A 57,671-nucleotide genomic window follows, 5' to 3' on the forward strand; every position below is an offset into this window, starting at 1 on the left:
GTTTTTTCCGAATTATAATCCGCTGCAGTAGCATAGTTAAAGGCAACGGCACCACTTATTGCAGAACTTCCCGCGTCGATGGAGATTACATCATTCAGGGTAATGTTGACGGTTGTGGTGGCGGTAGTATTCTGAGCCTGTACATTGTTGGTTCCTGATATAATGGCTCCGATAGTTAAGGCTGCGATGGCGATTTGTTTTGTCATGATCGTATTATTTATTTTTTATTCCTGTTATTGTTTAATTGTTCTCTTTGAACACTACAAATCTACGGCGGCGATAAAAGTTTCTTTGTAGTGGAAAATGGAAGTTCATGTAGTAAAATAACTACAGGATATTCATTTGGTTTAAATAGAAAAGCCTTCAACGCTTTACATGTTGAGGGCCTATTTATTGTATAAAAGTTGTTTTATTATTGATTTTCTGTAATTAAAGTAAGCATGGATTAGCGCAAAACTTGCAGAAAAACCTCTTGACAAAGAAATTTTGAAACTCAAACAACAATCAGGAAAGGACATTCTTGTTGGAAGCCGGAGTTTGATTATTCAACTTTTAAACAGTAATCTAATGACGAATTTCAAATTTATATTCATCCTGTCACCGAAGGGAAAGGGCTGTTCCTGCTTGACCAAATCAACGACAGAATTGTTTTGAAACTCCTTCAAAATTGCTAAAACCGGAGGTAACAGTATTTTATTATGAGGCGATAAGAGTGTAAAACAACGAACCGTTAATAATATGTTTATAAAATTGCGGCGGGACGCCAGGCATTCGACTTAAAGCTTTTGTGGTTAATTGAAGTAGCGGAGTAAAGAATCTGGGGGTACTTTAAAAGCCCCCCACTTTGTCGGATAACACTTATTGTCTTCAGAAGGCAGCGATGCGGGATGATGAATTCAGGGAACTGAAAAAGATCCCTCTTTCTTCGGGATGATAGGTCAGTTTTATCGTATTTTAAAAGATCCCTCGGGATTACAAACCGGGAAATAACAGAATGTTTAATGATTATACAACCTTAGTATCTCTACCAATTCGGGTACAGATCGTATTTTCAGCTTCTCAAACAGCCTGTTTTTGTAAGTGCTGATCGTTGATGAATGGAGATTCAGCTGATTAGAAATTTCTTTGAGGGGAAGACCTTCTGCAAGCTTATTGGCAATCTGCAATTCGCGGTCTGATAGCGCTTCAAAGGAAGAATTTTTTGCTGCGCCGGTTAATGACTCTAAAAACATCGCTTCTTTTACATTATCACTCACATATCGGCCCTTAGTGAGCATCGCCGTTAAAGCAGCCTCAATTACTTCAGTAGAGCTTTGCTTGCTCAGATAGCCACCGGCACCCATCTTTAGGTAACGCATCCCATACAACTCTTCATCCTGTGAAGAAAATATGAGAATTTTTAATTCAGGCTGGTGAATTTTTATGTAATCGATCGCTTCCTGAACAGTACCATTAGGCATATTGACGTCCATAATGGCCAGATCCAATTCTTCTTTCAGAATTACTTTGTACAGCGATTTATAATCCTCTACTTCCGTAATTATGGCATCGGGCATGAGTCGTTTGATCGTTTGTATCAAACCCATCCGGACAATACCATGATCATCTGCTACAACAATACGAACATTTAATTTTAAATCCTTCATTCATTAAATTTAGGTAGAAAAAGGGAAACAGTTGTTCCGTTATTTTCAGACGAAATGATGTCGATTTTTCCACACATCAAGGATATAAAATTTTTTACAATTTTCAAACTTAATCCGACACCTTTTTCGCCCGCAGTTCCTTGGAATACGGGATTATCGTAAGTGTAGATATCAGATAAATACTTTTCATCCATTCCCGTTCCTAAATCAATCACAGAAAGTATGACCTGATCACCTTCTATAACTGTCTGTAAATAAATATCTTGCCCCGGTAAAGAGTATTTTACCGCATTGTTAAAAATTTTGTCTAAAACATATTCGAGCAACACTCGATCGGTTATAATAAATGCATTATGATCTCCTTTAAAATAAAATTTAATGTTTTTTTCTTTTAGTTTAGCAGCGTATTTTTCTTCTAAATGGTGAAAAAGATCCATTACCATGATTTTCACAGGTTTAATCTTAAATTCCCCGTATTGTGTTTTTAACCAGGCGGTGCTGTCCTGAACGGTTTGCAGATTCTTCCGGGCATCGCTTTTTACATGCGGCAACAACTTAAAAAAATCTTCCTCACTTACGGTCTTTTGTTCCACCGCTTCTATAAGCCATAAAAAATTTCCAAATATTTCTTTTGAGTCATGAGACAATATCGAGATCAGTCCGTTCTTGAAATTGATTTCGTTTTCCAGTTTTTCGATTTTTATCTGCAGTTCCTTGATAGGGTCATTCATAATGTAAGTATAAATGTAAAAAAATTTCTATCTCAATATTTTTTTAAAGCTGATTTTATGATTTACTTTCTATCCATTTCTTTGCCAAACCATTTCTGGATCATATCCGATAAGGTTTGTTTTAATAAAGGTTTGTTTAAAAAGTCTGACATTCCGGCTTGCAGGCATTTTTCTTTCTCGCCAGGAAGGCTGCCTGCCGTTAGCGCAATGATAGGAATTTCGATATTTTTTTCCATCGCTCTTATTTTTTGGGTTGCTTCAATGCCATTGAGCTGGGGCATCTGGATGTCCATTAAAATAAGATCAGGGCTTTCTTTCTGGTATTGTTCAACCGCTTCGGTCCCGTCTTTTGCCTCGATGATTAAAGCCTGCGGAAGAATCTCCACTAAATAAGTTTTAGTAAGAAGCATATTAATAGCATTATCTTCAGCAATCAAAATTTTTATTTCGTTTGTACAGACTTCACTTACGACATTTTTTATTGGCTCCCGTTTTTTCTTTTCAGAATTCTTTAAGGTGGATAAAACCTGGTACATCTGTTTCATACGAATCGGTTTTACGAGCCTGTTTTTTATTTCCAATTCGTCACATGCATCCTGCAAATTAGTGTCATCGGACGAGCTGTACAAAACAACATACGGCGCTACATGGGTGACGTCGGGAACAATATTTTTCATTTTTCTAATGGTTTCAATGCCATCCATAATAGGCATATGATAATCCATAATGATCACATCGAATTCAGACTTGTCCATGATCAAAAGCAAAGCCTTCAACCCGCTATCGCATTCCATTACTTCGATATTTTTTCGTTCCAGCATCCTTTTCAGGATTTTCCGGTTGTTTTCATTATCGTCCACAATCAAAACTCTCTTAATATCGGTTAAGCTTAAATCATATTCCTCTTCCTCCGTATCAAACTGAATATCAAAGAAAAAATCGCTGCCCTTTCCCTGATCGCTTTCGACTTGTAAAACACTGCCGGCAAGTGCCAAGATTTGGTTCGAAATAGTAAGTCCCAGGCCTGTACCTCCATATCTTTTAGTAATACTGCCATCTTCCTGTGAAAACGCGTTAAAAATTTCCGCCTGTTTTTCGCTGTTAATTCCAATCCCTGTATCTCGAACTCCAAATCGGATGCGTTTTTTTCCTTCTCCTAAATCATCTAAAACTTTAACATATAAAACAATCTCGCCTTCCTCAGTAAATTTTAAAGCATTGCTCAAAAGATTGACGAAAACCTGTTTTAAGCGCATCTCATCAGTCCATAGATATCGAGGTATGGTGTCGTCAATATCGATGAGCATTTCTAACTGCTTTTTAGTATTACTGTATGCAACAATATTGAAGGCTTCTGAAACCAGTTCTTCGATCTCTACTTTGTCGAGGTTCAGCTTCAGTTTCTGCTTTTCTAATTTTGAGAAATCCAAAATATCGTTGATGATGCTATACAAGGAAACTCCGGATTGATTGATAATTTCCAGATACTGTCTTTGCGTTTCGTCCAGACTGGTTTCTAAAAGGAGCTCTGTAAAGCCGATTATACCATTTAACGGGGTTCTGATCTCATGGCTCATATTGGCGACAAACTCCGATTTTAGGGCATAAGCTTTTTCTGCTAACTCTTTTGCTCCCAAGATCTCATTCTCCATTTTTTTTCTTTCGGTGATGTCCACTGCATTAGCCATTACCTGTAAATTGCCATCTACATTCTCGTCTATCGCACTCATAAAGTGCCAAATGGCTTTTTCGCCATTTTTCTTGCGGATGGTCATTTCACCTGATGCATGATTTGAAGTTTTAATCTGCCTCAGGTATATTTTTACATTATCATGCTTTTCCGGGATGATGAGATCGAAAAGGTTAATGCTCAGTAATTCTTCTCTGGAAAAACCTGAGGCCTTTAAACCCGCTTCATTTACATCCAGAAAATTACCTTCGGTATCATGAATACTTATTATTCCCTGGCTTTTTTCAAAAAGACCGCGATATTTCTGTTCACTTCTTCTAAGTGATTCTTTTTTGGTGGTAAATTCTGTAACATCTCTCCCGATGGTGTATGCCAATCCAGATTCAGGTTCAGGAACACAGATCCATTCTATCCATTTAACCTCTCCGGATTTTATGATGTATCGGTTGGTGAAATTAAATAAAGTTTCACCCAGTGCTAATGCTTCTACTGCCTGTAAAGTACTTTGCCTGTCTTCCGGATGAACAAATTCCATAAAACTTTTACTCATAAACTGTTCATCGCTCCACCCCAACATTTTCGAAAAGGCGGGATTTAGTTTTACGAATTTACCTTCCAAAGACAAAACGCCTAACAAATCGTTGGATGTTTCAAAAAGCGCATCATAATTGCTTAAAAGCTGTTCTTTTTCTTTACCCAAATACCATTTTGACGCTTGGTCCAGGATCTTATTGACAAACTCTTCCTCCGGCTTATCTAAATTTTTCTCTTCCCTGCCAAATAAATTTAAATGAGCGATAAGACTGTCCTCAAGACCCGGGATGGGATAACTTCTATGGAATTTAAATTCCGGGTTCTTCAACTCATAAACCGAAGTCCGATTATCCAAAAGAAAGTGAGGGTTCTGAGGATAAATCTGATTGGGGGACGCATCACTGGAAGCGAGAACATACACCTTCCCTTCCGAGGAAATACTCATAGTACTAAGCTCCATGCTGGTCATCTTAGCCGCCGCGAACACTAAGAAATCAAAAACACCGGCATATTTTTTTTCGAATGCATTTAATTTATCAATATCGTGCTGATCCGGCGATTGATAATTCCTATTAAAGTGGTTCATAAGGAAGGTTTTTTTGGGAAGTATTGTTAAATTGCCGTAAAGCTATAATAGACATTGATAGAGTAAGTGGTATTTTCCTTCCCTACCAGACTTTGGGCCCCCGCAGGTGGTATACTATATCTTATATTCAATTCCCGGTCCAAAACCGGTGTTCCGTTAAAGAGTATTTTTTGGGGTGTTTTGGATAGAGGAGCATTTACAGAGCTTCCATCCACGCCAATTTGTAATATATTGGAATTGATATTCGTCTGGACACCGCCTTTTTTGAAATAATTTTCGTCCGATTTTACATACAGTTCAAAGCTCTCATTATTGGACAATATAATTTGGCTTGGAACTATTTGTGACTGGCCATTGGTGTAATGGGCAGCGGTATTAAAATTGAAGTTTACATTCCGTCCGGAACTGGGGATGGTGATCTCCGACCGAGGGAGCACCTTTAACTGAACCGCTGTATTTTGCAAACTGTTCATTGCATTATCTGTACTTATGGCATTGAAATTCAATTCAAACGTATAAGTTCCGGCTTCAAAAAAATAGTTTTTAAAATCTTCCGCAGAAACATAAAGCTCTGGAATGAAGTTGTTTCTGTTTCCCGCTACCACACTAAAATTAGCAGGGGAAAAATTCTGGAAATTGGCGGATAAGGCTTTGGTTGTGAGTGCAGATCCATCACTGCCCAGTTTAATGCTTGCTATATTTCTGGTTCCCGGAACCCCTTTAGAAGAAGTGAACTGAATATTTGTGGAAGCAGCTTTCGCCCATAAATTAAAATCGACCGTATGCCCGATTTCCGCATTTTCCAAATTGAATACCCGCGTGCCTGTAATCCGGTAGTCATTCAAAGAAGATATTTCTATGTATTTTGTTAAAGATGTGGTGAGCCATCTCATAGATTGAGGAATGACTAAAATTGTTTTAAAATTACGTGGGGTGAAATCGTTATAATTCTGACTGATATCCATGGAGTAATTCCCGGCCCGGTAGGCATTCGCAGCAAATTGGGCAGCTGGTATTTTAAACGTAAAATTGATATTTCCCCGGTTAAATCCTCCTCCAATAATGGACACGGGCGGTTCAAACCATCTTATAGGGCTTGTACTGAACGACTGAAAACCTGGTAAAAACCCTGAAAGTCCGGTAGACGGCAGCTGTCCGCCCATACTTTCTAACTGCCACAGAAGAACGGAACTGGGTAAAGTAAATGATGAAGAAGACTGGGTAAAATTTGGTCCGGACACAGAGGTAAATGTAGGAGCTATTGGGCCTAATCCAAAAAAGCCATAATCCCAGTTTGTTCTGTTGGTGTTCATTACCCTTGTAGGTACTGAGGTAAATTCAACCCTGTTAAAAATATTATTTTCAGGAATCGACAGATACACATCCTGAGCTTTCGTGACTGCAGACCCGCAGAACACGGTAAAAATTCCTATTAAAAAAGCCCTCATCTTTTTCATACTTCTAAATTTAAAACTTTTTCACCTTAATGGTGGTATCTTTCTTCTTATATTCAAACACCACAGTTTTTGAATAACCTTCTTTTGTCACCTGAATCGTTTGGGTGGGTTGTGTATAACTGTATTTGTCATTTTCAATATAGAGGTCATATTTTCCATCTTTCAGGAAAAACTCAAACTCATTTTTTTGGTTAACCACGGCGGTATAAATCTTACCATCTCCACTTTTTGCATACACCACGATCCCGGTTACATCCGTTTCCAAAACATCGTAGGCTTGTTTGATCTCTGTTAATTTCCCGCTTACCCTGATGTTTTTTACCAAGCTTACTTTGCGGTTGATATTGTTATTTACCATGATTACAGGATCCATCATCAACCGGGCGCCTGCACTTTCGTTCACCTTCAGGGTGTAAATACCTTCAGGCACATTCTGAAAAACTACTTTCCCGTTCTTATCTGTCAATGCAACAAAATTTTCCAGTTTCACTATTTCATTTGCAAGTACCGATTCACCGTTATCCAGGAGTCCATTGAAATTTTTATCTTCAAATAACTGGAACGTCACTTTATGATTTCCAAGGGCCGTAGCTGCAGTAAAATATTTTTTAATCCCGACTCTGAACTGGTAATAACTGCCGCTGCTTGCATAAGCAGCTGTAGATTTATAACCGGAAAAATTAAAATAACCTGTGGTAGACCAGGAAGGCGAAATTTTATATTCCAGATTACCGCTCACATTGCTGTTTAAATTTTCATAAAGTTCCGAATAGGAAGTTCCGGCTGAAAAAGATCCGGTCAGCTTATTATTCATCATCTGGAAATTATACGAGGCGTATACATTGTAGTTGGCGAAATTACGGTCTGCATCGTAATAAGAATTTAAATCAAACACATTAGTTGCATTCCATTGGGCTGTTCCGTTGAGGGAAAAGGATTTATACCTGTAAGACAAGGTTGTCTTCAGACTGTGGAACCAATCGGCCCTGTGGTTCTCTTTTGAATAAGAATATTCCGCCGTCCAGTTCAATCCGTGAGCACCCAATGTAGCGCTGATGTTGGTCTCCAGCCGGTAAGAAAAAAGTTCCTGCGAGGTATAAAAATTGGCTGTTTTTTGCCTTTCAACCTTTGGAGCCAGCAGAAAATTCCACTTTTTTAAAGAAAACTGGTAACCTGATCCCAAAGCTTCTGTACTGTTGAAATAATAACGCAGATTAGCGGTATTCCCAGGTTGGATGGGTGCAGTCTGGAAACTCAGGAACTCGGGGTCTACCTGCGAATTCTGATATTGTATAAAAGCGCGCCGAGAATCAGAAAATTGGCGGCTGATCCGCTGATTTGAAAGAAAAGATCCCCGTTTGATCCCTGCATAACTTTTGGTGGCAAAGGAATTAAGAGATTGTATATCCCATTTCCCTATTTTTCCCTCGTAATTGGCTCCCATTAAAGCTCCTGCGTTTTCATCATTGTTCAAAAGGCCTTTTTCGTGGCTGAGGCCCACCTCCGTGCGGATGATATGTTTATCATTAAGTAAAAATGATGTTACCGCATTCGCCACCTGCGTATCTACGTTAAAGCGCGGATCATGGTCGAATATATAGGACACTTTCCCATTGAAAGATTTAGCATTCCCAAAACCATATTTTGCACCCACCATCTTAGATCCTTGTGTTTGTTGGAAATAGGTACCGTACAGGTTATAATTATTTTCCAGCGCAAGAATTTCAATCTGGTTATTGTTACCGAATTTGGCAGAAACTTTCCCGCCTCTTCCGAAAACCGGGTAATCGTAATCGTTGCTATTAACATTTCCTACCCGTAATACCGTATTTTTTCTCTCCAGTTCCAGCCAGGTATCATACACGTTGTAACGGCCGTCTTCAAGATAGTAATCTGCACCCATATTGAAGCGTGATTTTAAATTTTCAGTCACCCGAAACGCTGTGTTTCCCCTCAATTGAAGATAATTGAAACCTGAACTGTTTTCATTATAGCTCATTTCCGCAAAATTACTTCCGCTCACCGATTCGTTTCCCCGGGCAATTTGTCTGTTGTGCGATAAAATAACCAAGTAGAGCGTGTTGCTTCCCACGATTTTATTATCAAGCAGATCTGTTGCGATTGCATTAATATTAAATTCCGGATAAAGCGTATTCTGTTTTCTGACCGCAATTTTGATCTCAACCGTTTGTTTTTCTAAACCTTCCAGAGATACGGTTTGTTGTTTTGGCATCATTTCCAAACCATCAGGAATGGATTGCAAATCAATCTTAACGGTTCGTTTATTATAACCCTGGTTTTCTACAATCAGCAGAATTGAAGATTCGGGCGCAGCAGGATTAATGAAATTTTCGTATGTAGCTGTATAAATTGCGATGTTTTTGTTCTCGTCTTTGTCAACAAAGAAAGAAGCGCTTTCAGTTCTGGTGACCGTTGGGGTGGTGTACGAAACCTGGAATATGATCTCATTGGATCTCAGTTTCATAAAATCCACATTGGCGATCAATTTCACAGGAAGATTTTTAGACTGACCCGCACCTATGACAAAGCCATTTTTAGGATAGAAAAGCAATCCCGGATATTTTTCTTCAGGTATGATATTCTGAATGGTAATCTCTTCAGAACTTTTATTCTCAATGACTAGGAAATCAGTAAAAGTAGAACCCTTCTCAACAGCTACACTGTCATTTTCAAAACGGATTCGGATGTCCTTCTTTTCCTGCGCAAAGGCCAACGAGAAGTGCAGAAGAACAAATACAAAAAATAAGATTGTTCTTCTTAGGATTGATATCGATATTCCATTTTGTGGTTTCAAGACTTAATTTTAAAATTTAAAGTTTTTTTCGCCTACGCGTAAATCATTGGATCCTGCCATTTTGATAATAGCCACGCCAAGGAAGTTCCCTGAAATGTTCCCTGGTAAAGAAAATTGAACGACCTGATTGGTATTGGGAAGCATGGAGATGGAAATTGCGGGTAATTTTATTTCTTTACCACTGTCTGTGTCGGTTAGTTCAAACTCAACGGTGGCATCATTAATGGTGTTTCCATCGTTATGGATGCTCACTGCAACTTTTCTGCTTGCTGCATTCTCATTACTCACCTCTGAAATACTGGTAATATCCAAACTTTTTACCTGGTTTCCAGATGGAGTATAAAAGATGTGAAGGCCCACCTCAAATAAGGTGATAATACCAATCCCATTCTGAGCACGTGCCTGATCCGCCTGCTGAGGAAGTTGGGTGAAAAACAACATGCTGTTCGTAACGTCAGATTTTGATGCGTTTGCCGGAATCTGCATGGTGACTACAATCTCCTTTGTACTTTTCGCAGGAACTGTTACAGCGTTTTCTAAAGTGGACATCCAAGAAGCATTGGAGGTTTTTGAACTGCCTGCATTAAGATAAACTTTATTTCCGTCTTCTTCTCTAACCCAATCTTTATAGTTGAGATTAAAAACATAATCCTTATCCGAGCTGTTTTGAAGCGTGACGGTCTGTGTCACTTTTTCTCCTGGATTACCGGTAAAAAACAAGCGTGTAGGCGACATAGAAATACTTTGTGCCAGAATTGAAGAAGACCCTGTAAGGATAAAGAAAATGAAAAGGTAAATAAACTTGTGCATGGTGTAAATTGTTTAAAAATAAAAGATTCCCAAAACTACTGAAAACGTAACAAAAGGAACCTTTATAAACTAAAAAAATTTATTATAAAGCCGTCGCGGTATAAGTTACCGTTTGCGTATACGTTCCGGCCGGTTTACCTAAAATATCGGAAGATGATGATTTCGCTGCCGGGATGGTGTAGTCCAGATTCAGTGTTAAGGCGCTTCCAAGCGGAGCATTTGCCACTAAAGTCTGATCCGCTGCCGATAAAGCAACAGCGTTTTTTGTTCCCCCCATGGTTCCGGCAGCTGCTGAAGTTTTGATGGTCAAAACATTGACAGGGATTTCGTTGGTTCCGTTCATGAAGCTCGCACCGCCTGCTTTTACCTTCACATTAAAATTCTTTGTTGAAGTAACTTTCAAAGCGTTGGCCTGGGCCACTGTTTTTTCCGAATTATAATCCGCTGCAGTAGCATAGTTAAAGGCAACGGCACCACTGATTGCAGAACTTCCCGCGTCGATGGAGATGACATCATTCAAAGTAATGTTGACGGTTGTGGTTGCCGTAGTATTCTGAGCCTGAACATTGTTGGTTACTGATATGATGGCTCCGATAGTTAAGGCTGCGATGGCGATTTGTTTTGTCATGACCGTATTATTTATTTTTATTCCTGTTATTGTTAATTGTTCTCTTTGAACACTACAAATCTACGGCGGCGGTAAAAGTTTCTCTGTAGTGGAAAATGGAAGTTCATGTAGTAAAATAACTACAGGATATTATTTGTTTTAAACAGAGAAGCCCTCAGCACTTAGAAAGTGTTGAGGGCGTATATAAAATTGTGTGTTTTTATTATAAAGCAGTAGCAGTATAAGTTACCGTTTGTGTATACGTTCCGGCCGGTTTACCTAAAATATCGGAAGATGATGATTTCGCTGCCGGGATGGTGTAGTCCAGATTCAGTGTCAAGGCGCTTCCAAGCGGAGCATTGGCTACTAAAATCTGATCCGCTGCTGATAAAACAACAGCGCTTTTTGTTCCGCCCATGGTGCCGGCAGCTGCTGAAGTTTTGATGGTCAGAACATTGACAGGGATTTCGTTGGTTCCGTTCATGAAGCTCGCACCGCCTGCTTTTACCTTCACATTAAAATTCTTTGTTGAAGTAACTTTCAAAGCGTTGGCCTGGGCAACCGTTTTTTCCGAATTATAATCCGCTGCAGTAGCATAGTTAAAGGCAACGGCACCACTTATTGCAGAACTTCCCGCGTCGATGGAGATTACATCATTCAGGGTAATGTTGACGGTTGTGGTTGCCGTAGTATTCTGAGCCTGAATATTGTTAGTTCCTAAGATGATGGCTCCGATAGTTAAAGCTGCGATGGCGATTTGTTTTGTCATGACCGTATTATTTATTTTTTATTTCTGTTATTATTTAATTGTTCTCTTTTGAACACTACAAATCTACGGCGGCGATAAAAGTTTCTTTGTAGTGGAAAATGGAAGTTCATGTAGTAAAATAACTACAGGATAATTCATTTGGTTTAAATAGAAAGCCCTCAACACTTTCTAAGTATTGAGGGCGTATATAAAATTGCTGTTTATTTTTATTATAAAGCTGTCGCGGTATAAGTTATTTTTTGCGTGTAAGTTCCCTTAGGCTTTCCCAAAAGTACCTTTGATGCTTTTTCTGCCGAAATAGAATAGGCAATATTTAAAGATTGCTTTGCTCCTGAACCTGCATTACTTACCAGGGGCTGATCGTTTGTAGATAAGGTGACCTCATTCAGGGTTCCTGTTAAACTTCCGCCCGCTATTGCTTTTACCTGTAACACATCTACAGGAATTACATTGGCTCCACTTATAAAGTTTGCACCCTCAGATTTTACTTTTACATCGAAATTTTTGGAGGAAATGATGACTAAACTATTCGGCACCGTCACATTTTTTGAAGAATTATAATCTGCTGTATTCACATAATTAAAATCTACAGTGCCTTCTGAAGCAACACTTCCTACATCCATTGAAATAACATCTGCTAAAATAATGTTGACGGACGTACTAGCCTGCTCAGAGTTTTGTGCAAAAACTTGGTTGCTTTCTAAAGCGGTTGCTCCCAGAGACAACGCAGCGATAACGATTCGTTTTTTCATGATAGGATAAATTTAAAGGTAATGAAAGCTTTTATTCAAAATTAATTATACTTACAAATATCATTAAAATCAAATCTAATAACATTATCTGACATAACCAAAAGCTTTTTCTTATTTTTTAACTAATTTCTAATATGACAGTTACAGGCTTTTTCCTCCCAATCGAAGGAATTCTTGCCATGATTTTTCACTATCAAATGAGAAATAAATATAGATTTTTCACTATGGTTCCATATAAGTTAAATCTTAATTCCGGCAATCTCTAAAATATCTTTATGGGATTGGGCACATGAGCGTAACCAAAACTTTTACTGATATATATATGTAAAGCCAATAGCAATTCCTGCTTCATACCTTTCATACGAATCTGCACAAACTGTACCAAAAAAATTCGCCGATGGCTCGTTGCCATTGAAACTTCTGCTATTCCTTCTTTTGAGTAAAACTTCTAAGCACCCCCCTTTGGAAATTTTGTCTAAATATATTCTCCCTTTCCTGCTAATTTCCGGTATCAAAATAGATTTTTCATTTACCTGTTCGTTCGCCTAAAATATATGATTTCTTTAATTTTATGTCTTATTTGATATTCAAAATAAGAAATCATTTTATTGCAGAAAGTATTAAATTGAAATAACTTAAAATATGATATTTGCTTCGATATTTAAATAGTAAAAAATTGGAGATTCAAGCAAGTAAAACGATGCATTAACGCCAGTTTGAATGTCAATAGTGGATGACCATAAAATTGTTTTACTCAATAATAAATTAAGTATTAGTTATAATCTATTAAATAAAGTATCAAAAACAGCTGGTTTTATCGGCCATTTATATATAACATATTTGTTATTATTTTCTGCAAATTAAAACTATAGCAGCAATTTTTTTTAATATTAAATGTTATATTTTTGTTGTAGCATATTAATCAGACATCCATAAAAAAATTGCTTAAGAGAAATATTTCAAATTATGAAGCTGCCCACAGAATTAGGAGATACGTATATCAATACAGTCCTTCTCAATCTTTCCTTAAAAGATCTTTCCCATGACATGAGCAGTGGAAGCTTATTGAAGGGTTTGAGAACTATGCAATTTCCAATTACGGACGGATAAAAAGCCTGGAACGCATGGTTCCGGTTCCTAACGGTGGAGAACAGAAGATATCAGACAGGATTATAAAGCCGCAAACTTTCAGATATTTCAACAAGCACCTAAAAGCTCATTTTTATAATATGAGATGTAATCTCTCCCTCGAGGGAAAAGTACATGGAAGATCAACAGCACGTTTGGTGTATTATCATTTTTTTGAAAAATTTGATATGGATGACCTTTCATTCCGTATATCATTCAAAGATGAAAATCGCTTTCATGTACATTTCAGTAATCTTGAGAAGATAACAGCTATCGAGCTTCGTAATAAAGTGCTCAATACAGGCAGAGGGAAAAAAGGAAATTACCAGCAGGCAGTGAGCCAATATACAGTGGATGGCGGTTTTGTTGCCAGTTATGACAATATTTATGCTGCAAGTGAAACTCTGGGAATCCACCATACTAATATACTGGCTATTATCAACAAAAAAAGAAGTACTGCGGGAACATTTCTATGGTTTGCGAAAGGTTATACACCCACCAAAGAAGATTTTATACCGGATGTAAAAAGTAAATCAGAAAAGATATTTAATACAAGTCTGTGGAAAAAGATCGGGGAACCGGCTGTTGATCAAAATAATCCTCCTGCCTGCCTGAATTTATCGCTGGAGAATCTTCCCGGTGAAAGATGGAAACCAGTTCCCGATCTTAAAGGGTATTTTGCCATATCCAATAAAGGAAGAATAAAGCGGCTGAATACCTGGACTGAGAATAAAAACAAACCTTTTTGGAGGGAGTATATCATTTCTCTTTTTTTGGAATCCTATTCTGATACCAACTATTATCTGTATGCTAACTTAAGTCATAAAGGCAGACGGATTAAGATAAGACTGAACAAATATCTTTATTACTGCTTCATAAAGATATTTGATTTCAATGATCGTTCAATTGTGATAGTCAACAAAAATAGGCCCTTATGGAATATTGATATTTCAAACCTGGAACTGTGTTCTTCAGCTTATCACTTAAATAAAAAAAGGAGTCACACTAAAACTATTTAGATCCAAATTTATTATTACTGTAAAGGTTAAAAAAGAATGCTCTCATTTTTCTATCTAAGCTCATTTTAACACTCTGTAAAATGAAATTGCAATTTTGTTAGGACGTTATGACTTCAAAGTTGCAAGTAAATTTTTAAATTCTCAATGTAGTTGTTAAAAATATTAGTATCGCTATAACCACCATATTTCCAGATCTAAATAACTTATTCTATCAAATATTATTCAAACTGAATTTCTATAATCTAAAGTCGATAAAATTTGCAAATCATCAACAATTCGGTTCGGGAGTTGTTCATCCTGAACTGCAAAACCATTATTAATATGAGTATTATATGTAGTTGTAGTTACAATCCAAAATGGCAAATTAAATGGTGCGAAAGTATTTAATTCAGTTCCAATTGTATTCTCCCCGTTTAATTCAGGGTTCATGGGATTTTAAAATTTCAGCAGCCTGCCCAAGGTCGAATCCAACCTTTTCAGCGACGCCGAATTACCATATCATGGCTTATAATTTAAAGTTAATTTTATATTTTTTGTATTGTTTGGGTGAGTTTCCACTTGATCATATTCCCTAATTGCAAAGTGGCAGTGCAGCCATATTGCTAAAACCTTACAGATCAAATTGATGATCAATACTTTTGCTGTACACCAGCTCCGGATATCACCTCTTACCTGCACCGTTTCGCTGATCGTGTAAGAGACTGCCAGGTTTACCCTGGATTTCGAACCGTTCGCCGAACCGAAATACTTCGCCTAGATGGCTTTAAGTACATGGAGAAAACCGGTCACCCGTCTGGACTTCACCTGCTGCTACAACGGCTTCCCGGCAGCCTTGCGGCAGCGCTTGGTTGTGCTGCTGAAATGCTCTGCCCGCACCAGTTTTCACTCACTGCTATTCCTGCTTTTCATGAGAATCCTCCCGGGGTTGCTTTTGTGATTCTTGTCATGGGGTTGCTTTTTTAGATTAACGGTACGAAGGTATAACAGGATTTTCAATTTTCAATGGCATGAACAGGTTTTGGCAGCTTGTGTCCGGTTTTGGCAGGTTTTGGCAGCCTATGACCGATACTAACATGCATTTCTTCGGGCCCGCTTCGGGTCTTCTTCGACGTTTCTTCGGAAAAACCCCCTGTTTTCCGAAGCCGACCCGAAGAAGACCCGAAGAAATGTCGAAGAAAACCCGGAAAACCATGCGTTTCCGCCAGGTTATCACTGTCAGGAATTATCAATTTTCATTATTAATAAATTGCTAATTTTTAGTGCATCCATTTGAGTTTTTCGCAAATGAATAATTCCCTGTTTTTAGATAAAAACCGGCAGGAATTTTCACTGTATAAATGTTGTTATTTATACGGGAAACCGGTTTAAGATACCGCTGCTAAGCTATGATCAGTCCCTATGAATTAAAGCTGTTTTACATATCAGCAGATTAAAATGTACATACAGTGATTCTTTTGCATCAAGGCAAAAGAACCAAAAAGACAAGGACTTAAAACTTCTTAACGCGAAAAATTGATCCACCACTATACACAAGAAACTTTCAGGTTTGACAGGTTTAAATACCTGTAAAAGCCGTGTAACCATTATAGCTTATGGGAAATTATTCTGTGAAATATATTAACAGATGCTGACAGAGAAACCTCTTTCTATTACAACACAATCAAAAGCTCCATTGAATAATAAGATTGATAGCTCCCATAACCTTATGCTATTTTACTTTTTAATCTTCAGCGAATTTTTTAAAAATATTTTTATAGGTCCCCATACCTGGAAAGTCATGATAATTTCTTCTTTATTTTGATTAAGTAGAAATTATCAATACGGCTGATAGATTATGAATTTATTGAAATAAATTGAATAAAAAGATATAAATTTGCAAAAAATTTCTACTTCCCTTATGCGTAAAACGTTACAACTCCTCCTTGTCTTAAATTTTTTCATTTTTTTAAGTGCCCAAAGCAAATCGGTGCTTAGCATCAATTCTAATTCACTAAGCATTCTGGCAGCGGATTACCGTAAAATATATGCATCGACAAAAGAAATTATTTCTAAACTGTCAGCGGATGATAAGATGTCCCGGAATACGGATCATTTCAATTTTGCGGCGGCCAATATTTCACTAAACAGCACTGATTTTAATTTTACCCGTCAGAATTCTGAAAAAAACTCATTCAATATCAACTGGGTTTCTGAAGCCAATTATAATTTCAGCCCGGGTTTTGGCGATGAAGACAATATTTTCTACCGTGCCAGGATATCTTCAGGTTTAGATTGGCTGGCTTTAGGGGAAGGAAGTTCGAAGAATCAAAGAATTCAGAATTCATTGAATGAAAAAGCGAGAAGGATCAACAGGTTGGAAAAAACACAATATAAAAAGGAAATAGACTACAGAGAAAACCAGGATGGGATCAAAATGATTTTTGATCAAAAAAGAATAGAAATTTTATCTGATTATGAGCATATATTGAAACTCCTTAATGAGTTTAATGTGAAACAAAATAAAAGCGGCATTTCCAATGATGCCGACTTAGCGCTCAGCAAATACCGTCTGGAAAAAATTTCGATTGAAAAAAAATCATTGGAAAACCTGGTTAAGAACGCTGCTAACAATTCTTTTAATAAAGAAATCCTAAATGCAGCTATCCCGGATCTGACACCCGTTGAAAATATAGACCTCAGCATCTTGGTAAAGGACAGGCAGCTGGCCTTAAAAATGGAAAAAGAAATTCTGGACATTAAAAACAAAAGGGATCGGCAGCCCGATTTACGGGTCAAATTACGATACAATTATTATTCAGCCTTATCGAAGGACCGGAATTTTGCCAGCTTAGGCGCCTCCCTTAACTTACCGCTTAGCAGAAATAAGACCAATCTTGATAATGAAAACGACCTGAAGTTCAAGGAAAACATGCTGAATGACCTGCAAATGGTCTACCGGGATAAACTCAATGCCCTTTACAGAGAGTATTATGAGCTGAAATCTGAAATTGATATCCTGCAGAGTGAAAGCACGTATCTGGAGTCTGACCTTACCCTGAAATCCACCAATGAAAACAGCAACACCTTTAGCCCTGCGGGATACCTCAACACCGCTGAAAAATTCTTGAATAATCAATTACAGAAGTATGATAAAAAATCTCAGTTGTATGAAAAATACCTTGAATACCGAATGGCAGCAGGCATAGATTATACCACCGGACCGCTACAGTCCGGAACCAATGATGATAATGCAGGAAATGAAACCTATATCTGGAGCGCCTTTTTCAATAATTATTCGAATGCCTATATCATCAACCTGATGAACCACTGGCATATCAACCGGGTTTTTCTGTCTCCCGGAAAGGTACCCGATCTGGTAAAAGTTGAGGATTTCAAAACACAGGCTGCGGCCAATAACATTCAGGTCTACCGGCTGATCGGGGAAAATTCCTATGCAAAAACGGATGATGGATTTACAGATCTTCAGCAGGCTTTAATTGAAGCCAAAAATATGGGTTTTGCCGGGGTACATCTTGATATTGAGCCTCATACGTTTGATGACTATAAAGAAAATGTTGATATATACGCCCAGAGGTTAATTAATTTATTTACCAGCTCAAAGCTATGGTGTGACCAAAACGCCATGGATATGGGGGTAAGTGTCCCTATGCAACTGCCTGTAGAGGTAGCCACCGCATTAAATGACAATAATGTGATGAGCTATATCATGGCCTATGATGTTTTAACGCTTGAGAAAAAGATGAATAAAACGGCCGCCATAAGAAGTATCCTGGAAGCCAATTACGTATGGGTATTCAGGATTAATGATTTCCAGAATTTCAGTGATTTACTGGATGCTGAAACCACCATTCAGAGCAACGGGATTTCGAAAATAGGATATTATGACCTGTCACAAATGAATAACTTTAAGCCTTAATGGAAATCAATTTTAATAACGACAATGTAACGAGTGAGGTTTATGAAAAACCTGTTAAAAAAAGAAAATGGGACCGATGGATATACTTTGCCATATTATTATTGATTTTAGGGTCTTTGCTGAGATGGATCATCTCCTCATGGGTTTTTGACTATGCAGACGGCTTCCTGAAGCAGCAGCAGTTTGACGTTAAATTTACCAATGACATCAGAATTCTTAATTATAACATCAGCGAAGGGTCAGCGGTAAAAAAAGGAGACACTTTGTTCAGCTATGAATTTTTTTCCGATGCGAATATCCGTAAAAACTCCAAGCAGGATTCCATTAAAAACCTTATTGATAATACCGGGTTTGAAAACAATTTAGTCTCGATTAATGCGGAGATTTCAAAGAAGAATCTTCTTTCAGATGATCTCCGCGGCAGAATAGGGTTTTGGAAGAGCGAAAAAAAGAGAAAGGAAAAACTCGTATATATCAATCAGATCACGCCCAATGAACTTGCCAACGTAGAGCGGTCTATTGACGATCTGCAATATGAGCTCAGCTCTTTACAGGCGGATATCAAAGCATTGAATAATGAAAAAACGAAGCTGCTGTCAATTAACAGTGTGAAGAATTCCCTGTTAACGGCAAACAATAATGTCCTGAAAGTTCAAAATTTCTACATTTCACCCACCAACGGAACTGCAGACCGTTTCCGGGTAACCAATGGCCAGGTTGCGTATAAATCGGACATCATTACGTCGATTATCCACGAGGGACAGTTCGTAAGGGCCTATATCGATATTAATGACCTGGATGAATTTAACGAAGGCGATAAAGTGGAAATAAAACTGCCTTACGGTTTCAACAAAACCCTCAAGGGCAAAGTAAAAAAAATCTATTCGATTTCAGAATTAAAGGATGCTTCACTGCTTAACAAAAACATAAACGACAATAAATACGGGGTTGTTGTTGATATCGTGCCGCTGGACGGCAATTCCTGGAAAGCGGTGAAAATAAGCAATATCCCGGTAAAGGTGAGAAAATTAAAATTTACATAAGGAGTAATGATGTCAGAAAAAATTTTAAATCTGGACAACGGAATCACTGCTTTAATGCTGGAAGAGCATATCGATCATAATGAAATACCGGATGCCGACAGTGCAGACATCTGGATTGTCAATAATGAAAAAGCATGGAATGTAAGGAAATTCCTGATAAGCGTGATCCGGCATCCGGATTCCAGGGTTTTTCTTAAACCCATTTTTTTACAGAAAAACTTTAAAAAAACCTACAAAGAATATAAAAGCTATAACCTCAAACATCTTTGTGACGGTTATGTTGAGGATTTAAATTTTAAAAACAAGGCAGGATCCATCCAGTTCATTTTAAACTTCATTAAAAAGAGCAACCTCGGTCCCGCTCTCTTTCCGGAAAATAACCTGTTGAAAAGGATACTCGCGTATTATTATTCAAGAGATAAAAATATTGAGTTTTACGAAAGCTCCGATTCACTCAGCGGATACTCCTACCCGCGTGCTGAAGCGTATTATGACAGCACCGCAGACGCCTATACTAATACTAGGCAGATCTTGAACAGTGCCTATAAAGACGGTTTTCTGGACAGGCATTACGTAGATACTTCCCATATCTGCAAAAAATGCAGCTCGGGGTTCCTGAATTACCGGGAGGAATGCCCGAAATGCAAAGGGCATAACCTGCAGGCCAGGGTTTTAATCCATCATTTCAGGTGTGCCTTCGTTGCTACGGAAAACATTTTCCAGCAGGGGGAAAAATTAATCTGCCCCAAATGCACTACGGAACTGAAAAATATAGGCGTGGATTATGATAAGCCCGGGAAAATATTTTACTGTAAGAACCATACCTGTCAAAATGAATTCCAGAAACCTTTGATCGGGGTTCACTGTATCAACTGTAAAACAGAACAGACCCCGTCAGAATTAAACCTGGAGAAGATCTATAATTATGAGCTTACGCATAAAGCCATCACCGAAATATTAAATTAGAACGTAAAGATGGATAATCTTTGGGAAATGATTTTTTCTAATTTGCAGTATTCGGACTGGAATAAAATTCTGAACTGGGGATGGTATGTCTTTTTAATAGATATCCCGCGGTTCCTGATTCTTGAGATTATTGTCCTTTTCGTAAGCATCCGGAACCGGTATACCAATAAAGACGAATGGAAAGCAGGCAGGGAAAAGCTGATGAAGGAATTTCCGCTGGTTACCGTTTTGGTGCCCGGACACAATGAAGGGAGGCATCTTCATAAAATGATCGTCTCCATGCAGAAACAGACCTATAAAAACATCGAAATAATCGTTGTTGACGACGGTTCTACCGATAACACCAGAATTATCGGGCAGTCTTTTGAAAAAACCGGCTCCATCGCAAAATTTCTAAGATCTGAAATCCGTGGCGGAAAGGCCTCAGCTGCAAACCTGGGACTGAAATATTCAAGAGGCAAATACATCGTTCACATCGATGCCGATTCCTCATTGGAAAACAACGCTATTGAAAAATCGTTACTGCCGTTTTATGTGTATGACAATGTCGGGGGAGTCGGCGGGAACTTAATGGTAAGGAATGATGAAGATTCCCTGGCATCGACGATGCAATATCTAGAATACCAGCAATCCATCAGCATTTCCAGGATTGTCCTTTCAAAACTCGGCATCTATAAGATCATTTCCGGAGCTTTCGGGGTTTTCCCGAAAAAAATACTTGACCGCGTAGGCGGCTGGGACGTAGGCCCGGGTCTGGATGGCGACCTGACGGTAAAGATCAGGAAAATAGGCTACAACATTATTTTTGAAGAAAGCGCGGTCTGCAATACCCACGTCCCTGCAGAATGGAACAAGCTGGCCAAGCAGAGGCTGCGCTGGTCACGCTCCCTCGTCCGTTTCAGGCTCAGGAAACATAAAGACATCTGGGTCCCCAACAAAAATTTCCGGCTCTCGAATTTCTTCTCATTCTTTGAAAATGTGTTCTTCGGGCTCGTTCTGGATGTCACCTGGCTCGTTTATATGCTAAGAATAATAATTGAGAATCCTGAGTTCCTTCTTTTTTGGTTGCCATTCAAATATTTACTATATTTGCTGCTTTATTTTATGCAGTTTCTGGTATGCCTGATCATTGTAAATAATAAAAGGAAATTTTTGTCTAAAATTATATATATTCCACTTTACCCATTATATATGGGATACTTTATGCGACTTGTAAGAACCATTGCCTATTTTGACGAATTCTTCTTTTACGATTCTTATAAAGATCCTTGGAATCCTCAAAAAACATCCAAAAAAGCCAGAGAATTCGGTGCCTGAATGATGCCGTCCTCTATCCCTGCCCTATTCTATTAAAATACACAAACAATAAGATACTCATTAATGATTAAAAAACTAAGCGCAGCAATAGGTGTTTTACTGCTTATTGCTTCAACCGGGTGTTCTTCAGAAGACAATCTGATGTCTGAGAACAATGAAAGTTCCAATTCCATTACCAATGGAGATATTACGCTTCGATACGGAAGCGGAGATCTCAGCAAAAGTATTGAATTAAAGAACACTAAAGTTAACTTTGTGACCTTCGATCAGAATGGCCACAAATCATCTGCCACCCAGAAAACCGTTTCCTATACACCCAATTTATCAGGTGCTATAGCTGCTGTCGGAAGTAACTGGTATAATATCAATAACGGCGAAACCTATTACATTCCGGAAGGGACTACTTTCACAGGCGGGTTTAATTTTAATTCTGCCGGAAAAATTATTGTTCTGGGTAACCTGGGAGGTTCAAACTGGATCAATGTTCCCAATGGAGGCAGAGTTGAGGTTGGTACCAACGGTAAGATCCTGAATTCAGCCAATTTCCATCTTAACTCAGGTGGAATACTGGATAACTACGGATATGTAGATTATACGACTTCATCGGTTGACGGGACCATCAACAACTATAACAACCTGACGTTCACGAATAATGTCAGCTTAAACGGAAGCTCTACAGTCAATAACTTCTGCAGAATGGTGTTTAGCCAGCAGAACAACTATTTGAATTCCAACCTGACCAATGAAGGATATTTAACGTTCTCGAAAGGATTCCACATTAACGGTTCGGGAGTACTGAACCTTAAGCCGCAGTCATTCACTGATGTGACAGGAGGATCCGTTTCTATAGACGGCAAGATCTCCAATACAGGAAGCAGCTTTGCAAGAATGGACTTCGTTAACATGTCTTTCGGAAATATGAATGCTTCACCGGCTGTAGTGGGGCTTATTGACCTGAACTTTACCAATACCTCTTATTCTGTATTACAGAACAACAATAAAATCAACAATCAGGTTACCTTAAACGCAAACACGTATATCCCTGAAGAAGGGTGCAGGCCTCAGAAAGGAATTACTCCGTGTACAGACAGCCAGCTTCAGTTTACGCTGGTCGCCAATGTGGTAAGCCCGGCGATCAATAACAATACACTGAGCGCAACCGGTGTTGTGGTAAATAACGGGTATGCTTATTTATCTTACCATACCAATGATGCAGCACACGGAAGCACGACTCAAGGAGCTGTAAGAATTCTAAACGTTTCTGATTACAGTGCTCCGGCATTGTTAAGTGAAGCATTATTCAATAATGTAGAATTCAATAATATCGACGTTGCCGATAACAGAATATTTGCGACAGGCGGAGATAAAAACGGGGCAAGGCTCATTACGGCGCCACTTTCCAACAACGTATTCAATACACAGGATTTATCATTATTCTCAAGTTATAAGCTTCCAAGCGCTACGGCAAAAAATTCTTATTTCTATAATAATTATCTGTATACGGTAACAGGAGCAACAGGAGGAGGTTTCTTCAAGCTTAATCCTGCTGCGGGATATGCGGTGTCTGACCAGTTTTATGCATCAGGTGAAAAAGCCAAATATATTGCACATAACAACAGTTATCAGGTATTCCTGGCTACTGATGCTAGCGGGACATCCCTGAGAATAGCCAATGTAGATGGTTCCAACCCGAAAACATATACTTATAACACGCTGGTACAATCTGTGACTGACGGAAAAAATGTAATTACTTTAGATGATGAATATGTATACCTGGCACTAAGTGATAAAGGGGTAGCCAAGATTAAGCTAAGCAACGGTCAGCTGATGAATACTTTTGTTCCTAGAAATTTTAAAGTTAACAGCCAGAACGTATTCAGCCAGACAGGCCTTACCAATGCGGTTGCGGTAAATAACTGTTACCTGTATCTGGCTAACGGTACAGACGGTGTTATTGTTCTGAACAAGACGACCTTCAATGTAGTAGGATACTATAAACTGAACGGTTCGGCAAATTATATATATATCAATAATAACCTAGCCTTTGTTGCAACAGGACAATCAGGATTGAATATCCTGAAGATCAATTAATCAATGCTCAATTGATTGGATATGGACAACTGATCATAAATATATTTTAAAGCCTTACAATAAATCCGGAAATTAAAATTTCCGGATTTATTTTTTATGTATACCTGTCTCCGGTTAACTGTATTTTTAAATAACGGGTAACAGCCATTACTTATTCAAGCTCAGAATTTATAAACACCTAGCTGTTTTTTAATAACTGACCATTTTTCTTAGTTGTTTCCGGCAGGATGACAGTCCCTGATTTCCTGTTTTGTTTATTTAAATTTAATTATCTTTAAGGGTTAACAAGCATGAACATCTGAATATGAAAAAAGTACTGGTTATTATTCTTGTAGCATTTGTTATGATACAGTTTTTCCCGATTGACACCACCAATCCTGCGCCTACGCCCGGAATGGACTTTTTAAAAATTAAAAATACACCCGCTCAGACCGCAGGGATTATCAACACCTCATGCTATGACTGCCATTCCAATGAAACCCGGTATCCCTGGTATTCTCATGTTGCACCTGCTTCTTGGTTTTTAAAAAACCATATCGACGAAGGAAGAAAAAACCTGAATTTTTCCACCTTTGCCATGTATGAACCGAAAATACAGGCACATAAATTGCAGGAATGCATAGAAATGGTTGAGAAGAAGGAAATGCCGATGGAATCTTATTTTATAGGTCATCAGGATGCTAAAGTGACCGATGAACAGAGAAAAGTTTTAATCAGGTATTTCCAGCGGGAGAAAAAAGAAACGGAGCGGAAACTAGCCCTTTAAACCCTCATAATTATGGACCTGAACTGGCAAAATAAACATATTGTATTTTTCGACGGAGACTGCGGCGTGTGTAACTTCTGGGTGCAGTGGATCCTTGAGCGGGATAAACAGGATCAGTTCCTGTTTGCTTCCCTTCAGTCGGATTTCGGCCAGAAATTCCTGTCTGAAAGAAATCTGGATACGAAAGTTTTCAATACCCTGTACCTTTGGAAACCCAACGAATATTATCTGGAAAAATCAAGAGCCGTTTTAAAGATTGCCAATGTACTGGGCGGGATTTATAAGCTGTCTGGAATTGCGAAGATCATTCCCAAATCGTTAAGCGACACGGTATATGACACGGTTTCAAAAAACAGGATGAAACTGGCCAACCAAAAATGCTACCTGTCGACCCCTCAGGAAAGAAAAAAATTTATTGAGGTCTGATTTTTTTAATAAAAACTGAATATACATTTCATACTATGTCGGTACTCAATAAAATTCAAATAATCAGATTTAAACATCATTTTAAATTTTACCCGAATCTCTAAAACCACAATAATATAAGAACATAAAGACTGTTCATAATAAAACAGTCTTTTTTATGGTTACAGATCATCACGCACGTTTACAGATTTTAATACTAATGATGTGATGCAATCTTTGAAAAAATATTATTGATTAAGCGACCAGACAGAATAGCTGTTCGGGGCACACTGGATTTTTACCCATTGGTCATTCTGAGTTGTCGGATACCAGGCTGAACTGCCGGTAAAATCTTTGATCTGCTGGCTTGTCCAGTTGGTTTGGATCCACCTTTCCTGCCAGCTTGAAGAGTTGTTGATGTACACGATCAATCCCGGATTTCCGTTATACCCGTTTCTTCGGGCAATATATTCATCATTATCCGTATACAGGATCGAAGTGGTTCCCGTCGCTTTATGATTATGGATCCAGATCAGGTTGTTCAGCCGTTCCTTGTTCAGCCATTCTTCATAATCACGGTAAAAAATGGTGGGATATCCTTCATGGGTAAGAATGTAGGCATAGGCCAGCATTTTTTTACCAATGACATCCGTATCATGGTTGGTGACAAATGTTACGGCTTTGTAAGGATTTCTCTTCCACATCATATCATCATTCAGAATATTCAGGTTACCGTTGTCAAAAGCTTCATCCATTTTATAATACGCTGCAAAATCAAAGACGGAACTGTTGGCATTATTAGCCCAGGATTCCAAAGTATTCACATTAGAATCCCATAACTCCCCTACAGAAAAGCCGCCTATATTTGAGTTCCAGCTGTTAACTACCCAGGCACCAAAACCTTTGACATAATCAAACCGCCAGCCGTCAAACTTCATGATATTTTTGTAATATTTCCCGACGGAATCATCTCTTCCCCACAGCCAGTCCTGAACATACGGATTGGCATGGCACAGATCCGGGAAGCCTCCGAATGCACCTTCATCATTGGTTCCGTAAGCATTTTTATAAAAGTCATTATAGTTTCTGGGGAATTTTCCCGAGGCCACCCCTGAAAAATTAGTCCAGGTATTGGAACCTATATAAGGATTGTATTCCGACTGTCCGCCACTGTTGTGGTTAATGACCACATCTGCATACACCTGCATATTTTCCGCATGGGCTTTGGTGATTAATGCCTCCAGCTCTGTCCTTGAGCCGAAACGGGTTTCAATGCTTCCGTTCTGATTATAGTTCCCGAAATCATAATAGTCGGTCGGGTCATATCCCATGGAATACGCACCGTTCTGCGCTTTGGAAGCGGGAGGCAGCCATACGGCACCAATGCCGGCATTGGACCAGTCGGTAATTTTTCCCTTTACAATATTCCACCAGTTCCCTCCATCCGGAACATCCCAGTAAAAACCCTGCATCAGGACGCCTCCTCCAGGCCCTGCAGTAAATTTTGAGTAGGCAGATGTTCCTGTACTGAAAGGCTTGCCATTGTGACGGGTAACGTCTACAATTTTGTCATGAACTTCGGGCCGGCTCATGGTTTCAGCCCCTGTTTCGTCATCACTCCGGCATGAACTCATAAATCCTACAGCCAGAAATGAAAGAAGGTAATATGCTTTATTCATATCTAAAGTTTTAATTGTTAAATCATTACCTAAATTAGCAATTTATTATATAAATTCTTACTCCCGTGAAATATTTTTTCATTTTTAAGAAATGCCTTACAAAATCATTGCTTATGGGATTCATTAAAAAATCATAAACTTTAAAGATTTTCGGTACAATTTTTCCATTATTGCATATATTTGCAGACTATGGAATACAATACCCAAAAAACCCAGCTTCACTTGCCTGAATACGGCAGAATTATACAACAGTTGGTTGAACGTTGCAAGGAGCTCTCTTCCAAAGAAGAAAGAAATGAAATGGCGATGGCAATAATTGATTTTATGGGTCAGAGAAACCCGCAGCTGCGCGACGAAGACAATTACAAACATAAACTTTGGGACCATCTTTTTATTCTGGCTGAATATGATCTGGATGTTGATTCTCCTTATCCGTTCCCTACTATGGAACAACTTGCCGAGAAACCGAAAAGAATGGAATACCCCAAGCTTCAGGGTGATTTTAAATTCTACGGGAAAAGTATACTTCAATTGATCGAAAAAGCAATCGAGCTGGAGGAAGGTGATGAAAAAGAAGCTCTGATTGAAGTGATTGCCAATAATATGAAGAAATCTTACAACGTATACAATAAAGAACATGTTACTGATGACGTCATCTTCCGCCACCTGAAGGAACTTTCTGAAAACAGGCTGGATCTTACAGGAATTGACAGCCTGGAGAAAAGCAAGATCTATTATACAAGCAACAGCAACCGGAGCAACAACAGCAATAATAACAACCGGAGCAACAGCAACAGGAACAATCAGGCCAACAACAAAAGAAGACATAATAATAACAACACCAACAGCAATTATAAAAACAGAAAGTAGACATGAGTGGAACATTTCAGATCAGAGGAGGAAAAAGACTGCAAGGTGAGATCACTCCACAAGGAGCAAAAAATGAAGCTCTTCAAATTCTTTGTGCTGTTTTATTAACTGATGAAGAAGTCAGAATCAAAAATATCCCAGATATCCATGATGTCAACAGGCTGATCGAGATCCTGGGCGACTTCGGGGTAAAAGTGACTAAAAACAGTCATGGTGATTATACGTTTAAAGCGGATACGGTTAATTTCGATTACATTAAATCCGACGAGTTCAAAAAAGACGGTGCAAAACTGAGAGGTTCGATTATGCTGATGGGGCCTATGCTGGCGAGATACGGTGAAGCGTATATGCCGACGCCCGGAGGGGACAAAATAGGAAGAAGAAGATTAGACACTCACTTTCAGGGCCTGGTAGAACTCGGGGCAGAATTTAATTATGATGAGGAACAATATTTTTATTCATTAAAAGCCACGGAACTCAGAGGAAAATTCATCCTGCTGGAAGAAGCTTCCGTAACGGGAACGGCCAATATTGTTATGGCAGCCGCGTTGGCAAAAGGAAAAACCAGAATCTATAATGCAGCCTGTGAACCTTATCTGCAGCAGCTCTGCAAGATGCTGAACAGAATGGGAGCCCAGATTTCAGGCATAGGTTCCAATCTGTTGACTATTGAAGGTGTAGAATACCTTCACGGGACAGAACACACGATGCTCCCTGATATGGTAGAGATCGGATCCTGGATCGGTCTTGCCGCAATGACCAAATCCGAAATCACCATTAAAAACGTCAACTGGCATCAGCTGGGTGTCATTCCGAATACTTTCAGGAAATTAGGCATTGAGCTTGAGCAGAGCGATGATGATATTTATATTCCGGCTCAGGAAAATTATAAAATCCAGAAATTTATCGACGGGTCTATCCTGACGATTTCCGATGCTCCGTGGCCCGGATTTACTCCTGACCTTCTATCCATTATTTTAGTCGTGGCTACGCAGGCAAAAGGAAGTATCCTGGTCCACCAGAAAATGTTTGAATCCAGATTATTCTTCGTGGATAAACTGATTGATATGGGCGCTCAGATTATTCTTTGCGATCCGCACCGGGCAACCGTTATCGGGCTTAACCAGGAAGCTCCGTTAAGAGGAACCACAATGGTTTCGCCGGACATCCGAGCAGGGAATGCCCTTCTTATTGCCGCCCTTTCTGCAGAAGGGAAATCGATTATCCATAATATCGAACAGATTGACAGAGGATATGAAAATATTGACGGCAGACTGAAAGCCATTGGCGCTGACATCGAACGAATCTGATCTTACACATAGCAAAAACCACCCAAAGGTGGTTTTTATTTTTTATGATCTATTATAAAATAAAAAGGCTGTAAGAATGGTTCTACAGCCTTTGTTTTATCATCAAAACGCTATGAATTCCGGTTACAGATACTTCCTGCAGACATATTCCACGCTTGTGCTCAAAAGCTTGTTTTGACGGAGATAATATTCCAACTGTTCGAAATCATCTGAATTGACATTGATATACAGCTGAACAGACCCGAAACTTCTTCCGCTGATGTATTCAACATTTACAGACAACACTTTATGGCAAATCCCCAGCTGATCATAAATGGCATTCATAAGATGTTCAAACTTCACTTTTCCGTTCAGTTCAATTTCAAGGATCCATTCTTTTCTGGGCAGGTTTATGCTGTTCTGTAAAACCTGAAGGTTGGGATAAGGTGTTGCCATAAAATTATTTTTAATTAAATACTGCTGCGGTTCACTGATCTGTTATATTAAATCTTCGACAAAAATATGAAAAATAATTAGTCTACAAAATTAGTAGGATAATAATTTACATTAAGTATACTATTTTTTATCCTACATTAAATCCATTTCGTCCCTGCTGAGTTTTATAATAAAAAAGCGGATTAAAAAATCCGCCCTTACTCATTAGTATAATTCAATTCCTTGATCCTTTCCAGTTTACCGGAAGCCGCCATACCATTGGGATTGCAGCCCGGTTCCCCCTCCGGAACTTTTAAATTTTTCTTCTGATAAAACTCCTGCCAGAAAGCATTGGTTGTTCCGGTTTTCGGATCGACGAAGGTCATTGGTTCAAGTCTGAAAATCTGGTTTTTTCTGAAAGCCCTTTCAATAAAATCTGAACAGTAATAGGCACTTTCATCTAAAATATAATTAAAATTATAAGGTTTCCCCAACATGGATTCCGCTTTCTGAATGGCATCAGGAATAGTATTCTGATAAGGTGATTTCAGACGGTAAACGATTACTTTCTGTCCTTCATCTGCCTGATCTTTTATAAATTCTTTTACCTTTTGTTTTTGAGACCCTCCTTTGGGTGCAGCATGGAGGACAAAAACCCCGTCCCTGTTCTTTTCTACAATCCCGATATGATCGAAAGAAGCATGTTCCTGTTTTTGGGTAACGTTGTTAATGGCTCCGGAAAGCCCGGTTTCTTTTGCCGTCACGAAAAGAAGATCGCCGTTATTCAATCCTGAGAATTCTGCGTTTTTACAGCTCAGCATGAAGCTTACCATAAAAATAACTGAAAGAACATTCATCATATTACTTTTTAAAATTGCTTTCATAAATTTCAATCCATTCTTCAACATTCATTTTTCCGCTTAGTTCCCCCAACAACTCAAAAGGGATATCATCCATCTTTTTGAAACGGATACAGGATTTCCCCATATCTAATTTCCGTTTGGAATATTTTGGAAATTCTCCGGTGAACCAGTTCAGCAATTCGGGCTTTGCATATAGCCCCATATGATATAAGGCAATAAAATTCTTCTGGGAAGCCAATGACATAAACGGCAGCGGTGAGCCCGGCGTACAGTGATAACCGGCCGGATACCTTTCCAGAGGAACGTCCCACCCTATCATTCCATAACTTATATTCTGTGAAAAACCGTCCGGTAAATGACCATTGACAGTGTTAAATATTTTCCTGAAAACCTCCTGTCTTTCCTCCGGAACCTTTGATATGTAATCTTCTATGGAAACAGCCTCGATCTGCATAGGTGAAATTTTTAATAACTCTTCAAATTAACAAAATTTAATCGACAATTATTTTAATAATCTCGGTACCCTTTATTCATCCTTTACTGAAAACGAATAAATACTACGGTTCGAAAATGAAAATTACGGCTGTACGGGTTTCTTTATATGCTTTATTTTAATATTGGGAAATTAAATCCTATTTTTGTCATACAAATTTTTTGAACAATGCCGAATATTTCAAACAGAGCACTCCATATGCCGCCATCGCCGGTAAGAAAACTGGTTCCTTTTGCCATTAACGCCAAACAGAGAGGGATAAAAGTATATCACCTGAATATCGGACAGCCTGATATCGAAACTCCGGAAACGGCTCTTAATGCTTTAAAGAATATTGATCTGAAAGTATTGGAATATGCCCTTTCCGAAGGTAACCTGGAATACAGACAGGCCCTTACGGAATATTACCATTTATTAGATTTCACAGATCTTACCCCGGATAACTTCATCGTTACCAACGGAGGCTCAGAAGCATTGAATTTTGCAATTTCCACCTTATGTGACGACGGTGACGAAGTCATCATTCCTGAACCGTATTACGCCAACTATAACGGGTTTACCAGTACTTTTAATGTAAATGTGGTGGCAGTGCCGTCTACGATTGATACCGGCTTCGCGCTTCCGCCGATTGAAGAATTTGAGAAAAAAATCACCCCGAGAACAAGAGCCATCCTGATCTGTAACCCAGGAAACCCTACCGGGTACCTTTATACCAGAGAAGAACTTCAGAAATTAGCGGAAATTGCTTTAAAGTATGACATCGTCATTATTTCTGATGAAGTGTACCGGGAATATGTATATGACGGGAAACAGCAGATTTCCATGTTTGCATTTCCTGAACTGGCAGAAAACTGCATCATTATTGATTCAGAATCCAAGCGGTATTCCATGTGCGGCGTACGAATAGGATGCCTGATTACCCGTTCTAAAAAAATTCGTGATGCGGCTATGCTTTTTGCACAGGCCAGGCTGAGCCCGGTGCTTTTGGGACAGATTGCGGCTACTGCGGCCCACCAGAATGACGGTGCCTACATCAGGGCAGTAAGAGAAGAATACACCCATAGAAGAAACGTTCTAGTAGATGCGCTGAATGCCATTCCTGGAGTTATCTGTCCGAAGCCGAAAGGAGCCTTTTACTGTGTTGCGGAACTTCCGGTTGACGATACCGAAAAATTCGCCCAGTGGCTGCTGGAAAGCTATTCAGACCAGAATGAAACTATTATGGTAGCTCCGGCAGGAGGATTTTACAGCAATCCTGAATTGGGTAAAAAACAGGTGCGGATTGCCTATGTTCTAAAAGAAGAAGATTTGAAAAGAAGTGCGGCGATTTTAAAAGACGCTCTTGAAAAATACAAACTGGAATTTACCCACTAATTAAAGATATCTGTATCAGCAATAAAATTTCGGATTGAAAAGTATTCTTTCCCATCTTTTATTGCTGATATTTTTTATTGTGATGTTAAGAAGGAGAAAATAATTCTCTTATACATCTCAATGTTCATTTCCATATACGATCCGGACAATGCCGGAGAGGCCGGAAACTCAGATCCAAAAACATAATTCCACAGGAATACAAATAAAATGATGCACGAAAATTTTTCACTCAAACTATACAATACATTTGGCATAGAGGCAAAAGCACGATATTTTACTGAAGTCCATTCCGTTGAAGAACTGCTGGAAGCTTTGAACAATCCGGTAACCCAAACTCTTCCCCTTCTCTTTTTAGGCGGCGGAAGCAATATCCTGCTGACCGGGGATTTTGAAGGACTTGCCATCCGGTTAAACTTAAAGGGCATCCATGAAGACCTCATCAGTGAAAACGAAGTATTAGTTACCGTAAAAGCAGGAGAAAACTGGCATGAATTCGTATTGTTCTGCCTGGAAAAAAATTACGGCGGCATGGAAAACCTCTCACTGATCCCGGGAAATGTGGGAACTTCCCCGATGCAGAATATCGGGGCATACGGAGTGGAAATCAAAGATACCTTCGTAAGCTGTACGGTTCTGAATTTAGAAAACCTTCAGCTGGAAACCTTCAATCGCGAACAATGCCGGTTCGGCTACAGGGATTCTGTTTTTAAGCAGGAAGGAAAAGGAAAATATGTGATTACAGAGGTTTCTTTTACCCTGACCAGGAAAAGCCACCAGCTGAAAACATCATACGGCGCGATACAGGCGGAACTGGAAAAATCAGGCATTGAGCACCCCACCATTCAGGATGTTTCAAGGGCGGTCATTACTATCAGACAGAGCAAACTGCCGGATCCTAAAGAGACCGGAAATGCAGGAAGCTTCTTTAAAAACCCGACTATTCCACTGAGCCGGTTTGAAGAATTACAACAACAATTTGAACATATCCCGGGCTATCCGAACGGAGATTTTGTAAAAATCCCGGCGGGATGGCTGATCGAACAGGCAGGCTGGAAAGGGAAACAGATTGGGAATGTGGCCACCCACGAGCTGCAGGCACTGGTGATCATCAACGCCACCGGAAATGCCACCGGGAAAGAAATTTTCGGTTTCTCTGCGGAGATTATTGATTCTGTGAAAGAAAAATACGGAATCGAGCTGGAAAGAGAGGTGAATATTATTTGATATTTAATTGTTAATAAAGCTGTCTATATTCAAGGCAACAGTTCTTATATTTAATTTTGATTTAATTAAGATTATTCAGGATCATGCTGAGCGGAGACGAAGCACCTAAGATTTAACTTCTAATATAAACACATGAAAATTGCCATTCTCGGAGCAGGAAATATGGGCCTTTCTTTTTCAAAATCATTTTTGAAATATGAATTAATAAAGCCTGAAAACCTTCATTTAATTACAAGGAATACCTCAGGGATTTCTAAAATATCAGGAGAGTTTCCAAAGTCACAGGTCTCATCTTTTGAGGACGTTAAAAAACTGGATGCAGATTTAATCATCATTTCGGTAAAGCCCCAAGACTTTCAGAATGTTGCAGAAAATTTCCAATTCGTATTAAAAGAAAATCAGATGGTTTTGTCCATTATGGCCGGAATTAAAATTGAAAAGATTCAAAAACTGCTGCGCCATCCTCTTATCGTACGCGCCATGCCCAATTCCCCGACCCTTCTCGGAATGGGAATTACAGGCTATACTGCTGCACAAGGAATTTCTTTCAGCCAGTTAATCAATATCGAAAGATTATTAAATTCGACAGGAAGATCCGTTTACCTCGAAAACGAAGAATTACTGGACAGTGTTACGGCCCTGTCAGGAAGTGGACCGGCCTATTTTTACTACATTGTGGATGCAATGATTAAAGCAGGAACTGAAATGGGAATTGATGAAAACCTTTCCCAGCTTTTCGTAAAACAGACTATGCTGGGAGCCTACCATCTGATTAACACTTCGGATAAAAGCCTGGAAGAATTGATTAAGGATGTGGCGTCAAAAGGAGGGACAACCGAAGCAGCCTTACACACTTTCGAAGAAAACAATTTTAAGGGAATCCTGAAAAACGGAATTTTAAATGCTGAAAAACGGGCCAGAGAGCTGAATGGTTAAACAGTCAGGTTCCCAACCGTTTCTTAATGACCCTACGAAATAAAATCCCAGAAATACACCAGAGTTATTCAGGATTATGCTATCTACCACAATAATACCCTTATATAATTTCTTTAGCATCACGTGCCGGTTTATTCATTTCAAAAACAGTAAATTTGTGTATTAAATTCATGTAATGAAATACATCTTGCTTACGCTCATTTCGGCAATGCTGCTGTCTGTATCCTGGCCTACCTACGGTGTCCCGTTTTTTATATTTTTCGCTCTGGTTCCGCTTTTGATGATGGAACACGGCGTTTCAAAATTTTCGGATTATGACAGAAAAAGCTGGGTTGTTTTCGGGCTTTCGTATGTGTGCTTTGTCATCTGGAATGTAGTGACCACCGGCTGGCTGTACGGATCAAAGAATCCTGACGGCAGCCATTCCATGATGGCTGTGGTCTTTCCGGTTCTGGTCAATTCCTTTCTATACGCACTGGTCTTCCAGTGTTACCACTGGTATAAAAACGCACAGGGAACCTATTGGGGGCTGGCATTTCTAATTGCAATCTGGATGAGCTTTGAAAAATTCCATTTGGGCTGGCAGCTGACCTGGCCATGGCTGAATCTGGGGAATGTATTTTCCGATTACCCGAAAGTAATCCAGTGGTACGATACATTGGGAGCCACAGGTGGAAGTTTCTGGATTTTACTGATTAATGTTTTCATATTTTACACAGTAAGAACCTGGGAGGCGGGAAGGAAAAGAAAAGATTTAATCAGAAACTCTGCTCTTGTGATAGCTTTAATTATTATTCCGATGATCATTTCGGTTGTTAAGTATAACAATTTTGATGAAAAGCCGATCGGCAGCGTAAATGTCCTGATGCTTCAGCCTGCTCTTGATCCGTATGCCGAAAAATATTCCAAGGACAGCCTGGTTATTGAAGATGATTTATTGAATCTTGCCGAGAATAATTCAAAAGGAAAGATCGATTATTATATTGCTCCGGAAACCGCTCTTCCCGGAAGAGGCTCCATTTCCGAAACCGCTTTTGAAAAAAGCATCATCTTAAACAACCTTAAAGGATTCTTATCAAAACATCCCGGTTCCGTTTTCGCAACAGGTATTTCTTCACACCGGTTTTACACCAGCCCGAAAGATTTACCGCAAGAAGCGTATCAATTAAACCCAAAGCTCTGGGTAGAAAGCTTCAATTCCGCCGTCCAGGTAATTCCCGATCATAAAGTGGAAGTCTACCACAAAGGAAAGCTGGTTCCCGGCGTAGAAATTTTCCCGTACATGAATTATTTAAAGCCGGTTTTAGGGAATGCCATGATCAACCTGGGAGGAACGGTAGCCTCATTGGGAACGGATAAAGAACGCATTGCTTTTTCGAATCCTTTCAATAAAGGAAAAATCGCTCCGATTATTTGCTATGAAAGCATTTATGGAGAATTCACCGGCGATTATGTAAAAAAAGGCGCTAATTTCCTTGCCATTATGACGAATGATTCCTGGTGGGGCGTTACGGAAGGACATAAGCAGCTTTTATCTTATGCTAAATTAAGAGCCATCGAAACCAGGAGAGAAATTGCAAGGGCTGCCAACAGCGGAATTTCTGCCCATATTGATGCCAAGGGTGAAATAGTTGCCGATACGTTTTACGGAGACAAAACAGCATTATTTGCCAAAGTAAACCTCTATGACCAGCTGACTTTCTATACGCGGGCCGGAGACCTGCTTTCAAGATTTTCAATATTTGCATTAGGGTTTCTGCTGTTTTATTTCCTGATCAAAAGGTTTCAGAATAAAATGAAAAAAAGCTAAGGGGGCTAGAAAATTCCTATGAGGGAACGTTGATAAAAATCCCTTTTCATTGAACGATAAATTTTCAAAAAGATCGTGATCAAAAAGAACTCCAATGTGATTGATATTTTCAGAAATAAATCCATAATGACTGATCATTTATATTTCAGCTGTATTTAATTTTTAAAGAATAAATTTAAAACTCATTATGCAACGGATCAGTTGTCTGATCGTATTCTAACCAGGAAATCGCAGTTACAAATCAGGATATTATTACAAATAATTTTCTAAAAGATTTGCCTATCTGAAAAATTCTTCGTTATTTTGCACTCTCAAATATTATAGTACAAATAAGAACATCGAGATATGTCAAGAATTTGCCAAATAACAGGAAAGCGTGCAATGGTTGGTAACAACGTTTCTCACGCTAATAACAAAACGAAACGTCGTTTTGAAATTAACTTATTAGAGAAGAAATTTTACCTTCCGGAGCAAGATAAGCACGTAAAACTGAAAGTATCAGCTCATGGATTGAGAGTGATTAACAAAATTGGAATCGAAGAAGCTATTGAAAGAGCGACTAGAAACGGATTGATTAAAAAGAACTAAATCATGGCAAAAAAAGGAAACAGAGTTCAAGTAATCCTTGAATGTACAGAGCATAAAGAAAGTGGTATGCCGGGAATGTCAAGATACATTTCTACAAAAAATAAAAAGAATACAACTGAAAGACTGGAATTGAAAAAATATAATTCTGTTCTTAAGAAAGTTACACTTCACAAAGAAATCAAGTAATTTATAAAATATAATTTACCATGGCAAAAAAAGTAGTAGCAACCCTACAAAGCGGTCAGTCAAAAAAAATGACTAAAGTTGTTAAATTGGTTAAGTCTTCTAAATCAGGAGCTTACGTTTTTGACGAAAAAGTAATGAATGCAGACGAAGTAGACGGTTATTTGAAGAAATAATCTCCGCTTTATTTACAATATAAAAACTACTCAGCTTTTGGGTAGTTTTTTTGTTATCTTTGTTTTTGGATAATGGGTTATGAATGACAAATGATATAAACAATCAGGCGGAAATAAGAGCCCGGAATCTGTAATTTAAAATTCCGTAATTCATAAGATGAGTTGGTTCAAAAAGATTTTCAAAAAAGAAGAAAAAGAAACTTTAGATAAAGGATTGGAAAAGTCCAGCCAGGGTTTCTTTGAAAAAATGACAAAAGCCGTAGTCGGCAAGAGCAAGGTAGATGATGAAGTCCTGGATAACCTGGAGGAAATCTTAATTGCCTCCGACGTGGGCGCCTCCACCACCATCAAAATCATAGAAAGAATTGAAGAGCGTGTTGCCAGAGACAAATACGTCAGCATCAACGAGCTTGATACAATCCTCCGTGAAGAAATCTCAGGACTTTTGCTTGAAAACCCTCATGCCGGAACAGGAAATATCGATGCTTCCAAAAAACCTTACGTCATTATGGTAGTAGGTGTTAACGGTGTCGGAAAGACAACCACCATCGGTAAGCTGGCACACCAGTTCAAATCAGAAGGCAAACAAGTGGTTTTAGGGGCTGCCGATACTTTCAGGGCCGCCGCTGTGGACCAGCTGGTGATCTGGAGTCAGAGAGTCGGCGTTACAATTATAAAACAGGAAATGGGCTCCGATCCCGCTTCTGTGGCTTTTGATACCGTTCAGAGTGCTGTTGCCCAGAATGCCGATGTCGTGATCATCGATACCGCGGGAAGGCTCCACAATAAAATTAACCTGATGAATGAGCTGTCTAAAATTAAAAGAGTGATGCAAAAGGTGATTCCTGATGCTCCCCATGAAGTACTGCTGGTTCTTGACGGTTCTACGGGACAAAATGCTTTTGAGCAGGCAAAACAGTTCACTGCCGCAACGGAAGTCAATGCTTTAGCCGTGACAAAACTTGACGGAACTGCAAAAGGAGGCGTCGTGATCGGCATCTCGGATCAGTTCCAGATCCCGGTAAAATATATCGGCGTCGGAGAAAAGATGCAGGACCTGCAATTGTTCAATGGTACGGAATTTGTTGACTCGTTCTTCAAGAAGAGATGATACGTATCATCCCTGTCTAAATTCAAATAATTAAATCACACATTAACATTAAAAATTTACGACTATGGGAATTTTAACTTGGATCATATTTGGTCTTATCGCAGGAGCTCTTGCAAAACTGATTATGCCCGGAAACCAGGGCGGCGGATGGCTGATCACCATTATTTTAGGAATCTTGGGAGCTTTTATCGGAGGAGCAATAGGTGTCTATGTTCTTCACTGGGGAGACGTTGATTCCTTCTGGAACTTCAGAAGTTGGATCCTGGCCATCGGAGGCGCACTGATTCTGCTTTGGATTTACGGAATGGCAACAAGAAAGAACGTATAAAGAAATACACTTTCATTAAAAATAAAACGGCGGATTTGAAATTTCAAATCCGCCGTTTCTTTGTACAATATAATTTAGTTGATCTTGATCTGGTAAGGCATTTCCATTTTCACTTCAGACTGCAGTTTTCTTTCTTCCATAATCTGCTGCATAATTTCATAATTGGCTTTTCCTATTTTATTTTTAATCAGCCTTGCAGAAATTTCATCTTCATTGAGATCTTTGAAAATCTGCTCAAAAGGAGACATTCTTTTCGGATAGGAAGATATGCCGTAAGATTTTAATCCGGCTTTACCGGCTGCATATTTTACAGCATCGTTCAGGGTACCTAATTCGTCTACAAGCCCGATCTGCTTGGCTCTGGTCCCGCTCCATACTCTTCCGCCACCTACACTGTCAATCTGCCCGAAGGTCTGCTTTCGGTTCTGGGTAACAAAATGAACAAATCTTTTGTAGGTACCTTCCACACTTCTCGTAATCATACTCACTCCGTATGGCGTCACACCGTTTAATGACGAATAATACTGGGAGTTGGCATTGGTCGCCACAATATCGGCACGTATGCCGTTCTTGTTGGCAATATCCTTAAAATAAGGAATGACCCCGAAAACCCCGATGGATCCTGTAAGCGTATTAGGCTCGGAATAAATTTTATCCGCAGCCATCGCAATATAATATCCTCCCGAAGCGGCATAGTCCCCGAATGAAACAATAAGCGGCTTTTTCTTTTTCAGCTGCTGGAGCTCAAAGAGAATTTCATCCGAAGCATTGGCACTTCCGCCGGGAGAATTAATCCTGAAAACAACAGCTTTCACATTATCGTTTTCCTGAAGCTCCTTGATGTATTTGATGTATTTTTCCGAGTGAATGTCATTGTACTCATCGCCCCCGTTAATGGATCCCGAAGCATACAGCACCGCTACTTTATCCCCTGCTTTTTCATCATCGGAATAAGACGCTATGTATTTGCCTAAAGAAATCCTGTTTAATTTTTCATCATTCTTCACCCCTAATTTCGATCTGATCAGCTGGTCATACTCGGTCTTCTGAATCAGCTTATCGGCCAGTTTATTTTTTAGTCCCAATTCAGGAATCATTCCGTATAAGCTGTCGACTACTGTTCTGAACTGAGCGGTATCGATCTTTCTGGAAGCCGCTATTTTTGATGACGTGTTTTTCCAGATATCATTAAGAAGCGTGCTGAGCTGTTCCTTATTTTCAGGGGAAATGTCATTACGAAGGAAAGGTTCTACCGCTGACTTAAATTTTCCGTGGCGGATCACCTCAATACCGATTCCGTATTTATCTGCAAAATCTTTAAAGAAAGCCACCTCCATTGCCAGTCCTTTAAGCTCAATCAAGCCTGCAGGATTCAGGTAATACTGATCCGCTACAGATCCCAGATAATAAGAAGACTGGGAAACGGCATTGCCATATGCATAAACAAATTTACCGCTCTTTTTAAAATCTTCTATTGCATTCCTAAGATCGTCGATCTGGGTAATTCCTGCATTAAGCTGATCTGCTTCAATACTTATTCCTTTAATATTATCATCCGTTTTGGCTTTTCTGATCGCTTCCACCGCATCATAGATCAAAATACTTTTGTTCTGGTCACTGATCTCAAACAATCCGGTACGCTCTTCTGTGGGGCTGTCTATTATATTGGTTTTTAAGTTAATGGCAAGTACGGAATTCTTTTTCACCACTACAGATTTTTCACTGCCCATAGTACTGAACACCAGCATTACGATGAAAAAGAAGAAAAATACGACACATAATATGACGATAGCCACTATATTTGCCAGTACATTTTTTAAAAAGCTTTTCATAAATCAATCATTTTATAATATGTCGCAGCATAAAGCCGTTTTGTTACTCGGAAGTAACCTCGGAGATCAAAAAAAAAATGTGGAGACCGCATTGGAAAGAATAAAAGAAGGGGGAAATGAAATATTACGAATAAGTGAATTTCTGACATCCGAGCCTGTAGAATTTGTAAGCTCCAATATTTTTTGTAATATTGCAGCAATAATATCGACCGATCTTTCACCTATCCAACTGCTTGATTTTGTTAAAAGTATCGAAATGAAAATGGGAAGATTACATGATTCCAGAGCAGGAGGATATGAGGATAGAATCATAGATATTGATATTATTACTTATAATGGTCTGATATTTGTATCAGAGAGGTTGGAAATACCACATCGGAAACATCTTTTCGAAAGGGAATTTTCCGAAAAACTATTAAAAGACTTTATTTAATCAAAACATACTGTATGAAACTAGGTTTATTATTATTGGCCGCTTTGCCTATTGCCACTTATGCACAGGACAGCATTGCCATTACTTCAAATGATAAATATCCAAATACATTCTCTTCAGGTTCTGCGAATGTTTCTCCTTTTACCAATAAATCAAAAAGATTCAACGACTGGGCGATTTCAGCTGGTGCCGGTGTACCGTTGGTACAGCATGCAGACCTGAGATCAATTAAACATGGTAAAGATGTTTTCGGATATTCCGCTTATATCAGTATTGACAAAGCCATTACCCATGCTTTTGGAATCAACCTTCAGTATGACAGAGGCGAAACAAGACAGGGATGGTTTAACACGAAAGATGCTGTTCCGACAAACCTTCCGGCTAACGAGCAGGTAGGGGCAAGAACCCAATATGACGCGATTTCAGTATTAGGGGATATCAATTTTTCCAATTTATTGAGAAGAGTGGACAACCAGTCTCCTTACCGATGGGCTTTACACGGTTATGCAGGGGTAGGTACTTTAGCTTACAGGGCTTATCAGAAAAACAATGCAGGTCAGAGAATGATGACTGAAATCAAACCTTTCAGTGCAGGCTCTCTATTCGGACAGGCCGGTGCAGGGGTTAAATATAAAGTCAACAGAAGACTTGACATTGAAGCCAGAGCCATGTATGTGGTTACGGGTGATGATCAATTTGACGGTGGAGGAAGCAGAAACAGTGTGGTGAATCAAAACACACCGAAAGTTTCCGATAATTTCTTCAATGCAACTTTAGGAATTTCCTTAAAATTAGGAAAACATGAGTCTCACTTAATGTGGCATGACCCGATCCAGGAAGCCTATTACAAAATTAATGTTTTGGAAAACAAAGATTCTGAATTTATTGTATGTGAAAAAGGAGATCTTGACAATGACGGTGTTTGCGACGATTGGGACAGACAGCTTGATACTCCTGCAGGTGCAAGAGTAGACGGTGCAGGGGTTGCCCTTGATATCGATTTGGATGGCGTTATCGATTTATATGATAAATGTGTAACTGTTCCGGGACCTGTTGAAAACAACGGATGTCCTACCAAGTAAATAATAACTAATCATTTAATTAACTAAATAAAAAATACACTATGAAATTAAGTTTAGCAATTGTTGCATTTGCTTTAGCTGTACCAACAGCAAGTTTTGCACAAGACTCAACTGCAGTAGTTTCAAACGGAGAATACCCAAACACATTCTCTTCAGGTTCTGCAAATGTATCTCCATTTACCAATAAATCAAAAAGATTTAATGACTGGGCGATTTCAGTAGGTGCCGGTGTACCGTTGGTACAGCATGCAGACCTGACATCAATTAAACATGGCAAAGATGTTTTCGGATATTCTGCTTATGTCAGTATTGATAAAGCCATTACCCATGCTTTTGGAATCAACCTTCAGTATGACAGAGGGGAAACAAGACAGGGATGGTTTAACACGAAAGATGCTGTTCCGACAAACCTTCCGGCTAACCAGCAGGTAGGGGCAAGAACCCAATATGACGCGATTTCAGTATTAGGGGATATCAACTTTTCCAATTTATTGAGAAGAGTGGACAACCAGTCTCCTTACCGATGGGCTTTACACGGCTATGCAGGCGTAGGTACTATAGCTTACAGAGCGTACCAGAAAAACAATGCAGGTCAGAGAATGATGACTGAAATTAAACCTTTCACTCTTGGTTCTTTATTTGGTCAGGCCGGTGCAGGAGTTAAATATAAAGTCAACAGAAGACTTGATATTGAAGCCAGAGCTATGTATGTGGTGACAGGTGATGATCAATTTGACGGCGGAGGAAGCAGAAACAGTGTGGTTAACCAAAATACACCGAAAGTTTCCGATAATTTCTTCAATGCGACTTTAGGTATCTCCTTAAAATTAGGAAAACATGAGTCTCACTTAATGTGGCATGATCCACTTCAGGAAATCTATTACAAACTGGATGTATTGGCTGAAAAGAGCCAGGATATAGAAGTTTGTAAGAAAGGAGATCTTGATAATGACGGTGTTTGCGACGATTGGGACAGACAGCTTGATACTCCTGCAGGAGCAAGAGTTGACGGTGCAGGTGTTGCCCTTGATACTGACCTTGACGGCGTTATCGATCTTTACGATAAGTGTGTCACTGTTCCTGGCCCGGTAGAAAACCAGGGATGTCCTACAACCGCACCTTCAACGGGCGGACCAGTAGAAGAGAAGGAAACAAAATTGGACGGAATTGAATTTGATCTGAACTCAGACAGAATCCTGCCTTCTAATACGCCTATCCTGAACAATGCTGTTAGTTATATCAACTCTTCAACAGGAACCTATACTGTAGTTGGAGCTACCGATACAAGAGCTTCTGAAGCTTACAACCAAAGGCTTTCTGAAAAAAGAGCGAACAACGTTAAAAACTACCTGATCAAAAACGGTGTTCAGTCTGATAAACTAAATTCTGTAGGAAGAGGTGAAAAAGACCTTAAATATCCTGAATGTGATCCTGCGACGAAATGTCCTGAATGGAAAAACAGAGCAAACAGAAGAGTTTACTTCGAAGCTAAATAAAAAATTAATTTTATTAGTAAAATATTAAAGTCACGCCATGCGTGACTTTTTTTGTTGATATACTTTCATTATTTTTATACCATGATTTCCCAGCAAGATTTTCAAGAGCTAAAATTTAAAACCTTAAAATATTTTTGGGGATACGATCACTTCCGTGACGCCCAGGAAGATATTATTGATTCGGTAATTAATGAAAAAGACACGCTTGTCCTGCTGCCGACAGGAGCCGGTAAATCCCTGTGCTATCAGCTGCCCGCTTTATTAAAAGAAGGGACCTGCTTAATTATTTCTCCGCTTCTGGCTCTGATGAAAGACCAGGTGAACCAACTGAAGTCAAGAGGGATAGAAGCCGAATACCTGTCTTCCGAACTTGATGAATATGATGCTGAAGGTATTTATAACCGTTGTAAAGAAGGATTGACAAAAATGCTGTATGTTTCTCCTGAACGGTTAACGAACAAACAGTTTTTACAGAACATCGAAGAAATCCAGCTGTCATTTATTGCGGTGGATGAGGCACACTGTATTTCAGAATGGGGCCAGGATTTCCGTCCCAGTTATCAGAATATCAAAAACTTCAGAACGAGCAACCCGAAAATTCCATGCCTTGCCCTAACCGCAACGGCCACCCCGAAAGTTCTGGAAGAAATTAAACTGAAGCTTGAGCTTAAGGAGCCTAAAGTTTTTCAGAAAAGTTTTAAAAGAGAAAACATACGGATCTTTACTGAAGAAGTTTCTGACAAGTTCCAGCGGATTTATGATATTTTAAAATTTACGCAGGAAGCCGGGATCATTTATGTAAGAACGAGAAAAGAAGCCGAGCAGCTCACCGAATTTTTGCTGAAAAAACAGATGAAAAATGTTGACTTCTTTCATGCCGGCCTGACAACTAAAGAAAAAAATGCCAAACAGACAATCTGGAACAACAGTGACAGGCATGTTCTGGTTTCTACCAATGCCTTCGGGATGGGGATTGACAAAGATAATGTACGGTTTGTGATGCACTACTCGCCCGCACCTTCTATCGAAAATTACTATCAGGAAATCGGGAGGTCCGGCAGAGACAGCCAGGACAGCTTTGCTTTTCTGCTGTGGAATAAACAAGAGATTATAAATTTTGACCAGATCCTAAAAAATCAGATTCCCAACAAAGCAGAATTTTTAAAGATTGTCACCTACCTCTACTCTATTTTTCAGGTAGCGGAATTTGAGATGCCGGACAAAGTTTTCCAGCTCAACACAGCCGGAATCCAGAATTTCACGCGGTTATCAAATGCAAAGATTAAAAATGTTCTGAACTTTCTTCACAACCAGGAAATCATTTATTTTAACGATCATAAAAGCCTTTCCTCATTACAGCTTTTAATGCAGGCACACGAGATTGACCAGCTGCCCCATAAAGATGCTTATTTTATTGAGCTGATGCTTCGCACGGTTTCAGGAATTACCACGCATAAAGTCATGTTCAGTGAACAGCAGGTAAGCAATAAAATCGGTGTAAGTATCCATTTGATCAAAGAAAGGTTAAAAGAGCTTCAGCAAAAAGGCTATATAGAATACGTTGACGGTGCTTTGTCCAGCGTTAAGTTTTTAAAGCCGAGGGACGAAAGAGTGAATAATGCCGCCTACTGGAAATTATTTGAACATATCCAGAAAAATAAAATCCAGAAATGGGAAGAAATGAAATTTTACGTTGAAGACAACCAATACTGTAAAATGAAACTGATTCTGGCCTATTTCGGAGAGAAAAAATCCAAGAACTGCGGCCAGTGCTCAGTCTGTGAAAAAAATAAGCAGTCTATTTTCGGGAAGAATATTTCAAACCAGATTATCAGCTTACTGGCAAAAAGGCCATCCTCGATTGAGGAGCTTTCCATCCAGCTGAGTTACCATTCCAAAGAAAATATTCTGGAAAACCTTATTTTCCTGCTGGATTCCGGAAAAGTAAAAATGTTGAATTTCAGAACTTACTCATTAGCATAGGATAATTTTGCGGGATACCGCAGATAAAGTCATCACCATAATTTATAACTTATAACCAAAGATCCTATCTTTGCACCATGAAATCATTAAAAGTCGTATTTTTAGGAACTCCGGAATTCGCAAAAACCTCGCTGGAGGCCATTCACCAGTCGCATCATCAGATCGTAGGGGTCGTAACCGTTGCGGATAAAGCAAGCGGACGCGGACAGAAGATCAATCAGTCACCGGTAAAAGTTTTTGCAACGGAAAATAACCTTCCTGTTTTTCAGCCTGAGAAACTGAGAAACCCTGAGTTTTTGGAAGAGTTAAGGAAACTGGAGGCTGATGTTTTTGTAGTCGTTGCTTTCAGAATGATGCCCAAGGTTCTTTTTGAAATGCCTAGAATGGGGACTTTTAACCTTCATGCTTCGCTTCTTCCTGATTACAGGGGTGCTGCGCCGATTAATTATGCCGTAATCAACGGTGAAGAAAAGACAGGAGCCACAACCTTTTTTATCAACGAAAAAATAGACGAAGGAAATATTCTGTTACAGGAGGAACTGGCTATTGCACCCGATGAAAATGCAGGAAGCCTTCATGATCGGTTAATGGAAACGGGAGCAAAACTCGTGGTAAAAACACTGGACGGATTAGCGGAAAATTTAATTACTGAAAAACCCCAGCCGGAGGTTGAATATCCTAAAAATGCTTTTAAAATTTTTAAGGAAGACACAAGAATCGACTGGACGAAAACCTCGAAAGAAGTCCACCAGTTTATTCTGGGCATGTCACCCTATCCTGCCGCCTTCACCACTTTAAAAATAGGAGAAGAAGAAAAAGGATTAAAAATATTCGGAGGGAAATTTGAAATTTCTGATCACGGAAAGCCAGTGGGAAGCCTGAAGATTTCAAAGAATGACTTTAAAATTTATACACAGGACGGACTCTATTACCCTTCTGAATTACAGCTGGAAGGTAAAAAGAGAATGAATATCAAAGATTTCCTGAACGGGTTCAGGAATTTTGACGAAATACAAATGGCCTGATGTATTCAGGCCATTTTGTGTGAATTTTAAATAGTGATCTGCTTTATAAACAGATTTCATATAATCTGAAATCCTCAGCAAAACACATTTTATGTCTTACAGCTGTACCATCTCCGTTACCTCAACATCATAACCGCCTACCTGAGGCTTGATATCCGGGTTCTGGGTGATTACTTTAAACTTATTGATTCCGAGATTCTTTAAGATCTGTGTCCCGATTCCGTAATCCCTGTAATTGAAAGCGGCCGTCGGATGTTTTTGCTGTCCGTCCTGATAATTCAGGAACTGCTGTAGCTTTCTTAGGGTATTCTCGGAATTGGATACGTTATTGATAAAAATAATGGCTCCTTTTCCTTCTTCAGTCACCATTCGGGTCACTTTCTCCAGCAATGGTTTTTCACCATTATTCAGTCTCGTCAGCACATCGAAATAAGAATCAGAAGACTGAACTCTTACCAGGACAGGCTCATCAACAGCCCAAGTTCCTTTCGTCAGGGCAAAATGAATCTGGTCATTAGAAGTTTCCCTGAACGCAAGGAAATCGTAATCACCATATGCCGTTTTTACTTTTCTTTCTTCAATTCTTTCGATAAGGTTTCCTTTTTTAAGCTGATAATGAATCAGGTCTTCAATGGAAACAATCTTCATATTATGTTTCTGTGCAAATGCATACAGATCCGGTAAACGCGACATGGTACCGTCTTCGTTCATAATTTCACAGATCACTCCACCTTCTTTTAAACCTGCCAGACAGGTAAGATCAATAGCTGCTTCTGTATGTCCTGCTCTTTTCAGAACCCCTCCTTTCCTTGCACGAAGCGGGAAGATATGGCCAGGGCGCATAAAATCGGTAGGTTTAGACCTTTCGTCCATCAAAGCAAGAATCGTTTTAGCCCTGTCTCCGGCAGAAATCCCTGTGGAAGTCCCGTTTCCGAGAAGGTCGACAGATACCGTAAAAGCAGTTTCTTTAGGATCACTGCTGCGGCTTACCATCACATCCAGTCCCAGTTCATCACATCTTTTTTCAGGAAGCGGCATACAGATCAGGCCTCTTCCGTGAACGGCCATAAAATTGATCAGTTCAGGAGTCGTCAGTTCTGCTGCACACAGGAAGTCCCCTTCATTTTCTCTGTCTTCATCGTCTACCACTATGATTATTTTACCATTTTTAAGGTCTTCGATAGCCTCCGGAATAGTATTTAATTTAATATCGGACATTTTTACTTTAAATTTCGGCAAAGATACTTATAAAAAAAGCATCTCCCAATTATATAAACGGTTTGTTACACGGTAACTAGAGAGTCTTTTCCTTTTCTGAAAATATGATAAGACTCCAGCCTTTTCTGATGATCGTAAATATGGGAATTGATCATCAGTTCATCTACATTGAATGCTGCCTGAAAGCTTTCCAGCTTTTCCGTAATTTCCGCCTGGTCCCCGATAAAAGTATACCTCAGCTTCTGCAACACCATCGATTTCTCCATGGGAGACCAGATGTCATCCATATTTTCAACCGGCGGCGCAAACGGCTTCCTGTCATTTCTTACGATATTGATAAAAGCCTGAAATAAAGTGGTCGACATCTTATGCGCTTCTTCTGACGTTTCCGCTGCAACTCCGTTGACACAAGCAATAATATAAGGCTTTTCCGCATATTTTGAAGGCTCAAAATTCTGTCTGTAAATATTGAAGGCCATTTCCATCTGTTCAGGAGCAAAATGCCCTGCGAAGGCATAAGGCAGCCCTAGTTCTGCAGCCAGAAAAGCACTGTCTGTGCTGGACCCCAGAATATACAATGGAATATCCAGTCCTTCTCCGGGAATGGCACGGACTAAAGCATCTGCATTATCTTTTGAAAAATAAGTCTGCAGTTCCAGAATCTGCCTTGGAAACTGCTGATTGATGATCGCCGGGTTACGTCCCAATGCCTGAGCAGTAAGGCCGTCGGTTCCGGGTGCTCTTCCCAAACCGAGATCAATCCTTCCCGGAAAAAGGGATTCCAAAGTTCCGAACTGTTCGGCAATAACCAGTGAACTGTGGTTCGGAAGCATAATGCCGCCTGATCCTACTCTTATTTTTTTGGTCCCGTTGGCAATGAAACCGATCAGAACCGAGGTAGCAGAACTGGCAATGCTTTCCATATTATGATGTTCGGCAAGCCAGAATCTTTTATAATCAAGGTTTTCAGTAAAGTTTGCTAAAGACAAGCTGTCCTGAAAAGTATCGTGAATGGTCTTATGCTGCTTAACGGGCGCAAGATCCAATACCGATATTTCAAAATTCTTCATATTTTAAATTTTAGGTTTAAAACCAAACAAATTTAAAGCTAATAATCTGCATTAGTTACTTTTTGTAATTGATAGGATTGATGGTATAGTTCAGGAAAAAACTATTGGAATAAAATTGTTGTCTGATAATTTAACTGTACGTTATGGAAGACTTTTTATATTTGAATTTATATCCTTTTTAAAGATGAGATTATTAATATTAAAAAATGTCCACAATTAAATAAATGCATGGAATAAAATCTTAATATTGCTGAATTAATTTCAAATCATGGAATCGAAAATAATCTACATTGAAAATAAATCTTTCAGTCATCATGGGCCGGCATGGATTGGTTTTGTAGAGTTCTCAAAATCAGGACAAACAGTTTACTTCAACGGTAAAGCATTAAAAAAACTTAAAAACCCAGGAATTAATGCCAATCATTTTGATATTGAAACAGGAGAAGAGTATTGGGTTTCGGGAATAAAGAAAAATGGGCAGGATAGGCATTGGTGCGGAGGTGGAAAAATTATGATTGATAAAAATTCGATTGATGAATATTTAAAATTGGTTGATTTTAATCGTCTTGATGAAAAAAAATTTATCATAATTGAATTTACTGAAACTGACAAAAGTAAATTTAATGAACTCGAAAATACAGAAGTGGAATTTACAGATAGAGGTCGACATACATGGTATTGGGATAATAACAAAAGAAAACTCAGTAGTATTTAAATAAAAGCGGATTCAAATAAATTGAATCCACTTTTATTTTTACTTCCCTTTCTCCTTCTGGTAATTAAAATGATTAATTAAAATCCGGATTTCATTAAATTCAAAATCGTTGGGCAGTGCATTTTTCCATTCCGTCAATGTCTCTTTAGGAGCGCTATGGAAGAGTTCTTCAAATGCTTTGATCTTATCTGAAGTAATCACTCTTGAAATCTCCAGTAAGCCCTGTTCCGCAAATTTTGCCAGATGGCCGATGACCGTCTCTTTCACCAACCCTCTTTCTAAGGCGATTTCAGAAATGGTTTTTCCCTGCTCAAACAGTTGAAAAGTCAGCACCTGAGACGGAACTTTTGCAATTTTCATACTGATTTCCTTATCGTTTTTTTCTTCCAGAAGCCTGGTTTCCAGCAGATGGATTTCCTTTAGACTGTTCAGGTATTCTTCAATATCTTCCAGCCATACCCTGAATTCCTCATTGTACTGCTTTAAGCCTTTCGTTCCTTTGATCTCTGCATAAAATTCTTTCAGCGGACTGAATACTTTATCCCTTACCTCGGTAAAAAAGAAGTTAACGGCACCTTTAGATTTATTTTCAATCTCGGACCATTCTTCTTTCTTCTCAATAAAAAGATTCACCTTTTGGGAAATGACCCTTTCTAATTTTTCAAAGATTTTCCCAAGGTTTACAATCTCAGGTTTCAACTGAATATACAGCTGCTTCGTTTTTAGATGATCAATACTTTTCGTAACAATAGAAAGGTTATTCCAGTCTTCCACTTCTTTTAAAAGCCATTGGCAATCTACGGTACGAAGCACTTTTCTGATGCTGTAATCATATTTTTCCTGATTTAAGATCGATTCCACATTATCGTTGGCATGGGTCTCTCCCTGGAATTTTAAAATCCGGTTGTCTTTGAATATTACTTCAGGCGTTATTTTAGACTTTAAAACAATGCCTTCCAAAGTCCTGCAACGTGACAGTGCCACATACACCTGGCCTGCCGTAAAGCTTTTCCCGGCATCAATAATTACCCGGTCGAATGTGAGCCCCTGGCTTTTATGAATGGTGACAGCCCAGGCAAGCTTAATGGGGAACTGCTCAAAACTGCCGAGCACTTCTTCTTTGATATTTTTATCGGTATCCAGGAAATATTTTTTCTGTTCCCAGACTTCCCGTTTTACCGTGATTTCCTTCTCGCTTCCGTCGAGGATTACTTTGATCTCATTTTCATCCAAAGCAGAAATTTCTCCCAGCTTTCCGTTAAAATATCTTTTTTCCCCGGAAATATCATTCCGGATAAACATAATCTGGGCACCGATTTTTAAATCCAGGAACTGTTCATTCGGAAACTGGTTTTCCTTGAACTCACCGAAGAGCTTGGCTTCATAGGTCTTGGCACTGACCTTAATCTGATCCAGCTTTTCCTGGTTGATATCATCCGCCATCTTATTATGTGAACACAGATAAACGTAAGGCTCATCCTTTGAATTAAAATCAGGATCGTATCTTTCATTTAAGTGATCGAAATTGATATTGGCCACATCGCCGTCACGGATGGCATTCAATATCGCTAAAAAGTTTTCATCGGACTGCCGGTAGACTTTTGTCAGCTCAATCGTAATCAACGGGATCTCCTTGATGGCATGGCTGTCAAAAAAGAACGGAGAATTATAATACATCCTTAAGATATGCTCATCCCGCACCACCGGCGGAAGCTGGTATAAATCCCCGATGAAAAGCATCTGAACCCCTCCGAACCGCTGGTTGTTCCTTCGTATGAACCGTAATGAAAAATCCATCATATCCAGAACGTCGGCCCGCAGCATCGAAACCTCATCAATAATCACCACTTCCACTTCACGGAGAAGCTTGAGCTTATCTTTCCGGTATTTAAAGTGCGGCATAAGATCGGCAATGTTATTCGCCATACTGGTATCTATCCTTTCCGTAGTTGGCAGAAAAGTACGCAGCGGCAGACCAAACATCGAATGGATGGTAACGCCTCCAGCATTGATGGCAGCAATTCCCGTCGGGGCTATGACAATGTGTTTCTTCCTTGTCCGTTTTACAAAATCATTCAGGAATGTCGTTTTTCCCGTTCCTGCTTTTCCCGTTAAAAATATGCTCCGGTTCGTGTGCTCTATTAAGTCAAAAAAATGATTGTTCATCGTTTTCAAAAATACGAAAATGAAATGTAAATTTTTGCCTTGGCATACGTTTTGAAAACACTTCTGTGTAACGCGAGAAAAAATATCGTATGAAAATCCCTGTATTAGCCGTTTGTACGGCTCTTTTTATGGCTTCCTGCACTTCAATAAAAAATATGGATGCCCATCTTCCGAAAGATGTTTCGGAAAGACCTCTTGATGAAAACAGCCAGAAATATGACCAAGCACAGCTGGATCAGCTGAAGACGTCTATCGAATCTGAGATTTCAAAAGAAAAATGTACCGACGCTAACGAATGGAATTTTGCACCGATGGGTGCCAAATCCTGCGGCGGTCCACAGTTCTACATTGCCTATCCTAAAAAAATGGAAACCACCATTCTTGCCAAAATCAATGATTATACAGAGAAGGTAAAAGCTTTCAATCAGAAATACGGGATCATGTCCGACTGTATGATGATCATGCCTCCTAAGTCTATTAAGTGTGTTGACGGAAAAGCAGAACTGGTTACTTCGTAATTCAATATTAATTGATTCATATAATTTTCATTATATAAAAATACCGCTTTATCGAGTTGAGAAAGCGGTATTTTAAATGTTTTCAAGGACTACAAATCAATATTTAACTTTCAACAGGTTTTACATTTTCTTTGTACCATGAAGAATATTTTACGTAATTATCGGCAACCCTGTTCACTTCCCCTTCAAGCAGCTGCGCATTGATATCTTTGATTTTCTTCGCCGGCACGCCGCCCCAGACTTCCCCGGATTTGATGTGTGTGCCCTGGGTTACGACAGAACCCGCTCCTACAATGGAGTTTTCCTCAACCAGGCAGTCATCCATTACAATAGCGCCCATTCCGATCAGTACATTATCGTGAATGGTACAGCCGTGAACAATCGCGTTATGGCCGATGGATACATTATTCCCGATATTCAGAGGGTGTTTCTGATAGGTACAATGCAGCATGGCATTATCCTGGACATTCACCTTATTACCCATTTTTATATAGTGAACATCACCTCTGATCACCGCATTATACCAAATGCTGCAGTCTTTCCCCATTGTGACATCCCCGATTATGGTTGCTGTTTCAGCTAAAAATGTATTTTCCCCGATCTGCGGTGCTTTTCCTAAAAGTTCTTTTATCAGTGCCATAAGTCTTGTTTTGAATATTTGAAGGAGCCTTTTTAAAAATTCATCCCGCTTCACCCTTCTTAAATGACAGTGATAGCAAAAATCTAACTTCGATCTTCGGACTCCTAATTTCTAATTGCGTATTTTTGTATTTCAAATTTAAAGAAAAAATGCGTACGATACTTATAGAGCCGACCGAAAACCCGAAAGTGATGAAATTTGTCGCGGATTATAATTTAATCCCGGGATCTTTGGAGCTGGACAGAAATTCAGATATCTCAGAAATTCCTATGGCCCAGGAGCTTTTCAACTATCCGTTTGTGGAAAGAGTTTTTATTACGGCTAATTTTGTAGCGGTTGCTAAACAGGATACGATAGAATGGGAACATGTGGCAGACAGTCTGAAAAATGTGATTGAAGATGAATTATTGGCCAACCCGAGGATTTACCTTCAGAAGAAAAAAGAAATGTACGAGATCTATTCGGAAATGACGCCGAATCCTAATGTCATGAAGTTTGTTTCCAATAAACTGCTTCTTGAAGGCTTTGTGGAAGTAAAATCAAGAGAGCAGGCAGATGGTGTTCCTTTGGCACAGGCTCTTTTTAAAGAATTTGATTTTGTAAAGGAAGTTTTTATCTCTGATAATTTCGTGGCTGTAACAAAGGATCCTTCTGTAGAATGGCATCAGATCATGATGACCGTTCGTGCACTGATTGCCGAATACCTGCAGAACGGAGGCGAGATTTCCAATATCAAATCCCAGAAACACGAAAGCCCGGTAGAAAATATTATCAACAGGGATTATACAGATGACGAGCAGAAGATTTCTGATATTTTAAACGAGTACGTTGCCCCGGCAGTGGAAAATGACGGCGGAAAGATCTCTTTAATGGAATATGACCAGGAAAACAAAACCGCCAAAATGCTTCTTCAGGGAGCCTGTTCAGGATGTCCGAGCTCTACCGCTACGCTTAAAAACGGGATTGAAAATATTTTAAAACAATTCGTTCCCGATCTGGTAGAAAGAGTGGAAGCTGTCAACGGATAATTGACTTATGAAAAAAGTTCTTCTTTTATTATCGGGCTTAAGCCTTTTTTCCTGTAAGAAAGAGCCTCAGCTGAATGACGGAATTCACAACGACCTTGTTGAAATGGGTGTCGCCAGAGACAGCATTCAGAAAATGGACGTGGTTCTGGAAAAACTAAACCGGAAAAATACCGCTTTTCTTGACTATTATTTTCATAACTATTATGAACTGGATCAAGAGATCCGGGATGAGATCAGGAAAACAAAAGGAGAACAATTTATATATGATGCTGACGAAGAGTATCAGAAATTATTCACAAAACTAGCCATTAAAAAAGGAGATCAGTATATTCAGTCTTTGGGAATGGCCGGAGAGGAAAAACAATTGGCACTGGAACTTTATGTTTTACGCTTAAAGAAAAAATACGGTCCGACTATTGATGAAAGAGTGAGAAACCTTAACTAAATTATGAAGGGAATTTTATTAGTAAATCTGGGATCTCCCAGATCAACTGCCGTTAATGACGTAAAAGAATATCTGGATGAATTCCTGATGGACGAAAAGGTTATCGACTACCGATGGATTTTCCGTGCGCTTCTGGTGCGTGGAATTATTTTAAATACTAGACCCGCAAAATCGGCTGCCGCTTACCGGACGGTCTGGACCGATAAAGGCTCTCCGCTGATTGTCATCACAGAAAAAATCCGGGAAAAGCTGCAGAAGCTGGTGGATGTTCCCGTAGAAATCGGGATGAGGTATGCCCAGCCGAGCATAGAAGCCGGAATCCGGAAACTTGTTGACCAAGGGGTTTCTGAAATTGTTTTGTTTCCGCTGTACCCGCAATATGCGATGAGCACCACAGAAACGGTAATTGAAAAGGCGGAAGAAGTGAGAAAAGAAAAATTCCCGGACGTAAAAATCAATTATATCCAGCCTTTCTATAACCGTGAGATTTATATCAACTGCCTTGCGGAAAGCATCAGGGAAAAACTTCCTGAAAATTTTGATGCGCTGCAGTTCTCTTATCACGGAGTTCCGGAACGGCATATTTACAAAACCGATCCTACCAAAACCTGTAATTTAAATGACTGCTGTACGCGGGACCAAAACCCAAGCCATCAGTTCTGTTACCGCCACCAGTGTTTCAAAACCACTGAAACGGTGATCGAAAAGCTTAATTTACCCAAAGAAAAAGTAATTGTTTCTTTTCAGTCGAGACTGGGAAAAGACAAATGGATCGAACCCTACACGGATGAAACGTTTGAAACCATTCCTAAAAAAGGAATCAAAAATCTGGCAGTGGTCTGTCCGGCATTCGTTTCCGACTGCCTGGAGACCCTGGAAGAAATTTCTGTTGAAGGGAAACACCAGTTTACCGATGCAGGAGGAGAAAACTTCCATTATATTCCGTGCCTCAATGATGAAGACCGTTGGATTGAAGTGGTGAAAACGCTTTGTGAAGAAAAACTCAATGAATTTTATCTAGTTTAATATACATAACCTCTGTTTTACAGAGGTTATTTTTTTATACATATATTTTATTTCCTGAAGGAATATATCATAAATTTAAAAAATTAACTCAACCCCCTACATTCCACTAATCAATTTTTTAAATAATAAAAAATTAATACAAATACCCCTATTATTTTCCAATTAAAATTATAAATATAAATATTTTTCATACCTTTACCCCATCAAAAGAACAGCGGGAACCTTAAAATTTTAAAATGATGAATGCAACAGCCGAAATTTTAAAAACCAAGATCGAGAACTTCAGTCCGGAAACCCTGGAAGCGTTTGCCAGAATGGTAGAAAACTTTGAGGAAAAAAAACAACCGGCAATTCCTCAGTTCCAAATGGATGAGGTGTTATACAGGATTCAGTTCCATCATGAAAATCCCATGACGAAGTTAGATTTTCACGAGAATATTTCCGAGCTTCAGAAGAGCTGTGCCTAGTGATGAAGATCCTCCTCTCCTCTATTGCAAAAAACGATATCAGGCTGCTGATGCGGGTTTTCAATGCTGAACAAGAAAAGAAAGGAATTGACTTTCTGGAAGATTTAAAAAAATCAGTCAATGAGATCATCCTATATGCTGAAAATCACACGGCAAAAGAACTGACGGTGAAAACCATGGGAGCCTTCCCGGTGAACATTCATTATGTTTTTGAAGATGAAGAGCATCTGCTGGTTACAGCAATTTTTAAAGTATAAATTATTAAAAATTTTCAGACTATTTTATATTGAAACCTTACAGAGCTTTTCTGTAAGGTTTTTTGTTTGAAATATATAGGTGAAATTATCTTACCGGAGTTCTCAGTTCCCCATAGCCCATCAGTCCGTCATAATTCCTTCCGAAAGGTGCATAATACAGAAACGCCTGATAAAGGTTTTCCGTCTGCCAGAAATTTCCGTTTACCTCGCCGAAGTTCAGGCTGCCGTCAGGATTTTTTGTTGCCAGGATATAATTGTAAAAACCCTGCTTTAAATAGATTTTTGCTACATACTTTTTTGTTTCCGCATCATACTGCATCTGGTTTTCCTTGCCCGGCTTAAAGTCATTAAAACCTCCCAGCACATAGATTTCCTTATCGGTAGGATCTGAATCCAGTGAGAAATACACCCACGAATAATCAGCTTCCCTTTCCGCATCCCTTTCCCTGCCCAAATCATTTCTCCTGTAATACCAGGCTCCGTTTACATCCGGCTGATACTGGTAATTCAGCGGGAAAGCCCAGACCGGATGAAGATAGGTGTTGTTGATGCCTTCTTTTACTTCCGTAGCGCGCACCATATCGGCAGCCATGTTCATATTTTTATTGTCGAAATAATAAAATTCATTATTTCCGGGGAAAACAAGGGACATCTGCTGGAACAGCAGTTGGTTCCCCATCGTTGTGCTTGCTTTTAAATTATTTACCCTGACATTGGGGTTGTTGTTCTGCATCACATTCAGCGTCATGGAATTGACATTGGATGACAGATCGCCTCCTTTTGAAACAGCTTTTACTTCTACCCTCTGGTTGGCATCCGGCTTCCTGGCATCGGCAAATCTTGAAACCCCGACAGCCAGCGTTGCCGCATCCTCCACCAGGTAAAACCTTTTTTTAAACAATGGCTTTTCCGCCGAATCTTTATACACGATGATCTCAAAATTCCCTGAAATCTTAGGCTGTATTTTTTCGTTCGGAAAGGTCAGCTTGTAATGGGTATACGCCTGCAATGTATTAAAGGAATACTGAAACTTGTCCAGCAGGGCATTCATGCTTCCGTTGGCAATTTCCGTAAAGAAAAGATTGTCGTCTTCCCAGTTTCTGTTGTAATGCTTGATGGTGTACCGGTAAATTTCACTGGCATTGGTAAGGTCATCAAAGCTCAGTACCAGCTGCTGATTGAAATTAATAACCGGGGTTTCATCATTCGTCTGGGGATTGAACAGCTGGATGCTCTGGATATTCTGCCCGAAAGCCAGTCCGCTCAAAGAAAGTAAAAGTATTCGCAAAGTTTTCATTATGACGAAGATAACGAAAAATCAATTTTAAACCATAAAAAGACAGATAAGTTTCTGAAGCTTACTCTTCCGGTCTGTATTAATTAAAATATTTAAACTAAAAAAATCAACCAGGCTGTGTGAACAAAAAATTTTGTCGTTACATTTGCTTCCATAAAAAATTATCCAGAATATGCTTCATATACAGACTTTCGTATTCAATTTTGCAAGCGAAAACACCTACGTCCTTTACAGTGATAACAAAAAGGCATGGCTTATCGATCCGGGAAATGCGAACGAAAAGGAAACACAGTCCCTTAAAGATTTCATTACAGAAAAGGAACTGCACATTGAAAAAATCCTCCTTACCCATGCGCATATTGACCATGTTTTAGGTTTGCAATGGGCTTTCGATACGTATCAGGTTCCGGTTATTATGCACCGGGATGACAAGGAAGTCCTTGATATGTTCCAGATCAGCGGGATGAGGTTCGGGATGACACTTGACCATATTACTGCCGATATCGAATACATCAGCGAAGGTGACGAAGTGCTGCTTGACGGAGAGCAATTCAGAATCTACCATG

53 protein-coding genes and 2 pseudogenes (1 of these 55 running past the window's edge) are annotated in these 57,671 nt (G+C 39.3%); 33 read left to right on the top strand and 22 right to left on the bottom strand.

Going from position 1 to position 57,671, the window contains the following annotated elements; all coding sequences use genetic code 11:
• The 10 genes and pseudogenes from H561_RS0115415 to H561_RS0115460 all read right to left on the bottom strand — a co-directional run.
• Positions 1 to 206, bottom strand: a pseudogene (locus H561_RS0115415) (peptidoglycan-binding protein LysM); the annotation flags it as partial.
• Between the two features lie 792 nt (positions 207 to 998).
• A complete protein-coding gene (locus H561_RS0115420) occupies positions 999 to 1,646 on the bottom strand; it encodes a response regulator (RefSeq protein WP_027387831.1) in 648 nt (215 codons plus the stop codon).
• Positions 1,643 to 2,293, bottom strand: a complete 651-nt coding sequence (locus H561_RS0115425; protein WP_228372287.1) for a sensor histidine kinase — start codon at positions 2,291 to 2,293, stop codon at positions 1,643 to 1,645. The genes H561_RS0115420 and H561_RS0115425 overlap by 4 nt, the downstream gene beginning before the upstream one ends.
• A gap of 146 nt (positions 2,294 to 2,439) precedes the next feature.
• Positions 2,440 to 5,187, bottom strand: coding sequence for a PAS domain-containing hybrid sensor histidine kinase/response regulator (locus H561_RS0115430; protein WP_027387833.1), 2,748 nt, complete (start codon positions 5,185 to 5,187; stop codon positions 2,440 to 2,442).
• Positions 5,188 to 5,213: 26 nt separating this feature from the next.
• The gene (locus tag H561_RS0115435; protein WP_027387834.1) at positions 5,214 to 6,644 is read right to left on the bottom strand and encodes a hypothetical protein; all 1,431 of its coding nucleotides are present in this window, start codon (positions 6,642 to 6,644) and stop codon (positions 5,214 to 5,216) included.
• 10 nt (positions 6,645 to 6,654) lie between these two features.
• Positions 6,655 to 9,459 (bottom strand): collagen binding domain-containing protein, encoded by a 2,805-nt coding sequence (locus tag H561_RS0115440; RefSeq protein ID WP_228372288.1) that lies wholly within the window; start codon positions 9,457 to 9,459, stop codon positions 6,655 to 6,657.
• Positions 9,460 to 9,468: 9 nt separating this feature from the next.
• Positions 9,469 to 10,269, bottom strand: a complete 801-nt coding sequence (locus H561_RS0115445) for a fimbrial biogenesis chaperone (RefSeq protein ID WP_228372289.1) — start codon at positions 10,267 to 10,269, stop codon at positions 9,469 to 9,471.
• A gap of 82 nt (positions 10,270 to 10,351) precedes the next feature.
• Positions 10,352 to 10,897 carry a hypothetical protein gene (locus H561_RS0115450; RefSeq protein ID WP_027387837.1) on the bottom strand — a complete coding sequence of 182 codons (546 nt, stop codon included), beginning with the start codon at positions 10,895 to 10,897 and terminating at the stop codon, positions 10,352 to 10,354.
• A 202-nt stretch (positions 10,898 to 11,099) separates the two neighbouring features.
• Complete coding sequence (locus H561_RS0115455; protein WP_027387838.1) at positions 11,100 to 11,645, bottom strand: hypothetical protein; 546 nt, start codon at positions 11,643 to 11,645, stop codon at positions 11,100 to 11,102.
• Positions 11,646 to 11,854: 209 nt separating this feature from the next.
• Complete coding sequence (locus H561_RS0115460; protein WP_027387839.1) at positions 11,855 to 12,397, bottom strand: hypothetical protein; 543 nt, start codon at positions 12,395 to 12,397, stop codon at positions 11,855 to 11,857.
• Positions 12,398 to 13,363: 966 nt separating this feature from the next.
• Here H561_RS0115460 and H561_RS23995 point away from each other — a divergent pair.
• Both H561_RS23995 and H561_RS22600 read left to right on the top strand, forming a co-directional pair.
• A complete protein-coding gene (locus H561_RS23995; RefSeq protein WP_155845809.1) occupies positions 13,364 to 13,507 on the top strand; it encodes a hypothetical protein in 144 nt (47 codons plus the stop codon).
• Between the two features lie 119 nt (positions 13,508 to 13,626).
• Positions 13,627 to 14,544: an NUMOD4 domain-containing protein gene (locus H561_RS22600; RefSeq protein ID WP_162143028.1), complete on the top strand. Its 918-nt coding sequence runs from the start codon at positions 13,627 to 13,629 to the stop codon at positions 14,542 to 14,544.
• 222 nt (positions 14,545 to 14,766) lie between these two features.
• Here H561_RS22600 and H561_RS0115470 read toward each other — a convergent pair whose 3' ends face one another.
• Positions 14,767 to 14,973 (bottom strand): hypothetical protein, encoded by a 207-nt coding sequence (locus H561_RS0115470; RefSeq protein ID WP_027387840.1) that lies wholly within the window; start codon positions 14,971 to 14,973, stop codon positions 14,767 to 14,769.
• A gap of 563 nt (positions 14,974 to 15,536) precedes the next feature.
• The gene (locus H561_RS0115480) at positions 15,537 to 15,773 is read right to left on the bottom strand and encodes a hypothetical protein (protein ID WP_027387842.1); all 237 of its coding nucleotides are present in this window, start codon (positions 15,771 to 15,773) and stop codon (positions 15,537 to 15,539) included.
• A 668-nt stretch (positions 15,774 to 16,441) separates the two neighbouring features.
• Here H561_RS0115480 and H561_RS0115490 point away from each other — a divergent pair.
• From H561_RS0115490 to H561_RS0115520, 7 genes are all read left to right on the top strand, one after another.
• Entirely contained in the window at positions 16,442 to 18,460 is a 2,019-nt protein-coding gene (locus tag H561_RS0115490) for a TolC family protein (protein ID WP_027387843.1), read from the top strand.
• The gene (locus tag H561_RS0115495) at positions 18,460 to 19,503 is read left to right on the top strand and encodes an HlyD family secretion protein (protein ID WP_027387844.1); all 1,044 of its coding nucleotides are present in this window, start codon (positions 18,460 to 18,462) and stop codon (positions 19,501 to 19,503) included. Before H561_RS0115490 ends, H561_RS0115495 begins: the two co-directional genes overlap by 1 nt.
• 6 nt (positions 19,504 to 19,509) lie before the next feature.
• Positions 19,510 to 20,469 (top strand): TackOD1 domain-containing metal-binding protein, encoded by a 960-nt coding sequence (locus H561_RS0115500; protein WP_155845810.1) that lies wholly within the window; start codon positions 19,510 to 19,512, stop codon positions 20,467 to 20,469.
• Between the two features lie 27 nt (positions 20,470 to 20,496).
• Positions 20,497 to 21,786, top strand: coding sequence for a glycosyltransferase family 2 protein (locus H561_RS0115505; protein ID WP_162143029.1), 1,290 nt, complete (start codon positions 20,497 to 20,499; stop codon positions 21,784 to 21,786).
• Between the two features lie 63 nt (positions 21,787 to 21,849).
• Positions 21,850 to 23,877 (top strand): LVIVD repeat-containing protein, encoded by a 2,028-nt coding sequence (locus H561_RS0115510; RefSeq protein WP_027387847.1) that lies wholly within the window; start codon positions 21,850 to 21,852, stop codon positions 23,875 to 23,877.
• 304 nt (positions 23,878 to 24,181) lie between these two features.
• Positions 24,182 to 24,643, top strand: coding sequence for a heme-binding domain-containing protein (locus tag H561_RS0115515; protein ID WP_027387848.1), 462 nt, complete (start codon positions 24,182 to 24,184; stop codon positions 24,641 to 24,643).
• A gap of 12 nt (positions 24,644 to 24,655) precedes the next feature.
• Positions 24,656 to 25,069, top strand: a complete 414-nt coding sequence (locus H561_RS0115520) for a thiol-disulfide oxidoreductase DCC family protein (RefSeq protein ID WP_027387849.1) — start codon at positions 24,656 to 24,658, stop codon at positions 25,067 to 25,069.
• 227 nt (positions 25,070 to 25,296) lie between these two features.
• Here the strand turns inward: H561_RS0115520 and H561_RS0115525 are convergent, their stop codons facing one another.
• On the bottom strand, positions 25,297 to 26,727 hold the full coding sequence (locus tag H561_RS0115525; protein ID WP_027387850.1) for an alpha-amylase: 1,431 nt from the start codon (positions 26,725 to 26,727) through the stop codon (positions 25,297 to 25,299).
• A gap of 189 nt (positions 26,728 to 26,916) precedes the next feature.
• Between H561_RS0115525 and H561_RS0115530 the strand changes: the two genes are divergently transcribed.
• Positions 26,917 to 27,597: a DUF4290 domain-containing protein gene (locus H561_RS0115530; protein ID WP_027387851.1), complete on the top strand. Its 681-nt coding sequence runs from the start codon at positions 26,917 to 26,919 to the stop codon at positions 27,595 to 27,597.
• Positions 27,598 to 27,599: 2 nt separating this feature from the next.
• Positions 27,600 to 28,907, top strand: coding sequence for a UDP-N-acetylglucosamine 1-carboxyvinyltransferase (gene murA / locus H561_RS0115535; RefSeq protein ID WP_027387852.1), 1,308 nt, complete (start codon positions 27,600 to 27,602; stop codon positions 28,905 to 28,907).
• A gap of 123 nt (positions 28,908 to 29,030) precedes the next feature.
• Here the strand turns inward: murA and H561_RS0115540 are convergent, their stop codons facing one another.
• The 3 genes from H561_RS0115540 to H561_RS0115550 all read right to left on the bottom strand — a co-directional run bounded on the left by H561_RS0115540 (position 29,031) and on the right by H561_RS0115550 (position 30,638).
• Positions 29,031 to 29,342: an NIL domain-containing protein gene (locus H561_RS0115540; RefSeq protein ID WP_027387853.1), complete on the bottom strand. Its 312-nt coding sequence runs from the start codon at positions 29,340 to 29,342 to the stop codon at positions 29,031 to 29,033.
• Between the two features lie 197 nt (positions 29,343 to 29,539).
• The gene (locus H561_RS0115545; RefSeq protein WP_081411675.1) at positions 29,540 to 30,205 is read right to left on the bottom strand and encodes a YiiX/YebB-like N1pC/P60 family cysteine hydrolase; all 666 of its coding nucleotides are present in this window, start codon (positions 30,203 to 30,205) and stop codon (positions 29,540 to 29,542) included.
• Positions 30,183 to 30,638, bottom strand: a complete 456-nt coding sequence (locus H561_RS0115550; RefSeq protein WP_027387855.1) for a DUF1801 domain-containing protein — start codon at positions 30,636 to 30,638, stop codon at positions 30,183 to 30,185. Before H561_RS0115550 ends, H561_RS0115545 begins: the two co-directional genes overlap by 23 nt.
• A 207-nt stretch (positions 30,639 to 30,845) precedes the next feature.
• Between H561_RS0115550 and H561_RS0115555 the strand changes: the two genes are divergently transcribed.
• The 9 genes from H561_RS0115555 to H561_RS0115595 all read left to right on the top strand — a co-directional run bounded on the left by H561_RS0115555 (position 30,846) and on the right by H561_RS0115595 (position 38,407).
• Positions 30,846 to 32,051, top strand: a complete 1,206-nt coding sequence (locus H561_RS0115555; RefSeq protein WP_027387856.1) for a pyridoxal phosphate-dependent aminotransferase — start codon at positions 30,846 to 30,848, stop codon at positions 32,049 to 32,051.
• 210 nt (positions 32,052 to 32,261) lie between these two features.
• Entirely contained in the window at positions 32,262 to 33,275 is a 1,014-nt protein-coding gene (gene murB / locus H561_RS0115560; RefSeq protein WP_027387857.1) for a UDP-N-acetylmuramate dehydrogenase, read from the top strand.
• 132 nt (positions 33,276 to 33,407) lie between these two features.
• Positions 33,408 to 34,211: a pyrroline-5-carboxylate reductase gene (gene proC, locus H561_RS0115565; RefSeq protein ID WP_027387858.1), complete on the top strand. Its 804-nt coding sequence runs from the start codon at positions 33,408 to 33,410 to the stop codon at positions 34,209 to 34,211.
• Positions 34,212 to 34,386: 175 nt separating this feature from the next.
• The gene (gene lnt, locus H561_RS0115570) at positions 34,387 to 36,021 is read left to right on the top strand and encodes an apolipoprotein N-acyltransferase (protein WP_027387859.1); all 1,635 of its coding nucleotides are present in this window, start codon (positions 34,387 to 34,389) and stop codon (positions 36,019 to 36,021) included.
• A gap of 345 nt (positions 36,022 to 36,366) precedes the next feature.
• Complete coding sequence (rpmB, locus tag H561_RS0115575) at positions 36,367 to 36,609, top strand: 50S ribosomal protein L28 (protein ID WP_027387860.1); 243 nt, start codon at positions 36,367 to 36,369, stop codon at positions 36,607 to 36,609.
• A 3-nt stretch (positions 36,610 to 36,612) separates the two neighbouring features.
• Entirely contained in the window at positions 36,613 to 36,795 is a 183-nt protein-coding gene (rpmG, locus tag H561_RS0115580) for a 50S ribosomal protein L33 (protein WP_027387861.1), read from the top strand.
• Between the two features lie 20 nt (positions 36,796 to 36,815).
• Positions 36,816 to 36,968, top strand: coding sequence for a DUF4295 family protein (locus tag H561_RS23690; protein WP_081411676.1), 153 nt, complete (start codon positions 36,816 to 36,818; stop codon positions 36,966 to 36,968).
• A 157-nt stretch (positions 36,969 to 37,125) separates the two neighbouring features.
• Entirely contained in the window at positions 37,126 to 38,079 is a 954-nt protein-coding gene (ftsY, locus tag H561_RS0115590) for a signal recognition particle-docking protein FtsY (RefSeq protein ID WP_027387862.1), read from the top strand.
• Between the two features lie 64 nt (positions 38,080 to 38,143).
• Entirely contained in the window at positions 38,144 to 38,407 is a 264-nt protein-coding gene (locus H561_RS0115595) for a GlsB/YeaQ/YmgE family stress response membrane protein (protein ID WP_027387863.1), read from the top strand.
• Between the two features lie 74 nt (positions 38,408 to 38,481).
• Here H561_RS0115595 and sppA read toward each other — a convergent pair whose 3' ends face one another.
• The gene (gene sppA, locus H561_RS0115600; protein WP_027387864.1) at positions 38,482 to 40,239 is read right to left on the bottom strand and encodes a signal peptide peptidase SppA; all 1,758 of its coding nucleotides are present in this window, start codon (positions 40,237 to 40,239) and stop codon (positions 38,482 to 38,484) included.
• Positions 40,240 to 40,258: 19 nt separating this feature from the next.
• Here sppA and folK point away from each other — a divergent pair, with 19 nt between their 5' ends.
• The 5 genes and pseudogenes from folK (at position 40,259) to fmt (ending at position 46,258) form a co-directional block, all read left to right on the top strand.
• Complete coding sequence (folK, locus tag H561_RS0115605) at positions 40,259 to 40,672, top strand: 2-amino-4-hydroxy-6-hydroxymethyldihydropteridine diphosphokinase (protein WP_027387865.1); 414 nt, start codon at positions 40,259 to 40,261, stop codon at positions 40,670 to 40,672.
• Between the two features lie 14 nt (positions 40,673 to 40,686).
• A pseudogene (locus H561_RS22605) lies at positions 40,687 to 41,745 on the top strand (OmpA family protein); the annotation flags it as partial.
• Between the two features lie 50 nt (positions 41,746 to 41,795).
• Positions 41,796 to 43,250, top strand: a complete 1,455-nt coding sequence (locus H561_RS0115615) for an OmpA family protein (RefSeq protein WP_027387866.1) — start codon at positions 41,796 to 41,798, stop codon at positions 43,248 to 43,250.
• A gap of 81 nt (positions 43,251 to 43,331) precedes the next feature.
• Positions 43,332 to 45,233 (top strand): RecQ family ATP-dependent DNA helicase, encoded by a 1,902-nt coding sequence (locus H561_RS0115620; RefSeq protein ID WP_027387867.1) that lies wholly within the window; start codon positions 43,332 to 43,334, stop codon positions 45,231 to 45,233.
• Between the two features lie 77 nt (positions 45,234 to 45,310).
• Positions 45,311 to 46,258, top strand: coding sequence for a methionyl-tRNA formyltransferase (fmt, locus tag H561_RS0115625; protein ID WP_027387868.1), 948 nt, complete (start codon positions 45,311 to 45,313; stop codon positions 46,256 to 46,258).
• 96 nt (positions 46,259 to 46,354) lie between these two features.
• Here the strand turns inward: fmt and ribB are convergent, their stop codons facing one another.
• A complete protein-coding gene (gene ribB / locus H561_RS0115630) occupies positions 46,355 to 47,476 on the bottom strand; it encodes a 3,4-dihydroxy-2-butanone-4-phosphate synthase (protein WP_027387869.1) in 1,122 nt (373 codons plus the stop codon).
• Between the two features lie 65 nt (positions 47,477 to 47,541).
• A complete protein-coding gene (locus H561_RS0115635) occupies positions 47,542 to 48,546 on the bottom strand; it encodes an LLM class flavin-dependent oxidoreductase (RefSeq protein WP_027387870.1) in 1,005 nt (334 codons plus the stop codon).
• A gap of 268 nt (positions 48,547 to 48,814) precedes the next feature.
• Here H561_RS0115635 and H561_RS22610 point away from each other — a divergent pair, with 268 nt between their 5' ends.
• Positions 48,815 to 49,261 carry a hypothetical protein gene (locus tag H561_RS22610; protein WP_185095980.1) on the top strand — a complete coding sequence of 149 codons (447 nt, stop codon included), beginning with the start codon at positions 48,815 to 48,817 and terminating at the stop codon, positions 49,259 to 49,261.
• A gap of 39 nt (positions 49,262 to 49,300) precedes the next feature.
• On the opposite strand, the gene H561_RS0115645 is transcribed toward H561_RS22610, so the two are convergent.
• A complete protein-coding gene (locus H561_RS0115645) occupies positions 49,301 to 51,427 on the bottom strand; it encodes a helix-turn-helix domain-containing protein (protein ID WP_027387871.1) in 2,127 nt (708 codons plus the stop codon).
• Positions 51,428 to 51,516: 89 nt separating this feature from the next.
• Here H561_RS0115645 and H561_RS0115650 point away from each other — a divergent pair, with 89 nt between their 5' ends.
• Complete coding sequence (locus H561_RS0115650) at positions 51,517 to 51,945, top strand: hypothetical protein (protein WP_027387872.1); 429 nt, start codon at positions 51,517 to 51,519, stop codon at positions 51,943 to 51,945.
• A gap of 103 nt (positions 51,946 to 52,048) precedes the next feature.
• Here H561_RS0115650 and H561_RS0115655 read toward each other — a convergent pair whose 3' ends face one another.
• On the bottom strand, positions 52,049 to 52,585 hold the full coding sequence (locus H561_RS0115655) for a gamma carbonic anhydrase family protein (protein WP_027387873.1): 537 nt from the start codon (positions 52,583 to 52,585) through the stop codon (positions 52,049 to 52,051).
• A 149-nt stretch (positions 52,586 to 52,734) separates the two neighbouring features.
• Here H561_RS0115655 and H561_RS0115660 point away from each other — a divergent pair, with 149 nt between their 5' ends.
• The 5 genes from H561_RS0115660 (at position 52,735) to H561_RS0115680 (ending at position 55,808) form a co-directional block, all read left to right on the top strand.
• A complete protein-coding gene (locus H561_RS0115660; protein ID WP_027387874.1) occupies positions 52,735 to 53,613 on the top strand; it encodes a NifU family protein in 879 nt (292 codons plus the stop codon).
• Between the two features lie 7 nt (positions 53,614 to 53,620).
• A complete protein-coding gene (locus H561_RS0115665; RefSeq protein ID WP_027387875.1) occupies positions 53,621 to 54,058 on the top strand; it encodes a hypothetical protein in 438 nt (145 codons plus the stop codon).
• Between the two features lie 3 nt (positions 54,059 to 54,061).
• Positions 54,062 to 55,084, top strand: a complete 1,023-nt coding sequence (hemH, locus tag H561_RS0115670) for a ferrochelatase (protein WP_027387876.1) — start codon at positions 54,062 to 54,064, stop codon at positions 55,082 to 55,084.
• A 236-nt stretch (positions 55,085 to 55,320) separates the two neighbouring features.
• A complete protein-coding gene (locus tag H561_RS0115675) occupies positions 55,321 to 55,551 on the top strand; it encodes a hypothetical protein (RefSeq protein ID WP_155845812.1) in 231 nt (76 codons plus the stop codon).
• Between the two features lie 2 nt (positions 55,552 to 55,553).
• A complete protein-coding gene (locus H561_RS0115680; protein ID WP_027387878.1) occupies positions 55,554 to 55,808 on the top strand; it encodes a hypothetical protein in 255 nt (84 codons plus the stop codon).
• Between the two features lie 85 nt (positions 55,809 to 55,893).
• On the opposite strand, the gene H561_RS0115685 is transcribed toward H561_RS0115680, so the two are convergent.
• Positions 55,894 to 57,105 carry a type IX secretion system plug protein gene (locus H561_RS0115685; protein WP_027387879.1) on the bottom strand — a complete coding sequence of 404 codons (1,212 nt, stop codon included), beginning with the start codon at positions 57,103 to 57,105 and terminating at the stop codon, positions 55,894 to 55,896.
• A gap of 172 nt (positions 57,106 to 57,277) precedes the next feature.
• Between H561_RS0115685 and H561_RS0115690 the strand changes: the two genes are divergently transcribed.
• On the top strand, positions 57,278 to 57,671 hold the 5' portion of the coding sequence (locus H561_RS0115690) for an MBL fold metallo-hydrolase (RefSeq protein WP_027387880.1). It continues 245 nt past the right edge of the window; the window shows 394 of its 639 coding nt (coding positions 1-394); the start codon lies at positions 57,278 to 57,280; its stop codon lies off the right edge, out of view.

This window comes from Chryseobacterium gregarium DSM 19109 (assembly GCF_000430845.1).
GTDB classification, from domain to species: Bacteria; Bacteroidota; Bacteroidia; order Flavobacteriales; family Weeksellaceae; genus Chryseobacterium; species Chryseobacterium gregarium.

Excerpts from the sequence above, each read along its gene's own strand:
- H561_RS0115420 (WP_027387831.1), bottom strand. The coding sequence starts at position 1,646 with ATGAAGGATTTAAAATTAAATGTTCGTATTGTTGTAGCAGATGATCAT.
- H561_RS0115430 (WP_027387833.1), bottom strand. The coding sequence starts at position 5,187 with ATGAACCACTTTAATAGGAATTATCAATCGCCGGATCAGCACGATATT.
- H561_RS0115435 (WP_027387834.1), bottom strand. The coding sequence starts at position 6,644 with ATGAAAAAGATGAGGGCTTTTTTAATAGGAATTTTTACCGTGTTCTGC.
- H561_RS0115445 (WP_228372289.1), bottom strand. The coding sequence starts at position 10,269 with ATGCACAAGTTTATTTACCTTTTCATTTTCTTTATCCTTACAGGGTCT.
- H561_RS0115450 (WP_027387837.1), bottom strand. The coding sequence starts at position 10,897 with ATGACAAAACAAATCGCCATCGCAGCCTTAACTATCGGAGCCATCATA.
- H561_RS0115455 (WP_027387838.1), bottom strand. The coding sequence starts at position 11,645 with ATGACAAAACAAATCGCCATCGCAGCTTTAACTATCGGAGCCATCATC.
- H561_RS0115460 (WP_027387839.1), bottom strand. The coding sequence starts at position 12,397 with ATGAAAAAACGAATCGTTATCGCTGCGTTGTCTCTGGGAGCAACCGCT.
- H561_RS23995 (WP_155845809.1), top strand. The coding sequence starts at position 13,364 with ATGAAGCTGCCCACAGAATTAGGAGATACGTATATCAATACAGTCCTT.
- H561_RS22600 (WP_162143028.1), top strand. The coding sequence starts at position 13,627 with ATGAGATGTAATCTCTCCCTCGAGGGAAAAGTACATGGAAGATCAACA.
- H561_RS0115470 (WP_027387840.1), bottom strand. The coding sequence starts at position 14,973 with ATGAACCCTGAATTAAACGGGGAGAATACAATTGGAACTGAATTAAAT.
- H561_RS0115490 (WP_027387843.1), top strand. The coding sequence starts at position 16,442 with ATGCGTAAAACGTTACAACTCCTCCTTGTCTTAAATTTTTTCATTTTT.
- H561_RS0115495 (WP_027387844.1), top strand. The coding sequence starts at position 18,460 with ATGGAAATCAATTTTAATAACGACAATGTAACGAGTGAGGTTTATGAA.
- H561_RS0115500 (WP_155845810.1), top strand. The coding sequence starts at position 19,510 with ATGATGTCAGAAAAAATTTTAAATCTGGACAACGGAATCACTGCTTTA.
- H561_RS0115505 (WP_162143029.1), top strand. The coding sequence starts at position 20,497 with ATGATTTTTTCTAATTTGCAGTATTCGGACTGGAATAAAATTCTGAAC.
- H561_RS0115510 (WP_027387847.1), top strand. The coding sequence starts at position 21,850 with ATGATTAAAAAACTAAGCGCAGCAATAGGTGTTTTACTGCTTATTGCT.
- H561_RS0115515 (WP_027387848.1), top strand. The coding sequence starts at position 24,182 with ATGAAAAAAGTACTGGTTATTATTCTTGTAGCATTTGTTATGATACAG.
- H561_RS0115520 (WP_027387849.1), top strand. The coding sequence starts at position 24,656 with ATGGACCTGAACTGGCAAAATAAACATATTGTATTTTTCGACGGAGAC.
- H561_RS0115525 (WP_027387850.1), bottom strand. The coding sequence starts at position 26,727 with ATGAATAAAGCATATTACCTTCTTTCATTTCTGGCTGTAGGATTTATG.
- H561_RS0115530 (WP_027387851.1), top strand. The coding sequence starts at position 26,917 with ATGGAATACAATACCCAAAAAACCCAGCTTCACTTGCCTGAATACGGC.
- murA (WP_027387852.1), top strand. The coding sequence starts at position 27,600 with ATGAGTGGAACATTTCAGATCAGAGGAGGAAAAAGACTGCAAGGTGAG.
- H561_RS0115540 (WP_027387853.1), bottom strand. The coding sequence starts at position 29,342 with ATGGCAACACCTTATCCCAACCTTCAGGTTTTACAGAACAGCATAAAC.
- H561_RS0115545 (WP_081411675.1), bottom strand. The coding sequence starts at position 30,205 with ATGAAAGCAATTTTAAAAAGTAATATGATGAATGTTCTTTCAGTTATT.
- H561_RS0115550 (WP_027387855.1), bottom strand. The coding sequence starts at position 30,638 with ATGCAGATCGAGGCTGTTTCCATAGAAGATTACATATCAAAGGTTCCG.
- H561_RS0115555 (WP_027387856.1), top strand. The coding sequence starts at position 30,846 with ATGCCGAATATTTCAAACAGAGCACTCCATATGCCGCCATCGCCGGTA.
- murB (WP_027387857.1), top strand. The coding sequence starts at position 32,262 with ATGCACGAAAATTTTTCACTCAAACTATACAATACATTTGGCATAGAG.
- proC (WP_027387858.1), top strand. The coding sequence starts at position 33,408 with ATGAAAATTGCCATTCTCGGAGCAGGAAATATGGGCCTTTCTTTTTCA.
- lnt (WP_027387859.1), top strand. The coding sequence starts at position 34,387 with ATGAAATACATCTTGCTTACGCTCATTTCGGCAATGCTGCTGTCTGTA.
- rpmB (WP_027387860.1), top strand. The coding sequence starts at position 36,367 with ATGTCAAGAATTTGCCAAATAACAGGAAAGCGTGCAATGGTTGGTAAC.
- rpmG (WP_027387861.1), top strand. The coding sequence starts at position 36,613 with ATGGCAAAAAAAGGAAACAGAGTTCAAGTAATCCTTGAATGTACAGAG.
- H561_RS23690 (WP_081411676.1), top strand. The coding sequence starts at position 36,816 with ATGGCAAAAAAAGTAGTAGCAACCCTACAAAGCGGTCAGTCAAAAAAA.
- ftsY (WP_027387862.1), top strand. The coding sequence starts at position 37,126 with ATGAGTTGGTTCAAAAAGATTTTCAAAAAAGAAGAAAAAGAAACTTTA.
- H561_RS0115595 (WP_027387863.1), top strand. The coding sequence starts at position 38,144 with ATGGGAATTTTAACTTGGATCATATTTGGTCTTATCGCAGGAGCTCTT.
- sppA (WP_027387864.1), bottom strand. The coding sequence starts at position 40,239 with ATGAAAAGCTTTTTAAAAAATGTACTGGCAAATATAGTGGCTATCGTC.
- folK (WP_027387865.1), top strand. The coding sequence starts at position 40,259 with ATGTCGCAGCATAAAGCCGTTTTGTTACTCGGAAGTAACCTCGGAGAT.
- H561_RS0115615 (WP_027387866.1), top strand. The coding sequence starts at position 41,796 with ATGAAATTAAGTTTAGCAATTGTTGCATTTGCTTTAGCTGTACCAACA.
- H561_RS0115620 (WP_027387867.1), top strand. The coding sequence starts at position 43,332 with ATGATTTCCCAGCAAGATTTTCAAGAGCTAAAATTTAAAACCTTAAAA.
- fmt (WP_027387868.1), top strand. The coding sequence starts at position 45,311 with ATGAAATCATTAAAAGTCGTATTTTTAGGAACTCCGGAATTCGCAAAA.
- ribB (WP_027387869.1), bottom strand. The coding sequence starts at position 47,476 with ATGTCCGATATTAAATTAAATACTATTCCGGAGGCTATCGAAGACCTT.
- H561_RS0115635 (WP_027387870.1), bottom strand. The coding sequence starts at position 48,546 with ATGAAGAATTTTGAAATATCGGTATTGGATCTTGCGCCCGTTAAGCAG.
- H561_RS22610 (WP_185095980.1), top strand. The coding sequence starts at position 48,815 with ATGGAATCGAAAATAATCTACATTGAAAATAAATCTTTCAGTCATCAT.
- H561_RS0115645 (WP_027387871.1), bottom strand. The coding sequence starts at position 51,427 with ATGAACAATCATTTTTTTGACTTAATAGAGCACACGAACCGGAGCATA.
- H561_RS0115650 (WP_027387872.1), top strand. The coding sequence starts at position 51,517 with ATGAAAATCCCTGTATTAGCCGTTTGTACGGCTCTTTTTATGGCTTCC.
- H561_RS0115655 (WP_027387873.1), bottom strand. The coding sequence starts at position 52,585 with ATGGCACTGATAAAAGAACTTTTAGGAAAAGCACCGCAGATCGGGGAA.
- H561_RS0115660 (WP_027387874.1), top strand. The coding sequence starts at position 52,735 with ATGCGTACGATACTTATAGAGCCGACCGAAAACCCGAAAGTGATGAAA.
- H561_RS0115665 (WP_027387875.1), top strand. The coding sequence starts at position 53,621 with ATGAAAAAAGTTCTTCTTTTATTATCGGGCTTAAGCCTTTTTTCCTGT.
- hemH (WP_027387876.1), top strand. The coding sequence starts at position 54,062 with ATGAAGGGAATTTTATTAGTAAATCTGGGATCTCCCAGATCAACTGCC.
- H561_RS0115675 (WP_155845812.1), top strand. The coding sequence starts at position 55,321 with ATGATGAATGCAACAGCCGAAATTTTAAAAACCAAGATCGAGAACTTC.
- H561_RS0115680 (WP_027387878.1), top strand. The coding sequence starts at position 55,554 with ATGAAGATCCTCCTCTCCTCTATTGCAAAAAACGATATCAGGCTGCTG.
- H561_RS0115685 (WP_027387879.1), bottom strand. The coding sequence starts at position 57,105 with ATGAAAACTTTGCGAATACTTTTACTTTCTTTGAGCGGACTGGCTTTC.